This is a genomic window from Agrobacterium rubi TR3 = NBRC 13261, from assembly GCF_000739935.1.
Classification (GTDB): domain Bacteria; phylum Pseudomonadota; class Alphaproteobacteria; order Rhizobiales; family Rhizobiaceae; genus Agrobacterium; species Agrobacterium rubi.
In genome coordinates, this window is the sequence record NZ_BBJU01000010.1 from 57,672 (window position 1) to 115,342 (window position 57,671).

Here is a 57,671-nt window from a genome sequence, read left to right on the forward strand (position 1 = left end):
CTGGAAGAACAACAGGGCGACAGCAATGCCGGCGTGCGTCTGGCCTTGTATTTCGAGCGCATGGCGCCAACGATTTCAAGCCCCTACGGGTTCTTGAGCGATGACGCGCTGTTCCAGTTCTTCAAAACCACCTTCAACCTCCCGACCTCCATCGCCAACATGGATGTGACCAAGCAGGCCGATCTGGTCAAATCCTACATCGACATCCCGAAGCTTCAGGATAAGGACTATGTCGACAAGATGCTGAAGCGCTTTACGGCACTTTACGACGTTCAGAACAACGCGTCGCAGTCCCCGACCCTATCGATCCTGAATGGCAGCACATCGATCAGCGCCGATACGCTGCTTGCGGTGGCACAGCTGAAGTCTGGTTGATCGATTTCTGATCAAAATGAAAAGGCCTGAAAATTGCTTCGATTTTCAGGCCTTTCAGTTTTCAGCAACCAATCCTGACGAACCGTTTTGCTCAATACTCGCTGTCGTCGGCGCGTCTTGCAGCACCTTCTTCATCCGCATTGCTTTCATCGTCGGCAACGGGGATGGCGTAGGAGCCTGTCAGCCAGCGGGACAGGTCTGCAGTGCGGCAACGGTCGGAGCAGAAGGGATAATCCTCCCGTGTGGAGGGTCGTTTGCATTCCGGGCACGGCTGCGCCTTGCGCAGCGGTGTCACGGTGGATTTGTTCGATGCGTCTGTCATGGAGATCAACCTTCCTGCCAGGCGGACGCCACCTCAAAGCCTTCGCCAGCCAGAAGTGACACCGTTTCATAAAGCGGTAGCCCGACGACATTGGTATAGGAACCGGTCAGTTTCTGGACGAAACAGCTGGCAACGCCCTGAATGGCGTAAGCACCCGCTTTGCCGCGCCATTGACCTGAGGCGATGTAGCTTTCGATTTCATGCTGCGACAGGCGCTTGAAACGCACCTTGGTCTCGACCACTTTCTGGCGCACCTTGCCTCCGGGGGTAATCAGGCAGACGCCCGTATAGACCCAATGGCTGCGGCCGGACAGAAGGTGCAGTGCCGCCGAGGCTTCTTCGATATATTCCGCCTTGCCGACGATGCGACGGCCGACGGCCACGACCGTATCGGAGCCCAGCACATAGGCACCTTTCCAGGCAAGCTCACCCTTTACGGCCTTGTAGGCGGCCTGCGCCTTTTGCAAGGACAGGCGGCGGCAGAGCGTGCGCGGGTGTTCGAGCCGGGCGGGCGTCTCGTCGATATCCATCGGCATCAGACGAGCGGGCTCGATTCCGACCTGATGCAAAAGCTCAAGACGGCGTGGCGACCCGGAAGCCAGAATCAGCTTTTGTTTTGCGTCTGTCATGCTCTGCCAGTCGTCCGATCTGCCGGACGATTATTTGAAACGGTAAGTGATGCGACCCTTGGTCAGGTCGTAAGGCGTCATTTCGACAAGAACCTTGTCGCCCGCCAGAACGCGGATGCGGTTCTTGCGCATGCGGCCAGCGGTGTGGGCGATGATTTCGTGTTCGTTTTCCAGCTTTACGCGAAATGTCGCATTCGGCAAAAGTTCGGTAACGACGCCAGGAAACTCGAGGACTTCTTCTTTTGTCATATAGTGTTTTTCTTCCTGTTGATAATGCCGGGCTGAACAGTCCGGGAAAATTGCGCGGAAACTACACAATCGCCGCACATTTGTGAACCTAAATTGTCGTTCGTTTTAAAGTGTCTCGGAAAAGGGCTTTGGCCGTTGCGGCAGGCGCTCCGAAATCAGCTTCGTCAGGTGCTCCCGGACGTCACGATAGGCCTCCAAAATGTGTTCTCTCGTTCCTGTCGCCACCGTTGGATCCATGGTCGGCCAGTACACGACATCAAGCGCATTGGACCGCGTCAATTCGAGAGCGGCATGATGCGCCTCTGGTGTCAAGGTAATGATAAGATCGAAGAAATCATCCTCGATTTCATCCAGCGTCCGGGGCTTGTGTTTTCCAAGCGTCAGTCCCGCCTCATCCAGCACCGCATCGACGAATGGGTCGCGATCACCTGCGCGCACGCCTGCCGATTGAATATAGATGCCGGGAGCAACGATTTGTTTGGCAATGACCTCCGCCATGGGCGAACGGATGGAGTTCATGCCACACATGAACAATATGGCGCGCGGTGCCTTTTCTTTCAAGTCGACGCCCGCCATGTCCTGCACCCCTATCCCCGCCAATACAGCACACAGACGAGTGTGAACAAGCGACGCGCGGTATCGAAATCCACCTTTATCTTGCCCGAGAGACGGTCCATCAGGGTTTGCGAACCGTCATTGTGAAGGCCGCGCCTGCCCATATCGATGGCTTCAATCTGGCTGGGCGTTGAAGATCGGATCGCCTCATAATAGCTTTCGCAGATCATGAAGTAGTCCTTGATGATGCGGCGAAACGGCGTCAGCGACAGGATATGGGTGGCCACGGCCTGCTCGTCTTCGGTCCTTATCGTAAACACCAGCTTGGTATCGACCAATGAAATGTTGAGTTTATAAGGTCCACCTGCGTGGCCAATCGGCTCAAAACTGTTTTCTTCGATGAGATCGAAAATGGCGACGGCACGTTCATGCTCCACGTCAGGTGTGGACCGGCCGATGCTCTCGTCCAGAACCACATCGCAGAGCCTGAAGGTGCCTGTCTCCATATCTCACCCTTCCAGATTGAGGCGGATGGCGACGGAACGCGCATGCGCATCCAGCCCTTCGGAATGGGCAAGCGTGATCGCGGCAGGTGCGAGCTTGCGCAACTGCTCCGACCCCAGCCGCAGGATCGACGTGCGCTTGACGAAATCCAGAACCGACAGGCCGGATGAGAACCGCGCAGACCGCGCCGTCGGCAGAACGTGATTGGAGCCGCCGACGTAATCGCCGATGACCTCAGGTGTGTGGCGGCCAACGAAGATCGCACCCGCATTGCGGATGCCAGCCATCAATGCGTCGGGATCGTCCACGGCTAGTTCCAGATGTTCTGCTGCAATGCGATTGGCAAGCGGAACAGAGGTGGCGAGGTCTTCAACGAGAATGATCGCGCCGAAATCGCGCCAGCTGGCTGTGGCCGTTTTTGAGCGCGACAGCTGCTTCAACTGCCGCTCAACAGCCTGCTCCACCGCTCTGCCCAGTTCAGCGTCATCGGTGATCAGAATGGACTGCGCACCCTCATCATGCTCGGCCTGCGCCAGAAGGTCTGCCGCCAGCCATTCGGGATTGTTGTTCTTATCGGCAATGACGAGCACTTCTGACGGCCCGGCGATCATGTCGATGCCGACAGTGCCGAAGACATGCCGCTTTGCCGCTGCCACATAGGCATTGCCGGGGCCAACGATCTTGGCGACCGGCGCAATCGTCTGCGTGCCATAGGCCAACGCGGCTACCGCCTGCGCACCGCCGATGCGATAGATTTCCTCGACGCCCGCGATCCGGGCCGCCGCGAGCACCGCCGGGTTGATGACACCGCCATTGGCCGGAACGACCATGACCACACGCTCGACGCCTGCCACCTTGGCCGGAACAGCATTCATCAGCACCGAGCTTGGATAGCTTGCCGTACCACCTGGCACATAAAGCCCGACCGCCTCGATAGCCGTCCAGCGAGAACCGAGGCCAACACCGATATCGTCCTCGTATATATCGTCTTTTGGCATCTGCCGGGCGTGGTGCTTTTCGATGCGTGCTGCGGCAAACTTTAACGCGTCCAGAACGGCGGGATCGACCTGCGCAATCGCCGCATCGATTTCTTCTGCGGTGACGCGCATGGAGGTCTTGGTGAAATCCAAACCATCGAATTTCAGGGAATAATGGGCCAGTGCCTCATCGCCGCGATTGCGGACATCATCGATGATGTCGCGCACGATGATGTTGACGTCCTCCGACACTTCTCTCTTTGTCGTCAGAAATGCTGCGAACGCCTGTTCAAAATCTTGGGACGCCTGTTCCAGCCAGATTGCCACGTCACTTACCCTCTTGCGGCCCCGCTCTTAAAAAACAGGGCTGAATGCTGTGCCTGCACGCTCTCGCATGCGCTCTTGGGTATGTGGCATAAATTAAAACAGGCGGGCAAGGCAATTCCCTGTCCGCCTGCTTTATAAGATCAGTCTTCGGGGTGATGCGGTTTCGATGCCGTTTCCCAGCCACCGCTGACATCTGCCAGCTGCGCCTCGATGCATTCGACATCGAGCGCGATCGCGCCGCCGCCGGAAAGCGTCAGTTCCACAGTTCCATCCGGACCTTCGCCATTTTTCTTGAACTGTACCGCAAGCAACGACAGAACTTGTTCTTTGTTGTCGCGATCAAAGCCGTAGGAACGGACAGTGCCGACGCGCTTTAACGCAAAGACGCTGCGGCAGCGCTCTTTCGGCTGGCTCTTTTTGCTGCCGTTTTCCCAAACGAAACGGTTGGCGGACAGCAGAAACTGACCGTGTTTGCGATCAAACGAGGCGTCTTTCAGCTTGAAGACGCTGTCTTGCATGTGTGTCGAGATGATGGAGAGATCTTCTCCATCCAGCGCCATCAATTTAAGGCCGCTCATCGTGTCTATGCCCTCCTTGTGCGGACAAGGCCGCTTATATCCAATTGTGACTTGGAGATAGGCAGTCGAGGCCCGGTCTACAACCATCGGGCCTCGATGAGAGGACAGTATTAGTCGCTGACGCGCTCGACCTGCGCACCGCAACGCGTCAGTTTTTCTTCCAGCTGCTCGAAACCGCGGTCGAGATGATAGACGCGCGAGACGACCGTTTCACCTTCCGCCACGAGACCGGCGATGACCAGCGAGACGGACGCACGAAGGTCGGTTGCCATGACCGGCGCACCTTTCAGGCGCGACACGCCTTCGATGCGGGCCATCTGGCCGGAGAGCGAAATCTTGGCACCCAGACGCGCCAGTTCCTGCACGTGCATGAAGCGATTTTCAAAAATCGTCTCGGTGATGTGCGACACGCCCTGCGCCCGCGTCATCAACGCCATGAACTGCGCCTGAAGGTCCGTCGGGAAGCCGGGGAACGGCTCGGTGACGACATCAACGGGGTGGATGCCATTGCCGTTGCGCACGACGCGCAGGCCGGTTTCCGTTTCCGTGATGGTCGCACCGGCAAGCTTCAGCGTATCAAGCGCGTTATCGAGCAGTGACGCCCGTGTGCCTTCCAAGAGAACATCACCACCCGTCATGGCAACAGCCATGGCATAGGTGCCGGTTTCAATGCGGTCTGGCAGCACGCGGTGGCGCGCGCCAGACAGCGATGTGACGCCTTCGATAGTGATGGTAGAGGTCCCTGCCCCTTCGATTTTCGCACCCATGGCCTTGAGGCAATCGGCAAGGTCGACCACTTCAGGTTCACGCGCTGCATTGTGAATGACCGTCGTGCCGCGGGCCAGCGATGCTGCCATCAGCATGACATGCGTGGCACCCACCGAAACCTTCGGGAATGTGTAGGTCGCGCCGATCAAACCGCCTGATGGTGCCGTCGCGTTGATGTAGCCACTGTCGATTTCCATCGTCGCACCGAGTGCCTCGAGGCCTTCGATAAACAGATCGACCGGGCGGGTGCCGATGGCGCAGCCGCCGGGCAAGGAGACGCGTGCTTGGCCGTTACGCGCCAGAAGCGGGCCGATGACCCAGAAGCTTGCGCGCATCTTCGACACCAGCTCGTAGGGTGCCGTGGTATCGACAATGGTACGGCAGGTGAAATGCACGGTGCGGGAATAGCCCTCGCCCTGGCTTTCGCGACGGCCGTTGACGGCGATATCGACACCATGGTTGCCGAGAATGCGGATGAGCTGCTCGACGTCTGCCAGATGCGGCACGTTTTCAAGCGTCAGCGTATCGCTCGTCAACAGAGACGCGATCATCAACGGCAAAGCCGCATTCTTTGCGCCCGAAATCGGGATGATGCCGTTGAGTTCGTTACCGCCGGTTATTCTGATGCGATCCATGCGTCCCTACGAGCTTTGTGCCCGCCTTTCCTGAGTGCTTGCAGCGGGTAGGCCTCTCCTGCCCATCCGCTCTATGATATCCGGTCTAAATTGGTCTAAAGAGCGACTTTGCCGCGTTATCCGTCAGGCTACGCAGTAAAGGAAACTCGGCGCCAGTTCAAATTTCTGATGAATGTTTCTTGTCAGCACGATTCGTCCGTTTTTGCGGCGGGCAGACCATTTGTTTCATCTGCCTCGCCTGCGCGACGCGCCCGGGCCTGCTGCTTGCGGCGCGCCAGGTTTTCGCGCAGCTTCTTCGCCGCGCGCGCCTTGCGCTCGGCCTCTTGCCGCTTGGCCTGGTCGCCCGGTCCGTTTTGCCCGGATGGGTGCTCGGCTTTATCTGCCTGATTATCGTGATGATCGTCCATGCGCGCACCCATAGCCGAATTCACGCCTTTTCAACAGCCCCCGCCGGTTTTTGCACCGTGGAATGACGAAGTCTCACATTGCGGCTTGCACTCGTCATAAACCTATGGCAATAGGCCCCAACTTGATGTGAAGCACCTGCTTCGACATCCGATGCTGCGGTAGCTCAGTGGTAGAGCACTCCCTTGGTAAGGGAGAGGTCGAGAGTTCAATCCTCTTTCGCAGCACCATTTTTCAAAAAAATCGCTGACATGTTCAATGGCAGGACGTTGCTTGATATGGCATACGTTTTCCCAGCGTTCCCATATGAAAAGCCGGGTCAGAGCGCCGTGAGCCGAAAAATGCTAGAATCCCGACTGGACGCGGGAGAAGACCATTGTGGTGAACATGGAGATTTGGGCGCCGACGAAGGGCGCGGAAATGCCGATCGCGAGCATGACAGCGATGATCTTGGGCACGAATGTCAGCGTCATTTCCTGGATCTGGGTCAGCGCCTGAATGAATGCGATGACGATACCGACGACCATGGCTGCCAGAACAGCCGGGCCCGATGCCACCAGAATGGTCCAGATGGCATTTTGCATAATGTCGAGAGCATCGGCCTCGTTCATCTCAGTCCGCTCGATCTAATCGGCGTCACGAAGCCGAGTGGAAGACATCTCATTCTGTGACGCCGTTTCCGTCTGTAAAGGACGGTATATGATTCGAGCCTGATGGTTAAGCAGGAGTTTCGGCGATCTTGATGCCCTGTGTGATGGCAATCGTCGCACCGGATGTCGTGGTGGCGCTCAGGCCATCGGCCGTTACCTTGATGGAGGAGATGACGCCTGTGGTCTTCTCGTCCGCGCTCGTCACCGTTTTCCCGATATATGAAGAGGCGCTCGACAGCGAATTGGCCGACAGCAGGCTTTCAAGATTGGTGTTCGTCTTGATGGACTGCTCCACCTGCGAGAAGGTGGCAAGCTGTGCCACCTGTTCACTGGCGTCCATGGGATCTGTCGGGTCCTGGTTCTTCATCTGCGTGATCAGCAACTGGAGAAAGTTGTCGTAATCCAGCGATGCCTTCTGCGCGTCTGTTTTGGACGCAGCCGTGGTGGACGACGTGTTCGTCGTCGAATTGGTACCCGTGATGGCGTCTACCATGGTGCAATTTCCCTTCTCAGCTCATTCACCGCCGCAGGGGTGATTTCATGACTGTTGAGAATGACCTCTTCCTTGGCATAAAGACCGCGAATGGTCTTGAGCGCGTCGAAAGGACGACCAGACGACACGGTCGCGTCGATCCGCTTCAGTTCAGAGCGAATTTCTTCGTTCTTGAACGTGGTCAGCAGCATCGTGATCGACTTGCGGAACAGCGACAGCGACTGTTCCTTGCCTTCTGGGTTGATCAGCATCATCTGAACGATGAAATAGAGCTGCCGCAAAGGTGTCGTGGTGTCTTCAAGTTGCAGGACGTGGTTTTCGAGAAGGAAGGTCACGTCGTTCAGGAATTCCAAGGAGACTTTCCTGTCAACGCGCAAGACAGCGCCGTTGATGAAGATTTTTTCCCCAGACTTTAGAGAGATGCGCAGCGTACTTTTCATTTTAATCCATCCTTGATGATGGTTGTAACGTCGATAATGCCCTGATAATTCTTCGATTTACGTTTGCGGATCTGCTCGCATTCTCTCAGAATCCAGATAGCGATGGATATCAGGTTGGCTTTTAGTTCAACAGGAAGCTCATTTTCGGCCTGCTTGAGGTCGTCGATTAGCCTGGTCCAAACGCGTCTTGTGTAGAAGATCGCCTCGATACCGTCCTTGCCGTAGTGATCATGCTGTTTGGCAACGGCGAGAAGTTCGATCGATCGCTCTAGAACCTGTCTTTCTCTATCGCGGGCGATATTGGGGTCATCCTCCATTATCTCCGCATATGAAAACTGGAACATTCATCTTTCCTTCATGGTCTTAATGCCACCTGTCATAGGCGTTATCTGTTTTCGCTAGAGAAAGTTCACGAGGCTAAGGCCCTGAATCTTCGACGTAATCGAGTATGATGTCTCAACCTGATTCAGCAGTGTGGTAAGGCGTGTGGATGCCTCATAGGTGTCGACACCAACAAGGTTCGTGAGCTGTGTGTCGATGATCGTTTTTTGCGAACTCATGTAGGTATTCGCCTTTTCCACTCGTTCCTGGGACAGGCCGATTTTTGCCCGCTGCGTATCAATGCCAGAAATTGCGGCTCCGGCCAGGCTCGTGGTGGTGTCGTTCACGACAGCAAGCGCACTGGAATTCAAACCGGAGTTTACCAGCTGTGACGATATCACACTTGCCAGCACAAGGCTTTTGAAACCGTCCGAATTGGCGCTGGCCGATGTGGATACGGTTTCCGAAGTGCTAATGCGGCTGCTCATGACTGTGCCTTCACCGGCCGCATCGACAGATGCGTTATTCCAGGCCGACCAGTCGAAGTTGTCCTGATAGTCGGCCAGGAAGGTCTTCATATCATCCGCCGTCACCGCCGAAGGATCGGGAAACTGCGTGTCGAAAGCTGTCTTGAAGTCGGCGCTGATGTCGTCGATGAAACTGTCGCTCAACGTTTGCGCATCGGTGTTGATGCCGGAAAACAGATATTCCCCGTTCACCGCCGTGTTGGAATAGCTGGCGAAATTCTCAAGGGTCGATTTGGCCGTGGTCTGGGCAACGCTCAAGCTGCTGGCGTCCGTGTTACCGCTGAGCGCGATGACCGAATTGAGCAGGCTCTGGGCCGAAGACGACATGTTTTCCATTGCCAGCTGAGACGCGTCCATGCGCTGCTCAGCCAAGGCATTGGCATCCATGATGGACTGGAGACGACCGCTTTCGCGGGTGTAGTCCAGGCTGGTGGATGTGCGGGTGCCCAGTTCCAGGCCCACATCCGAATAGGTACCGGTCACGGCCTCTTTTTGCAGCTTGGTGATTTCCGTCTGCGCGTTGGAGACGGTCAGCTGCATGGCTGTGCTAATGGAGAGAGAAGAGATCGGTGTTGTCTTCATATCAGTTCGCGGCCTCCATCAGTGTCTTCAACAGGTCGTCTATGGTCGACATCAGCTTTGCGGCGGCCTTGTAGGACTGTTCGATGTCCAGCATCTGGATGAGTTCCTCGTCCAGATTGACGCCGGTCGAATTGGAGTAGGCTTCCTTCGACTTGTTCAGCATGGCCGAGGTGCTTTCCGCAGCCGATGTGGCATTGGAGCGATACTCTTCCACAAAGCCTGCGGAATCGGTCGCGAAGCTCAAGAGGCTGACATTGGTCGAGATACCGGCAGCCGGATCGAAATCCATCTGGGCGTTGAGACCGGCTGCATATTTGTAAAGGAGGTCGGAGTAACCGCTGGAATTTTCGGTGTTGGGGCTATCGCCCGCAATGCTGCCATCGCGAAGTTTGACAGGCGTTGCGGTCGCATCAGCCGACACTGTGATCAGACCGGCCAGGCCTGGAATGGCTGTGGCCGGGTCAGCGTCGAAATCGACGACCGATCCATCGCGTGTCGTGAACAGGCCGGCGACGGAATCACCGTTACCGTCGGTTTCGGCAAAGGTCTTCATGACAGAGCGAGCGATCTCGTCGAGCTGCGTCTGGTATGTCGGATAAACCTCATCGCGCAACTGCAACAGGGCTGGAAGGCTACCCTTCGAACTGGTGTTGCTGCCCGCGCCGGTCTTGATGGCAACGCCATCGATGTAGATTCTTGAGCCTGTAGAGGTAGCATCATACGCTGCCTGGGCATCGAATGAAACTTGACGGGGGTTCGTTTCGAACAACGTCGTGCCATCACTGGTGTAGATGACCATGTCATTGTTAGAACGCACCGTCGTTGAAATGCCAACGATCGATGAAATTTGCTTGAGCAACCCGTCCCGCTGATCAAGCGCATTATTCGGATCGCCACCCGCTGCCGTCGCTGCTTTAACGGCATTATTTGCCGTTTCAAAATCGGACAACAACTGATTGAGCTTGCCGACAGTCGTAGCGATTTCTGTATCGGCGTCACCTCGCAGCTGCTGGACGGCTGCGCTCGCGGTGTTCAGGGAGTTTGCAACATCGCTGGCCGAGCTAATAGCGGCAGAGGCCAGTGTCACATCACTTGGAGACGCCGCATAGGTTTGCAACGCGTTCTGAAGAGCCGATAGATAGGTAGAGGGTGCAGCTGTATAATCTTGACCGCCAAGAACGACGCTCAATGAATTCATGCCATCGAGGAAAGCCTGCTTGCCGGCATCGTCAGATGCCGCTGCCAGAGATTGCTTCAAAAGCGCCGCATCTTCCACCCGCTCGATCTTGACCGTCATGGCGCCCGTAGACGTATTTGTGGTCGTGACTGCTGCCCGGCGATTGTAATCCGTGGAGCTGGCATTCGATATATTGTTCGAAACGACACCACTCTGAAGAGCCGTATTGCTCAGAGTTGCCTTTGTCGTATTTAGCGCCGAAGCAAGCGACATTCACCCGTCCTTTAAAGCTTTACCGAACCAGATTGATGAGAGTTTCCATCAGATCGGAACCGGTCTGGAAGACTTTGGAGTTTGCTGTGTAGCTGCGCTGGGCCTGGATCATCTCCGTCAATTCCGTCGCGATGTCGACGTTGGACGATTCCAGCTGCTTGGAGTTAATGTCGCCGAAACCGGACGACCCAGCAAACCCAAGCGTAACGACGCCAGAATCCGCACTGGTTTGATACACATTGCCAGAGAGAACCGAGAGCTTATCCGGGCTCGCAACATCGGCAAGCGGAATTTGATAGAGCGCGCGTGCCGAGGACGTTGCATAGGTCGCATAGACAGTACCATCGGAGTCAATCGAAATGGACTTTACAGCCTCAGCCGGATTTCCATTGATGTCCCCGCCATCACCTGTCGATTTACCGGAGAGCTGCGTCATCCCGGACAGGTCGATGGTGATATTGAGGTCGTTATCTGGATCGACGATCTCGATCGTCTTAGGGTCGGTCAGAGTTCCGCCATCGTAGTTCATCGTGGTCGCGTCAACGACCGGCCCCTCCGAATACGGAAAGCCTCCGTTGGTCGACTTGGACGCGTCATAGACAGTGACTTCCCATTCGTTCTCGTCCGTTTTGGCAAAGTAGAAGTCATACTTCACTGTCTCACCATAGGCATTATAACCGGTCATAGAGGTCTTGAGGATGCCGCTCTGCGTCAGATCGATCGTGGCGTTGGGGTCGCTGGGACTCTGATCAGCAACTTCAGCCGAGTAGTTCAGGTTGCCTGTCAGTGAGCCCGCTGTGGATGCGGTAGCGGTCAGGCCCTTTGCAGACACATTGACCGGAACGAGACCATCATAGCTGTTGACCACAGTTGTTGGGGTCGTACCGTTATTCTGATAGCCCAAAAGCGTGAAGCCAGCGTCATTGACAAGATTGCCGTTGTCATCCTGAGTGAAGGAACCTGCGCGCGTCAGGAAAATGTTGCCGGAAGGGTCCTGGACGACGAAAAAGCCATCGCCGTTGATTGCAAGGTCAGTCGCGGATTGGGTTGCCACCGTCGCGCCTGCCTGAGAAATCGAATATTTGGTCGTCGTCTCTACGCCGCCGGAGTTATAGTTGCCGCTGCCGCCGCCGCCGGAGTTCAACACCAGCGAGGAAAAGGCCGTCGATGCGCTTTTATAGCCAGTCGTGCTGGCATTGGCGATGTTGTCGCCGACTGTTCCCAGCTTGTTTGCCTGAGCTCCCATGCCTGATACGGCCGTCTTCATCGTTCCAAAAAGGCTCATTCCGAATCCTCTGTTCCTGTCTGTCCCAAAGTTAGGATGCGGGCCTTGCGTGAGGCTGTCTGTTTTCACTGCTGCGGGAAAAAAGAAAAAAAGAAACCTTTGATGGAACCAATCGTATTTTGCCACGTTTGCCGTGTGAATCAGCAAGCCGCCGCAGCTGGTTCCAGAAATGCAAAACGCCGAGGGCTTTGGGAGCCGACGGCGTGAGACATGGAATTATTCGAAGGCATGTGACCAGGACCAGACGCGGTCCGGGAGAGAGCTTTATGTCCAGTCGATGCAGTAACCCAAAAACCGCTTCGAATCGATTGGATCGAAACCGAGCTTCTTGCGCAGTTTCTTGCGCAGCTTGCTGATGTGGCTCTCGACAACGTTTTCTTCGACTTCTTCATCGAAAATGCCGTAAATCGCGTTGAAAATCTGCGACTTCGAGACGCGACGGCTGCGATTTGCGATTAAGTATTCGAGAATGCGACGCTCGCGGCGCGGCAAGGCGAAAACTTCACCATTGACCTCAGGATCGCGGCCATCCGAGAACACCCGGATCGGACCAGCATCTGTGAAATGCGTGAGTACCGAAAGACGGCGGCGAATAGCTGCCGCACGTGCCAGTATTTCTCTGGGGTGGACTGGCTTGCGAACGACATCGTCCACGCCACAGTCAAACAACGCCAGCGTCGCATCCAAAGAATGATGATCGCTAACTGCGATTACAGGCGCCTGAGAGCGATCCCGGATCGTCCGCGGCAACTCGTGAGTTGTCTCCGCCTGACCAATCAGGAATGCCTCGATAGCTGCAATATCAGAGTCCGCCGCCGTCGTTACCCATTCGCCAAATTCTACTGGATCAAATCCAGTCGAGGGAATTCCCTCTCGCCCAAATAGGGCTGTGTACCCGTCCTTAACAAGCTTCCGCTCATCAACTACCACGATCATTCGTCCGCCTCCGAATCAGTGTAGCCAATCTACAAGCCGGGTGTACGAATCGTGGGAATCTCTCACAACTACAAAAAAGCACAGGTATTTATTAATAATTGATTAACCATATTGTTCCGATTTGATCTATATCTAGTATGCCTTTTCAAAAATCCGTATATTTTTTTGGTGGAAAAACGCATGTCAAGTCAGTTAGCGCTTGCGTCGCCATTTTTGACTGAATCTCGCCTTATTCTTTTGGAGTCTTAAAAAGGGTCCACCAAACAACTAAAGGTTGTTCAAGCGGCGCAGAAGTTTCTCGCATTGACCGTCCATTGACCGTAGCCAGTGGCGACGAGATTGCTGATCACACGACAGACATACCGCTGTTGAGCGGGGTCGTTGTTCGGACCTGCGTGGTATCTTGCTACCGCCATGGTCCAGGTGTCGTGTTTGTTATGGAGACGTCTGAGGAACTGGGCGGCATAAGCGACGTTCTTTGCGGGGTCGAACATTTCAGCAACGGATTTGAATTCCGCGCCGTGGAAGTAGACGTTGATCTGCATGCAGCCGATGTCGATCAGCTTTGCGCCGTTGCGTCGTGCGTCTTCCACCAGCTGATAGGCTTCCGAAAGGCTAGCCGGAAAAAAGGCCTTCCCCTCGATGTTGATGGCATAGGGGCTGAGAGACCCCTTGCGGCCTGTCTCCGTCAGTCCGACGGAATAGAGGATGCCTTCTGGTATGTCATACTGACCGGCTGCCGCCTGGATCTGACGTTCGCAGTCCAGGCGCGTTGCAGTCTGGGATGCATCACAGGTAAACGAGGTCAGGGCGAGCGCTGGTAGGGCGAACAGAAGTTTCAGCCGTTGAAGTGCTGTCATTGACGATGGCCTCCTCGCGAGCGTTGCCACTTGCCTGCCTGTATGATTGTTGCTGTTGGGGCTTTTCTTCGTGGCCACGCTGATTGTGCTGAGCACCCTGCTGGCCTGTGTCCGGTTGTCTATTGTTCGTGCCGGTGTCCTGGCGATCTGCGCCGCTGGCCATGGAAACAGTCACCTGCTCGACGTTAAACCCTTGAGATTTCAAGGCATCAAGAATGCTGCTGCTGTCTTTCTGAAGCTCGCTATAGCCTTTGAGCGTGTGCGCCGTGAGCTGAACGCTCAGCTCGTCACCGACCAGTTTCAAGGCCGCCGTTACATGCCCCAGGTCCACCGGTGCCATCTGGATTTTCAGAACGTGAACGACCTGACCCGTGCTTGCGATCATCGGTCCATTGGTCGTCTGGCCAGCCATGCTGGTTGCCCAATCCGGGTCAGACGACATGGCGCTGGTGATGGCCGCTGCATTCGTCGTCGGCGCAAGTCCGACGAAGCGCCTGCTCTCCACGACCTGGACCACATCAATCGCATCACCGGCGGCTTTGGCGACATCAACCTTTGTCGAACCGTCTTCATTCGTTTCGAAATGGAAATCGATGCCGGGAGCATCCTGCTTTTGCAGTCTCACAACGGATGTCGTCGTCGCGCCACTTTCGATCAATGGGTCCGTAGCGAGCGCACCGGACACATTACCCAATGTCGGTTTTGCGTCCTGTGTCGAACCTGCATTCTGCAAAGGCGCCTGATCGGACTGCGGCGGCATCGCCGTTGATGCGAGCAGCGCCAAAAGGTCCATGTTTCCGTTTGCAGGGCTGGCTGGAACCGCGTCGCCATCGGTCATCACTTCGTCCGTTGCACCCTCTGTCGTATCGCCGTCCGTTTTGGATGTCACGGATGCGGACGCAGCTTTGGTCAGGGCTGTCACCAGTTTTGCAAGATCGCTCATAACAGGCGCAAGTGCGGTGTCATTCCCCGCCTCGGTGACCGGCACGGTTGTGGCCGGCACGGCTGCCACGACAGGTGCCTCCATCGTCATATCAGGGGTGATAATCGGCAAAGCTGGATCTTGTGACGCAACGGTAACGGTACCTGTGGCAACCGGAAAAAGCGCTGGTGTCGTGACAGGTTTGCTGACCACCGGCTGGGCCTGATTGGCGGGTGCCGGTGGCAGTGTCTGCGCGGGTGCAGCGTCATCTTCAGCGACTTGCGGCTGGGCGTCGTCCTTGGCAGCGTTGGCATTCCCACCGGCGTTTTGCCGGGCTGGAGGAGCCTTGTCGAACGAGCCCAACGTCTCGGAAAAGCCGGACCCCTTGTCCTTGGACGCGGTATCCCTGCCCTGCCGGCTTGCTTGAGCCGTGGCGTCAGAATTTGCGGACACGATCGTTGATACTACGTTCACCCTATCTCTCCTCCTGCTTCAACAAGGAATCGATCTCGCTCAATCGCGCCCGGCTCTTGTCGAAGAATTCTTTCAAAGGCGCGCCAGCGGCGGCTTGTTCTGTCTGTTCCTGTGGCTTCATCACCGTGTCCGAAGCCTGAGGAGCAGCACCACTTTCGGCAACCGGGTTCTCGCCACCAGCCTGCGGTGATGGTGAGGCTGTCGGTGTTCGAACGATCTGCTCCGCAACGGCCTGCGCTGCATCGCGCAAAGCAAGATCACGCGGCGACAGCTCGTTGCTCGGTATGCTCGAAAGCGAGGCGCTGGCGCTATGAACGGCATCGCTCGAAACGCTCGCCAGGCCGGAATAAAGCTTCGACAAAGGCGCGCGGACACTGTCGCCGGTCTCGGGCAACAGGGCATTCGCCTGCTCTGTCGCAAAGCGCGCCAGTTCCACTTGCCCCCGCAACGAGGCCTGACGGGCGATGCGTAGATAGATTTCCTCCGCCCGATCATCATCCATCAGCTGCGCAATTTCCTCGATGTTCTCCTTGGTGACAGCGCCATATCCATCCACAACGAAGCTCACGAAGAGATCGGCGAATTGAGACGCGTAGGGAGAATGCAGAAATCTCACCGCATATTTTCTGACGTAGGAAAACGTCTTTTCGGGCTGCTTGGCCTGGATCATGGCGATGATCGAGCGGCGCAAGGCAGCCTCCTCGATGATCGTACCCGGCGCCGTCAAACGCGCATCGTCGAAATAGACCAGGGACGCCACCGGATCACGCGTGACAGTGATGTTGCCCGCAATCAGCATCAGATAGGGGCCGAGCACGCCTTTGCGGTACTCCGGCAAAAGGTCGGAAATGACCTTCTCGGCCTGAATGCCTCTTCCGCTGAAATATTTCTGCAAGACGTTGATCACGCGCGTATCGAAATGACCCTGAACGTCACGGGCGACGAGATAATCCAGCGTTTGTGGATTGCCACCGCTCATGATGTAGGCGAGCGCTGCGTCAGCATTGTCGGAATCCTCGAAGATCGCCGGGTCTGCCGTGCGCAGAGCGGCGTCAATGGTCTCGAGAAGATATTTTTGCATTTCCCGCGCGGAATGATCGCCCATGACCACCGAGTCCTGCACGAACTGTAGCGAGCGCAAGATTTTGGAGGGCGGCAGATCGCTTTGCGCATAACCGTAACCGGCACTGGCCAGCCACGGAATGCACACAGACAAGACAGCTATGCGGGTTGCTTTCATCATCCGCTGCCTCAACTATCCTCAAGTAAGATTTCGATACGACGGTTTGCGCCGTTCAAAGGATCATCGGTGTTTTGCAAGCGGCGATCGGCAAAGCCGGAGAGCTGCTTGATGCGGGTTTCGTCCAGACCACCGCGCGACAGCATGTAGAAAGCCGCATGGGCGCGATCCATGGACAGGGTCCAGTTGTCTTTTCCACCCGTGCTGTAAGGACGCGCGTCGGTATGACCGCGAATGACGACGGCTCCCTTCTGCTTGCTCAGAACCTCGCCGATTTTCTCCATCGCCAACACCAGCGTCTTCTGCGGCACAGCCGAACCCACATCGAACATGGAGGTGTTGGCCTTTTCCGAAATCGTGATCAGCGTGCCGCCTTCGGCGGGCGTCACTACGATCCCTTCCGCAAGCTTGCCCGCGACGCCGGCAACCTGCTGGGCAATCTCGTCGCGCAGTTCGTCGGTCGTTTTCTTTTCTGCGTCCGTTACGTCGGCGGCTTCGTCCGGCATCTGGTTTTTCTGAACGGATGCGAGCTCGGTCTTTGCGTTCTTGGGCGCGGCGGTCGGCGCAGGTGTTACCGGTTCGCTATCACTGATGACATCGGCGATATCCTGTTTTGCGGCGGCTGCCTTCGCGTCCGCAGCCTTTTGCTCTTTCTGAGGCAGCGCGGTATCCTGCGTGACAACAGTTGCCGGTTGCGGCGGCACGTCGACCTGTTTGCTCCAGAAATCCGGATCGAACGGGTCGCGATAGGCTTCGCCACCAGACGCACCGGTCGATGGGCCGGATTGGCTCGCACCGCCCTCGCCCTTGGCGCTGACATTGGCCTGCTGCCCGACTTCCTGGGCAATCTCCGCCAGAACCGCATAGGGGTTCTCGAAAAATGCCGCTTCGGAATAGGCTGTCTTATCGCCCGCTGACGATGTCATGTCCTCTCCGCTGGCGGCCGCTGCGGCATCCTGCGGTTTTTCGGATTTGGTGTCGGAGGTCTGCTGGGTCTGTTCACCCTTGGCCGTTTTCGCCGGCTGCTTCATTCCCTTGTCGGCAGGCTTTTCATCGGTCAGCTTGATCGGGTTGAAATAGCTGGCGACGGACGCCTTTGTTTCCTCGTTCGAGGCATTGACCAACCACATGACGAGGAAGAACGCCATCATGGCCGTCATGAAGTCGGCATAAGCAATTTTCCACGCGCCGCCGTGAGCGCCATCGTGGTCGCCCTTGTGGCGTTTGACGATGATGATCTCGTTTTTGCCGTGATGGTGATTTTCGCCTTCACTCATCCGCCAAACCTCTTACGCTCTGGAAAAACTCAGAAAGTCTTGTCATCAGGACCGAGTTATCCATCTGAACTTTCACATCAATATCGGTCGAAACATCGTAATCGACCTGGTTGTCGACATCACCCAAAGCTTCCCGGATGTGCGATAAAAGCGCGTCGGGACCGGTGATCTTGATCGTGCCGGCAAAACCGCCTTCGATCTCCTGCAGGATTTTGGCAGAGACATCGGCCGCGGCCTTCTCAGCGAAGTCGCGTTCCATCACCATTCCAAACAGGCGAAGACAAACCTGCTCGACATCGGCCGCGATCGTCTGCTTCATCGAAATGACCGACGTCGCAAGATGCGTCGCGATCTCGTCTTCATAGCGTGTTTTGATCGCTTCGATTTCCGCTGCATGAGCTAGGCGCAATGCTGCAAGCTCGTTTTCGTGAGCCTCTTTTGCCTGCTGGGCCGCGGCGATTTCGCCTTCTGCAAAGGCCTTGCGTTTTTCTTCTTCCAGATCGACGACGATTTCCGGCTCAGCGAAAAAATCACTCTCAAAGGAAGAGACGGGCATGTCGAGATCAAACGCGCTCGGTGCCTCCGGCGGCACGAACTGACTGAAGTCCTTGAGATATTTGGCAAGCGCTCCGCTCATAGATGCTCTCCGCCCAACATCGCGCTTGTCTTTTCTTCAGATGAGACGTTCATGAAATAATCCGCAAGGCATTCAGCTACAGCCGACCAAATCGCCTTGCGCCCTCCTTGGGAACGCGCAAAAACGAGGCAGCAATTCAGTGTCTCAAACTAGAGGGTCAAACTTGTGCGAGGATGAACCCTGCCGCAGATCACGCAAAGAGACTGGCAAGGCTCTTGCGATGGTTGTTGGCAAGCGACACCACTTGAACGGCCAGATCGCGCTGCGTCTCCTGCGCCTTCAATTTGGTGGACTCTTCTTCCATATTCGCATCCACCAGACGGCTGACGCTTTTGCCCATCGAATCTTTCAGCGCGCCGACAAAGGTCGTTTGCTGATCAATCCTGCTGGACATGGTACCGATCGAGCCAGCGAGTTGGTTCAACTTGGTGGACAATTGTCCAACGACATAGACCATATCATCGAGTTCGTCTTTGGTCGTGGTTTGCGAAACGCCAATTTCGCTGCCCGTTTTGCCCGTGGGTGAGCCAGCATCCAGTAGATAATACTCGCGTGCGGCGGAGCTCGAATCGGGATTGCGGGCGCTGGCGTCAAGCGGTGCAGTCAAAAGGCCGCGACTTGCATCACTGCTATCGACGAGCGTTGTTTGTGCGGTGTTGACGGTCAGATACTGCAAGGTGATGGAGCCGGAAACATCTTTCTGGAAGGCAAACGGCACGCGCTTTTCCGGCTGAAGCTGATCGCTGGTATTGTAAAGCCAGTTATCGCCCGAAAAGCTGGCGGCCTGCGTCACGGATTGCAGGTTGTTTTTCAGAGCGCCGATGGCACCGTTGATTTTTTCCCGGTCGGCGCCCGGCTCATAGGCCGTGGTCAATTGCGTCATGATTTGATCGACGACATTGATGACCGAGGTCACGGCTTCATAGGCCGTATCGGCCTTGGATGCGCCCAAGTTCAAAGCATCACCCACGCTGGTCAGAACGTTTCCGTCGGAGCGCAGATTGGTTGCCGTCGACCAATAACCGGAATCGTCGGCAGCCGACGCAATCCTCAAACCGGAGGTCACCCTCGCTTGTGTTTTCGTCAGCGTATCGTCGCTGAACAAGAGAGTTTGCAGCGCGCTCTGCACATAGCCAGCGGAAAGAATATTGGTCATGGGTACCTACATTGGCAGGGAGTGTCAGAACATGCCAATCAATCTGGCGAAAACCGCACTCTCATCATGAAGAGGCATAGGAGCCAATCGTCAGACCACCGCTTCATGAGCGGTTAACGAAAAGTGAATCCTGTGGCAAGTACCATACCATCCGAAGCTATGCCGAGGCTTGCGTCATCGGCGGTGTCTAAACCGTTGTTTCGGTTTCCCAATAAACAAAAAACCGCGCCATCCCTTGAGATAGCGCGGTTTTCTTATTTGGTACCAGACGCTTATCGCTGGAACAGTGTCATGATGTTCTGCGCCGAAGAATTCGCAATCGAGAGCGACTGGATCGCCAACTGCTGCTGCGTCTGGAGCGCCGAGAGCTTGGCGGATTCCTCTTCCATGTCGGCATCGACCAGTCGGCTGACACCAGATTCCATCGCGTCAGACAATTTGGCGGAATAATTATCCTGCAGGTCGATACGGGTCTGAAGCGCGCCAATAGCCGCAGCCGAGTCCGTCAGGCCGCTCATCGCGGTTTCGACGATGTTCATGAATGCGTCAATTTCGCCCTGCGTGGACATGCTGGTCAGGGCAACGCTCATGATGCTGCCGAGAATACCGCCCGAGCCGACGCCGCCATTGATCGACTGGAACATCGCGTAAGAACCGATGTCGAATTTCGCTGTGGTGACGCTGACGCCGCCGCTTGCGGTGCGAATGAACCCATCGACAACGCTGGCCTGAGTGGCCAGGCCATACACCATCCAGTTTTCACCGGAGAAGGAAGCGCCCTGTGCGATGGCCGAAAGCTGTTCCTGAAGTTTGCCGATTTCCAGCTGGATCTGGGTCTTGTCGGTGGACTGTTCGCTGGCAGTCACGAGCTTTGCTTTGATTTCGTCAACGGCGCTGATCGCACTTTCCATCGCCGCATAGGCGGTGTCAACTTTAGCGGCACCCACACCCAGAGCGTCCGAAGCAGCATTCAGCGCTTTATTGTCGGAGTTCATGGTGGTGGAGATGGACCAATAAGCAACGTTATCTTTCGCCTGACCGACCCGGTAACCGGAAGAGACGCGGTCCTGTGTGTTAGAGAGGTCTACGTTGATCGAGCGCAGCGTCTGAAGGGCAGACATTGCAGAGGTGTTTGTCAAAATACTCGTCATCTTCAGGTCGCCCCTTTGGCAAATCTTTTAGAAGGGACATTCCGGTCCAGCCGGGAAACGCAGCAGGCAGCTTCATGCTTCCCGACCTTGAGAGTGGCCGGTGCGCTGTTTCGATGACCACAGAAAACAACTTTATGGTTAACAAAACTTTAATCGAAGGGAATCTTTTACCTTCATGAACGAACACTTAAGGATGCCCGCTACCGTTAACTAAGAATAAGATACTGTTAAACAATGATAATTTCGAGCGTATCGATGTTAATTTTTATTAAAAAAAAAAGCCGCGCAAAGCGCGGCTTTCTGATTTCAGATAAGGGTCGATTAGCCTCTGAAGAGGGTCATGATGTTCTGCGAAGAAGAGTTGGCGATAGACAGAGACTGAACCGCCAGCTGCTGCTGGGTCTGCAGAGCCGAAAGGCGCGCAGATTCTTCTTCCATGTCAGCGTCAACCAGACGGCTTACACCGGCTTCGATCGCATCGCTCAGCTTGCCAGAATAGTCGTCCTGCATGTCGATACGCGAGGACAAAGCACCGAGTGCAGCTGCACCGTCTGTGAGTTTATCCAGGGCAGTCTGAACAGTCGTCAGGAACGTATCGATTTCGCCCTGTGTCGAGTTGCTCGCCAGGGAAACGTCCATGACGGAACCGAGAACACCGCCGGTGCCAACGCCAGAGGAAATCGCAGAGAACATGGCGTAAGTGCCAGCATCGAAAGTTGCTGTCGTTACCTTAACGGAACCCGCAGAGTCACGAATGAAACCATCGACAACAGTCGTTGTGGATCCACTGCCCTGAACGGCCCAGTTTTCACCGTTGAAGGAAGCGGCCTGACCGATTGCAGTCAGCTGTTCCTGAAGCTTGGTGATTTCGAGCTGAACCTGATCCTTGTCGACAGATGTTTCGCTGGCGGTCGTCAGTTTTGCCTTGATTTCGTTAACAACGTCGATCGCGCTGTCCATGGCGGCATAAGCGGTGTCGACCTTGGCTGCGCCGACGCCCAGAGCGTCTGTTGCTGCGCCAAGAGCCTTGTTGTCGGAATTCATGGTTGTGGAGATCGACCAGTAAGCGACGTTATCGGCAGCCTTACCGACCTTTTCACCAGACGAAACGCGGTCCTGCGTTGTAGAAAGATTGGTATTGATCGTGCGCAGAGTCTGAAGTGCAGACATTGCAGATGGGTTAGTCAGGATGCTGGTCATAGTATTATTTGCCCCTTTGGCAAGAATAATTGAAGGGACATTCCGGCTTTACCGGTAAACGACGATCAGCTTCATGCCTGCCGAGCAATATAGTAAACATTCGGCCGTCGCTTTGGTAACCTGATCTAACATTGTTAAGGTTAAAAACTTCCAAACAATCAGTAAAAAATGAGTTAATTTTGAAATTAATTTAGTAATACTTTGTTAAGGAACTAGAAACGCAAAAAGGCCGGACCTTTCGGTCCGGCCAGTTTTTAAATTTGATTGCGCTATTAACGGAACAGCGTGAGGATGTTCTGCGAAGAGGAATTCGCGATCGACAGAGACTGGATCGCCAGCTGCTGCTGGGTCTGGAGAGCCGAAAGGCGGGCAGATTCTTCTTCCATGTCCGCATCAACCAGACGGCTGATACCTGCATCCATCGCATCGCTCAGCTTGCTGGAATACTGATCCTGAAGGTCGATACGTGTGGACAGTGCACCCAGAGCAGCTGCACCCTTGGTCATGCTGCTCAGCGCAGTTTCAACAGTCGACAGGAACGTGTCGACCTGGCCCTGCGTAGACGTTGCCGTCAGAGCAATTGTCATGACTGCAGAGAGAAGACCACCCGTGCCAACGCCGGCGGAGGAAATCTGGGAGAACATGGCGTAAGAGCCGGCATCGAAGGTTGCTGTCGTAACCTTGACAGTACCATCCGTGTTGCGGATAAAGCCATCGACAACAGTCGTGGACGAACCGCTGCCCTGAACGGCCCAGTTTTCACCGTTGAACGAAGCAGCCTGACCGATAGACGACAGCTGTTCCTGAAGTTTGGTGATTTCGAGCTGAACCTGCTCCTTGTCAACAGACGATTCGCTGGCAGTTGTCAGCTTTGCCTTGATTTCGTTGACGACGTCGATCGCGCTGTCCATAGCGGCGTAAGCGGTGTCGACCTTTGCTGCACCAACGCCCAGTGCGTCAGTTGCTGCGCCGAGCGCCTTGTTGTCGGACTTCATCGTGGTCGCGATGGACCAGTATGCTGCACCATCGGAAGCATCGCCAATTTTCAGGCCGGTCGAAACGCGGTCCTGGGTTTTGCTCAGGTTGGTGTTGATGTTGCGCAGCGTCTGAAGTGCAGAGTTGGCGCTGGAGTTGAAGTTAATGCTAGACATAAGAGTGCCCCTTTAATACGCGGTACAAGTTGAGGGACATGCCGGATTAATTTACCGGCGCGAACGGTTCGGCATCATGCCACTCGGTTCCGTTTTTCTTTGGACACCAAACCCGTCACGTAGGGATGAAAATGCGCGGCAAGGATTTCCAAGTCCTTAATTTCGCTGGCAGAGCCGGGTCCGTCGCTTTTGTTGGTTAATAGCGCGCAAACGCTGGAAACGACGATTAACCAAGGTGAAACACCCATCGCGAACGGGAGACCTGTTTCAAGCAAGGTTCGCCAGATAGGGTTCTCGCGATATTCAAAGTCTCCGATACTTGCGCGCGTCATGGCGACTGTCTGGGCAAGGGACGGCAAGAGGATAGAACGGGACCAATGCTAAACGAAATCAGCTACTCAGCCGCGTCGAAACACTTCAAGACCGGTCAGTACACCCAAGCCCTGACGACGCTGAACAAGCTGATCGATACCAACCGCGATGCGCGAACCTACGCGCTGCTGGCGAAAACTTGTTTGCGGATCGGCATGCCGGAGCAGGCAGCAACATCCTACGAGCTGGCCTTCCAGCAGGGTGGCATGGACGCCGAAAGCTACCTCGTGGAGAGTATAAAGCTCCATTACGACGGCGGGCAAAAGGACAAGGCGCTCGCGCTCTCCAACAAGCTGATTCACAAATTCCACAAATACCCCGAGATTTGCTACATCGTCGGCACGATCCTGCTGGAGCGGGGAGAGCCCAAAATCGCGCGTGCGCTGAAAAGCGTCTTGATGAAGAGCGACTCGATCGAGCACATGAAGCTCGGCGCCCGTATCGCAATTACGACCTGGGATCTGTTTGATCCGAAGGACATCGAAACAGCGCGCATCCTTCTTTCCAAATTGCCGCGCCAACAGGCCGTGCGCCTGATGTATCTGACCTTCTGCCGCGAACACAGCAAGTTCGACGCCATTGAAAAGCATTCGCCCATCATCGAGGAAGCGATTGCTTCCGGCGATACGGGTTTCATTTCGCTCGATGGCACGTTCTTCAACCTGCACTGGAGCGGTGACGAGCACATTAACCAGCTGGCACGCAGCAACACGCCGTTTTTCACGCCCGAGATGAGCGCCAAACGCCGCAGCATGCCACATGAATGGGGACAGAAGATCAGGATCGGCTATCTGTCCTCGGACTTCTTCGACAAACACGCGACCATGAAGCTCATACGCCGCGTGCTGGAGTTGCATGATCGCGGTCGCTTTGAGGTCACCTTGTTCTGCCATTCGGACTCCGACCTTCTTGCAAGCAACCAGGCCGATCGCGAGCTTTGGGGGCATGTCGTCACCATCAAGGACATGACCAACGAAGAAGCGCTCGCCGACATCAAGGCACGTAGCATCGACATCCTCGTTGACCTGAAGGGGCATACCGCCGGCAACCGCACAGCCATCCTCAACATGAGTGCTGCTCCCATCCAGGTCGCATGGATCGGCTTCCCAGGCTCGACTGTCAACGTCGATCTGGACTACGTGATCGGCGATCACTACGTTTTGCAGGACAGCTCAAAGCCCCATTACTACGAGAAATTCGTGCGGATGCCGGAAACCTACCAGCCGAATGACCCGGTCAATCGCCCGCTGGCAAAACAGATCAGCCGTGCTGACGTGGGGCTGCCGGAAGACGCTTTCGTTTTCGCGTCTTTCAACGCAAACCGCAAGATCACGCCACACACGGCCGAACTGTGGTCCGAAATCTTGAAACGCGCTCCAAAAAGCGTGATCTGGATTCTGCATAACAATCAGGACAGCAAAACAAATATCCTGACCAAATTTCTGGCCATGGGTATATCCGCCAAACGCGTGTTCTTTATGGGAAAGCTGGACTTCGAGCTTCACCTCAACCGTATCACCGTGGCAGATCTCGGCCTCGATACATTCCCGGTCAACGGGCATACGACGACGTCGGAACAACTATGGTCCGGCCTGCCGGTTCTGACCACCAAGGGCACAAACTTCGCATCCCGCGTCAGCGAAAGCCTGCTTCACGCCATCGGAGCACCGGAACTGATTGCGGAAGATGAAGCGGCTTATGTCGAGCAGGCCGTTGCCTATGCGCTGGACCCAACGCCGCTCAAGGACATCCGCAACCGCATCGACGCCAACCGGTTCATGATGCCGCTGTTCGATGCCGAGCGTTATTGCCGACATCTCGAGGCTGCGTATGAGACGATGTACGAACGAGCAAAGGCTGGCGCTGAGCCCGACCATTTCGATGTTCCGGCTCTTCCCGCGCGGACCGCACCCTTCGACGCCAGATAAAACCGGCGTTTGGCCTGAAAATCCTCATCGGTTTTCAGGCCCTTGCTACCTCTTCGCGCAGCAGTGTGCGTTTTAGTGAATGTAGCCCATGCGAATGGCCTTTGCGATCGCCTGGATGCGATTGACCGAATCGAGCTTGATCGTCGCAGAACCGAGATAGGCATTGACGGTGTGGACAGACAGTCCGAGCTTGACGGCTATTTCTTCGCTGATGCGGCCATCACCGGCCAGTTGCAGGCAAGCGACTTCGCGCTCGCTCAGGGATTCCGCAGGCGTGACCCGGCGTTCATCCAAGGCGAGCAGATCGACCATCACCTCGGTGCATTTGATGTGCTGCTCCAAAACCAGCTCGTTATCGAGCAGCAGTCCACCACCGCAAAAAATCACATAGCCGTTGCCGATCGTGCCCAAGCGAACCGGCAGCGCCAGACCCGGATAGGACAGCTCGTCATTGGCCAGTCTCAGCATAAGAGCAGCGACGTCTGGAATATCGGAAAAGCCGGTGCCGTTTTCACTTTTCCAGGTCACCGGGATCAGCGAGCGTTCGAGATGATCGAGCAAGGCTTCGCCCATGACCCTGACCAGCTTTGCGCTCTGTTCAGTGGCATTCATACCCCAGTTTTCCAACTCGCATGACAGCTTGCGCTTGTTGGGAAAGCCCGATGCGACAGCCCTGAGAACGACAAAGTTCTTTGCGCCTAAGATACGCTGGATAGCCACGAGCTTGGGGAAGAGATCGGACCGGCTGATGGAGCTGCGTGCAGGCGCGCCCTGCCCCACGATCGCAGCCTCAGCCTCCTTGTAATACGCCATGCGGGCCACCCTTAAACAAAATTATTGCGAACCGCATAGGCAATGGCCTCGGAGCGGGTCTTGGTTGCCGTCTTGCGCATGACGCTAGTGATGTAGTTGTTGATGGTGTTGCGCGAAATGCCAAGAATTGTGGCCATTTCGTCGCTGGTCTTGCCTTCGGCAATCCAGAAGAGGCATTCGAGTTCCCGTTCGGTCAGGTCGATATCGCGCTCTACGCGCGATTCGGCAACGATGCCCGAACTGGCGAAATAGCCGGCCATCATGGCAGCTTCCTGCAAGCGATCATCCACCGGCACGCTGTCTTCTGCAAACAGCATCAGAAGCGAGAAGCGAATGCGGCCGACGCAGAACGTCACCGCGCAATATTTGCGATCGACACCTTCAGGGATCACCGCGTCATCCGGCAGAAACAGCATGCGCGGCTTCAGAAGCGAGAGGCATTTTTCCATCTCGCTGACACGGTTTTGATTGTTCGTCAGCTCTGCGCCCAGCTTGCGGACCAGATCGAACGGCCAGTCGGACGTCAGGATGAAATTGAGGCCCGCTTCCTGCAAAAGATCTTCGCGTGCCAAAAGATAGTGCGACGCGCCAGCGTAAGACGAGATCATCTCGATCGCAGCTGTAACGTTGCCGTCTCCAGCCGCAATGGAAATATTGCGGATAAGCTGGTCGCGCGGCAACGCTCTCACCGACCTGTCAAACGGCGTAGCAGAAAGCCTGCGAACATCAACATCCACCTTCAATAGCCTACGCCCTCTTATTCTCCTGACAAGGAGATCTCTTAACCGGGATGGAAATCATTTCCATTCAGAAACGCAGCCAAAATAAGGATATGCGTTGCTGGCGACCGAATCATTACATTTTAGGAGACGCTACGGGAAACGCCATAACCAGTCCAAGTCATTCCACTTATTTCGTCTCTTTGTCACGACGAAGAAAGCATATTGATGTTCTCGACGGCGCACAGAGTTGATTTCATTATTCCAACGTAAACTATCAGTTTGATGAATGAACCGTAAATTTCGTTTCAAAACAGAACACGCGCGTCGAATGGATGCAAGAGGCAAAACGTAAACGGCCGGTACAAACCGGCCGTTGGATCAAGCTGCCTTTTCGATTGCCCATTTGCGCAGGATTTTGGCAGCGCGTTCTTCGCTGATTTCCACCATGCGAGACAGGCGACGCTCCGGTCCTTCGCGAACCCGGCGTGTGAAGTCGCCATCGCCATTGTCGCCAGAGAGAAGATCGTCGGTGCTGTCGAAGCCGAAGTCCGCGCCGAAGCCATCCATAAGCCCACCGCCAGCGCTTGCGCCACCCATGGCAGGAGAGAAGTCGGGCAGTTCCAGGCCAGCCGCTTCCTGACCGATTTCCGCAGGAGACGAAGCACTGCCGCCGGACATGGAGCGAACGATTGGGCGCACACCGAGCCAGACCACGAGGAAGGCGACGACAACGAAGGCTAGCGAATTGATGATGCCTGCGGAGTTGCGGCTCAAGACTTCGGTGAAGCCAGGGCCTGCCACGGCCTGGTCGAGCAATTGCGTCTCAAGGAAGTCCATGGCCGTGATCGTCACGATATCACCACGATCTGTCGAGATGCCCGCAGCCGATGCCACGATCTTCTGCATTTCTGCAAGGTAAGCGTCGACTTTGGCCTGATCGGCATTTTCACCGATCATCTTGGCCAGGCGACCCTTGTTGACGACGACAGCGATGGAAATCTTGTCGACGGTGTAGCCGTTACGAACAGTAGCTGTCGTCTTGGAGTTGATTTCGTAGTTTGTCTGTTCTTCTTTTTTGGCCGTCTCATCGGACGATTTTGGACCGCCGCCACCGCCCTGTGGGGCTGCCTGTGGAACGTTCTGCTCAACAGTTGCAGCCGAGTCCGGCGTCGTTTCCTGAGACTTCTGGTCTTCCTTGGTGGTGCGCACGGACCGCTCGACGCGCGATTCAGGATCGAAAACCGTTTCCTGAATCTGCTGAGTGTCGGTGTTCAGCTCTGCCGTAACGGTGGAGCGAAAGTTATCCATGCCCAGAAATGGCGCCAGGGCCTTGTCGATCTTGGTTTCGAGTTCCTGCTGCACGTTCTGGGAGAGCGTCAGCGAGCGGTTCAGGGCGCCGTTACCGACATCGTCGCCGGAGGCTAGAAGCTGTCCTGTGGAATCGAGAAGCGTCACGTCGTCGACCTCAAGGCCTGGAACAGCCGAAGCGACGAGGTGGCGAATGGAAGATGCGGCCTTGCGGCCGGCCGATGCGCTTGCGCGGATCATGACGGAGGCGGTCGGCTTTTGCTCACCGCGGCGGAAATTGCCGACATCCGGCATGACGATGTGTACGCGGGCTGCGGCAACACCATCGATCTGTTGAATGGAGCGACCGATTTCACCCTCAAGGGCGCGAACACGGGTGACTTCCTGCATGAAGGAGGTGAGGCCAAGCGAACCGACATTATCGAAGAGCTCGTAACCGGCATTGGCGCTGTCGGGCAGACCGCGCTCGGCGAGCAGCAGACGGGCCTTGCTTGTCATGCCAACGGGCACCTGAAGGCTTGTGCCGTCGGCACCGACCTGGAAATCAACATTCGACTCTGCAAGAGCGATGCTGATCTTGTTCAGATCCATGGTTTCAAGGCCGACATAGAGCGTTTCGTAAGCAGGTTTGTTCACATAAAGCGCAGCAGCAAGAATGATTGCCATGGACAATACGCCCACGCCACCCAGCATCAAAAGCCGCGTCTGGCCGAGAGCCGCGAAATTTTTAAAAACCTGAGGGAATTGATTTAACAGATTCATTCTGTTCCGCACCGTATTCAATGAGTCCGAGACCTTCTGGTCCCACTGGCACACTATGCGGCGAAGCTTGCGCGAGCGTTTCCCCTATCCGTTTCCGTTATCTAAATTACGCGCCCCTGTTAGGACACGTAATTCGAGATGATGGCCGACACCTGATTGGGTGTCAGCGACCCCATGTGGGTGTTGAGGATGGTGTCGATCTGCGCACTGGAGAGACTGACCAGCGTGTCGGTGGACAGTCCGGTGACGCCAGTCGGGCTGAAGGCCGCGATGTCGGCGGTGGAGAATTTCGCGATATTTTCCTTGGAAATCGCCGCTACCTGAACCGAGGTCAGTGCGCCGACCTGGGCGGGTGTCAATGCCTCGCTCTGGGCGGTCGTCAAAGCCCCGATGACGCTGGTCGGCAGGCCGGAAATCGCACCGCTGGAGAAGGCGACGATGTCGTCCGTCGAAAACAGGGCGATATCTTCGGTTCCCAACGCGGCGGCCTGGATGGCGTTCAGTGCGTTGATCTGCGTTGTCGTCAGGGCATCGACCTGCGTCGTCGTCAGCGCAACGATCTGATTGTAGCCCAGTGCACCGACCTGGCTTGCGCTCAAGGCGCGTATCTCGCTGGTCGTCAAGGCCGCGATGATGGTGGTCGACAGGCCCCGGATGGAGCCGGACGCGATGGCGGCGATATCGGCCGTCGAAAAGGTCGACATGCCCTGTGTCGTCAAACCAGCAAGACCATCGGCACTGAGTGCTGCAATCTGTGCTGTCGAGAAGGATTCGACCTGGTCCTTGCTCAGTGCCGCGACCTGTTTGCTGGTCAGCCCGGCGATGCCTGCCGTTCCCAAAGCCGCCAACTCGCCCGTGGACATGGCCGCGATGAAGTCGGTCGGCAATCCGCCGATGGCTGTGGAGTTGATGGCCGCGATCTGTGCGGAACTCAGCGTTTGCAACTCCTCCGCCGTCAGCCCTGCCATGGCCTTTGAGGTGAGATTGTTGACCTGCGTCGTGGTCAGCACATGCAACTGCTCCAGACTGAGGGCTGCGACCTGATCGCTGGAAAGACCGGAAACGCCACCTGTGCTGATCGAAACGATCTGGCTGGTGGAGAGCGCTGCGATGTCGATCGTTTCCAATGCTGCGATCTGCTGAGAGCTGAAGGCTGCGATCTGACCCGTGGATAGAACGCTGATCTGATCGACCGTCAATGCTGCGACCTGAGCTGTCGAAAGACCCGAAACGCCAGCAGCGCTCAAAGAACGAACGACTTCGGTGGACAGCGAAGCCAGCGTCGCCGTGGAAAGCCCGCTGATGGCGGCTGCACTGATGGAGGCGATGTCGGCCGTCGAGAAGGTCAGGAGGTCGTCCGTACCCAGTGCCGCCAGCTGTTTCGATCCCAGCGCCGCCACCTGATCAGGCGTGAAGGCTTCGACCTGATCGGGGCTCAAGGCGGCGATCTGGCCGGTGGTGAGACCGGAAATGCCAGCCGTGCCGAGCGCTGCAATTCTTTCCGTGGGCATGGCGGCAAGCGCTGCTGTGGACATGCCTTGAATGACGTGCGCTGGCAGAACTGCCAGATCATCGGTCGACAGCACACCAATGTCATCTTCACCGAAGGCTGAAAGCTGCATGGAGGTGAGAGCGGCAACCTGCGCCGGCGTCAGCGCCTCGACCTGTTCGGTGGAAAAGGCCGTGATCTGCCCAGCCGACAGGCCTGCGATGGCGGCTGTGCTCATCGCCATGATCTGCGCAGACGACAAGACAGCCGCGCCCGTGCTTCCCAACGCAGCCACCTGCTTGGAGCCAAAGGCTGCGACCTGCGCCGTCGTCAAGGCTTCCAGTTGCGTGGATTTCAGGGCGGCAATCTGCGCGGTCGAGAGACCGGCAATGCTGGCCGTTCCGAGTACGGCGATGCGCTCGGTTGGAAGGCCGGCAAGTGTCGCTGTCGGTAGACCGGCAATGGCGCTCGATGTGAGGGCCGCAAGCTCTGCCGTCGAGAATGCACCAAAGTCGTCGGCGCCCAAGGCACCAACCTGTGCTGAGGTCAGCACAGCAACCTGCGCCGTGTTGAGGGCTTCGATCTGCCCTGTCGAAAGTGCCACGATCTGGTCCGTGGTGAGACCGGCGATACCAGCTGTGCTCAAGGCGGCGATCTGGCTGGTAGAGAGGGCGCTTGCGCCTAGAGTTCCAAGGGCCGCGATCTGCTTGGAGCCGAGTGCTGCAATCTGCGCTGTCGTCAATGCGCCGATCTGCGCGCTCGTCAGGGATCCGATTTGCCCGGTGGACAGGCCAGGAACACTGCCCGCTCCCAGCACGGCGATTTTATCGGCCGAAAGACCGGCGAGTGTCGCAGAGGACAGACCGAGAATGGCGCTGGAACTCAAGACCGCAAGTTCTGCAGTCGAGAACACGCCGATATCGGTAGCATCCAGCGCTGCGACTTGTGAAGACGTCAGCACCGCCACCTGCGCGGTGTTGAGGGCTTCGATCTGGGCGGTGGTGAGTGCATCGACCTGCGCTGCGGAAAGGCCGGGCACGCCGACTGTGCTGAGCGCGGCGATCTGGGCCGTAGAGAGAGCTCCCACGCCCGCTGTTCCCAAAGCTGCGACTTGCTTTGAACCGAGGGCGCCGATCTGCGACGTGGTCAGCGCGCCGATCTGCGTTGATTTTAAAGATGCGATCTGTGATGTGGAGAGGCCCGTGATACCTGACGTGGACAAAGCCGCGATGGTTTCGGCAGACAGCAATGGCAGCACGTCGGTGGACAGGCCTGCGACTGCGTTGCTGGACAGGGCCAGAATATCTCTGGTCGAAAACACCGCCAGATCGTCTGCGCCAAACGCGCCGACCTGTGCAGCCGTGAGAACTGAAACCTGACCCGTTGTCAGCGCTTCTGCCTGAAGCGTGGTCAAAGCGGCAATCTGCGTGGTCGAAAGACCGGTGATGCCGTCCGAACTCAAGGCAGGTATCTGATGCGTGGTCAGTGCCGCGACCTGATCGGAATTGAGCGACGCCACCTGTCTCGAAGACAAGGCTGACACCTGAGTGCTGGAAAGCAAGCCGACCTGGCTCGCGGTCAAAGCCGCGACCTGTTTGGTCGTCAATCCGGATATACCACCCGTGCTGATGGCGCCCAGTTGGAACGTCGTCAATGCTGCAACCGTGTCGGTCGACAATCCGGAAATCGCGGCAGAGCTGATGGACGCGATGGAAGCCGTCGACAACGACGCCAGATGATCGCTGCTCAACGCACCGATTTGCTGCGAGGTCAGTGCCGCGACCTGCTTTGTCGACAGGGCAACGATCTGCCCCGTGCTCAAGGCACCGATCTGGCCGGTCGTCAGGCTTGCGATGGCACCGCTGCTGAGAGAAGCTATCTGCGTTATCGTCAGGTCAGCAATCGTGGCCGCGGGCAAGGTTGCGATGATGGCGGGGTTGATGGCGCCGATATCCGCGTTGGAAAATTGCGCAATGCCGTCCTTTCCTAAAGCCCCGATCTGGGCCGACGACAGGGCACCGACCTGGATAACGGTCAAGGCTTCGGCTTGCAACGTGGTGAACTTGGCGAGCTGCGCGGCAGTCAGCCCGGAAATGCCACCGGTGCTCAAGGCCGCAATCTGGGCGGTGGTGAAACTTTTGACGTCGTCAGGCTTGAGGATGCCAATCTGGTCTGCGGTCAGCGACGACACCTGCTTGGTGGTCAATGCCGGGATCTGTTTAGTGTCAAGAACAGCAACCTGCCGGGTCGTCAAAGCCGGAACACTGGACGGGTTCAATGCAGCGATCTGCGCCGTCGACAGGAATGCCAGAACTGCCGTCGACAGACCGGAAATTGCGTCCGGCTTGATAGCCGCTATATCATCCGTCGAGAACTCGGCGATGGCATATTTGCCAAACGCATCGATCTGATCGCCGACCATTGCAGATATTTGCAATGTCGTCAGCGCTTCTGCCTGCGCAGGCTCCAACGCGGCAATCTGCTTGTTGGACAGGCCGGAAATACCTGCGGTGCCGATGGCCGCGATCTTGTCGGGCGATAGGACCGCAATCTTGTCGGTGCCCAATGCGGCGATCTGGGCGGCGCCCAATTCACGAACCTGAGCAGTAGAGAGGCTGCCGATCTGGAGGGTTGTCAGCACAGCTACCTGGGCATCGGTCAGATTTTTAATCGTGGCGGGACGCAGAGACGCAATTTTATCAGTGGACAAGGATTGGAGATTTGCCGCATCGAGGGCTGCAATCTGGGTCGAACTCAGCGCACCAATTTGCGCCACTGTCAGCGCGCCAAACTGGACTGTGTCGAGAATATCGATCTGGTCGGATGTCAGACTTGCCACCGCCGCCGTCGAAAATGCAACGATCTGCAATGTTGTCAGCGCCTTTATGGCACTCGTGCTGAAGCCGGAAATACCCCTTGCGGTCAGCGCTGCGATGTCGTCTGCGGAAAATGTCGCAATATCTTCAGGCCCGAATCCAGCGGTCTGGGTGGATTTCATCGCCGCGAGCTGACGTGTGGTAAAGGCATCGACCTGGAGGGTCGAGAGCGCCGCAATCTGATCCGATGTCAGTGAACCCACCGCACCCACGCTCAAAGCCGCGATCTTGTCTGCGGAGAGCGCCTCGATCATATCCTTCGACAATCCGCTGATACCGCTTGCATTCAAAGCTGCAATGGCTGCGGTGGACATCGCCTTGATGTCTTCGGGCTCAAGGCCTTTTATCTGGTTCGAGGTCAAAGCGGCAACTTGCGCCGATGACAAGGCCTGAATCTGTTTACTCGAAAGAGCCGTGATCTGCTCCGCGCTCAACGAAGCCAACGTCTTCGGCAACATTGCAGAGATTTGCAGCGTCGTCAGCGCCGCCAGAGACGCGGACGGAAGGGCCGAGATTTGCGTGGTGCTGAGGGCTCTGGTCTGGCTCGTCGTCAACGCCGCGACCTGTAAGGCCGTCAAGGCGACAATCTGGTCCTTCGTGAGTTTCGAGACCGCCCCTACACTTAATGCCGCAATATCTGCTGTCGTCAACGATGCAAGAACCGCTGTCGATAGGCCTGGAATGGCCGTGGCGCTCAAAGCGGAGATGGAGATTTGTGCGAGATCAAACGCATTCAAAACACCTAATTGCGCAGATGTCAGCGCCCCGACCTGGACATTTGAAAGCAGCTTGAATTTGTCAGACGAGAAAGCATCGATCTGATCTGTGGTCAGTGCGGCAATGGTCGCAGTGCTCAATGCCGCAACCTGCACGGATGTCAGCGCGGCGACGACGGCGGTGCTCAGTCCCTGGATGGCTTTGGTACCGATCGCCGCGATATCCGCTGTCGAAAACGTGGCGATCTGATCGGTCTCAAGCGCGCCGAGTTGCGATGAACTCAAAGCTTTGACCTGGGTCGGAGACAGGGCCTCGACCTGCTCCGTTGTCATCGCCGCGATCTGTGCCGTCGACAAGGCGGCAATCGCTGCGGTGCTTAAAGCGCCGACACCGGCATTGGCAAGTGACGCCACGGTTTCTGGAGGCAGCAATTTGATTTGTGCCGGTTTGAGCGCGCTCAGTTGGGTTACCGTCAACCCGCCCAATTGAAGGCTTGTGAGCGCACCAAACTGTTCAGTGGACAAGGCACCGATAGCGGCTGAACTGAAGGCTGCAACTTGCGTTTTCGTCAGGCCCTTCAATGCGTCAGCGCTCAAGCCCGCAATGCTTTTGGTCGAGAGGGCGGCAATATCGTCTGTCGAAAATGTCTCGATTTCATCGGCGCTGAGGGCCGCGATCTGGGACGAGCTCAGGACTTTGACCTGTGCCGCCGTCAAAGCCTCGACCTGATCGGCCGAAAGCGCGGCGACCTGCGTTGTGGTCAGCTTGGCAATCGCGCCCGTTGACAGCGCAGCGATCTGATCGGCCGTCAACTCGGCGATGACGGACACCTCAAGGCCTGGAACGGCCTTGCTGGACAAGGCTGCGAGTGCTGCAGGTGCAAACTTATCAATATCATCTTTAGACAGAACTGCCGCCTGGATGGACGTCAGCGCGGCCAATTGGGTCGAGGTCAAAGCCCCCGGCTGGCTTGATGTCAGCGCTTTTATCTGCTCGGTTGTCAACTTGGCGAATGCGCTGGCGCTGATCGCCGACACTTGCTCGGCGCTCAAAGCAGCGACGATGTCCGTCTTCAAGCCCAAGGCAGCCGCACTTGTGATGGCTGCTATATCGGCAGTCGAGAAGGTGGCAATTTTGCTGTCGTCAAGCGCTGCAATCTGCGTCGAGCTCAAAGCCTTAACCTGAGCTGGCGTAAACGCCTCCACCTGCGCGGGAGAAAGGGTCCCGATTTGCGCCGCTGTCAGGCCAGTAATCGTTTTCGTCGCAAGCGCCTCGATCTGGGTCGGTGTCAGAGCTCCGATATCAACGGTCGCAATCGCTGCGACTTGAGACGATGTGAGCGCCCCGATTTGGCGGATGTTCAAGCTAGCAAGCTGCGTCGAGGACAGCTCCGCGACCTGACTGCTCGAAAGGCTTGCAATCGCAGCCGTGCTAAACGTGCCGACAGCCGCGGGCGTAAAGCGGGCAATATCTCCAGACTCGAGTGCGGAAATCTGGTAGGCTTTCAGGGCAGACGTCTGCTCGGATGTCAGCTCGCCGAATTGAATGGAAATGAGGCTCTTGAGCTGCTCACTCGTCAGCTTCCCAATTGCCTGGCTGTTGATGGCGGAAAGCTGCGCGTCGGTAAGCGAGCTGAATGTTTCGGTCGTCATGCCGGGCATGGCGTTGGCCGTAATGGCCGCGATCTGCGCGGGGCTTAACATCGACACAACCTGGAGGCTCAACCCCGGAATGGCTTTGCTCGATATCGCGGCCATATCCGCAGTGGAGAATTCCACAAAATCTTCAGGGTCGATCGCTGCCAGTTGGGCGGAGCTGAGTGCAGCGATCTGCGAGGGGGTGAGTGCTTCGATCCTGACGGCGTCCATGTCGGTCAGCTGTTGCATGGTCAACGCCGCGACTTGCCTCTGGCTGAAGCTTTCGACGGAGGCTTTGTTGAGAACCGCAAGCTGATCCAGTGTCAGCCCCACCATGCCGCTCGTCGAGATGGCACTGAGCTGTATCCGCGACATCGTCTGGAGATCTTCCGTCTCGATCGCGGATATCTGGATGGATGAGAACGCGCTGATCTGCCGGGACGACATGGCCGAGACCTGCTCGGTCGTGAGCGAGGCGACATCTTCCGTGGACCAGCTGGCAACCGTGGCCGTCGATAGCTTCGAAATCTGGCTGGGCGTGAAAGAAGGAATGATCGACGTCATGTGCAGGCCTTGATCGCGAGTTCAAATATCGAAGACAGATCGGAAGCCACAACGCTTCCTGCCGAATGCCTGAACAGCACAAAAAATACCCTGCCCAGCCCCAGTCGCGCGGAACGCCACCCAAGCCAACGGCCAAGGCAGAATCCAGCTGTGACAATCCTAGGTTTGATTGCTTGCGCGAGGCTGTCAGGTTTTTCGATCAGAAAACCGCAGCTTGCGCGCGGTCCGCTTAAAGCGGCGGATTGAGGAAGGCGGGCATGGTTTCACCCGTCTGCTCGTTCGACAGGAACAGGCCAGCGGTATCCAGTGCCTCGCGGATGGTTACATCCATATCCAGATAACGGTAGGTTCCGAGACGTCCGACGAAGGTCACAGCCTTCTCCTGCGCCGCAAGAGCTGCATATTGCGCTAACTGCTCTTTTTCCTCAACCAGGCGAATGGGGTAATAAGGCACATCGTCAGGTCCGCATTCACGGGAGAACTCGCGGTAACACACCGATCCCTCATGCTTTTCCCACGGCGAGAAATGCTTGTGTTCGGTGATGCGCGTATAGGGAACCGAGACCTCCCCATAGTTCATGACCGCACAACCCTGGTAATCGCCATCATAGGTGAAGCGTTCGAAATCGAGTGTGCGATACCCAAGCCGTCCATTGGCGTAATCGAAATAGCCATCGAGCGAACCGGAATAGAAGGTGTGATCGTAACCGCCCGTCTCGCTGCGCTCGAAATTGCTGTTGAGATGAACCGTGATGCCAGGGTGATCCAAGATACGCTCAACCATCGGCGTGTAGCCCGTTTCCGGCATGCCCTGATACTTGTGGAAGAAATAGTCGTCGTCGTAGTTGAAGCGGACGGGCAGACGTTTGAGGATCGACGCGGGCAAAGCGGTCGGCGAGCAACCCCATTGTTTTTGCGTATAGCCTTGGAAAAACGCCTCATAGAGATCACGCCCGACGAAGCGCAGCGCCTGCTCTTCGAAGGTCTGCGGGTCTTCGATGGTCTTGTCGGCCTGCTGATCGATAAAAGCTTTGGCTTCATCAGGCCGGAAGGTCTTGTCGAAGAACTGATTGATGGTGTGCAGATTGACAGGAAGCGAAAAAACCTCGCCTCGGCTGGTCGTTTTCACCCGGTTCTTGTAGGGCATGAAGGTCTGGAAGCGATTGACGTAATCCCACACCTGCGCGTCGTCGGTGTGGAAAATATGCGGGCCGTAGACATGTACCATCACGCCCGTTTCGCTGTCGCGTTCGGTGTGGCAGTTGCCGGCGATATGGTCGCGCCGGTCGAAAATGTCGATCTGATGGCCCGCTTGGGCAAGCTCACGACCGATGACTGCACCGGACAGCCCGGCACCGACAATAGCAATCTTTTTCGACTGGGACACGCTTGACCTGCCTTATGGAGTGGATCGACCGCGTGCATGGAGACGACACGGTGCTGTGATTGAATGATAGAAAAGACGCTTATACGCTAAAGTTATTTTAGCGAAGCTCTATACGCGTTCGCTCGTGTCGCTGGTCCATAACCTGGTGTCATGGGGAATGGCGGCAAACGCATTCCAGTCTCTCAGCTTTTCAAGATACCGGTTGCGGTAGGTCTGCTCATCGACGAATTCGAGGTTTTCCAGAACCAGCTCCGTGCCAATCTCATAGTACACATCGAGGTTGCGCAAATCGGGAACCGGCGCTTCACCACGCTCGGCTTCACCTTGCATCTGCCAGAACAGCTCTTCCAGACGGCGGGCCAGTCCGGGGATGTCGCGCAGCGCACTGGTCTCTCGGTTGGCTTGCAGCTTGTCTCTGACCTGCTTCAAGCTCGCCGGGTTCTTGGCATAGCCAATCGCCTTGGCGACATAATCCTCCGGCCCGGTGCAGATGAGTTCGGACACGCCGGTTGCCGCCACGACGCTGCTGCAGAACCGTGCCGCAAAGCTCTTGCCGGGGAAGGTCAGTACGGGAAGCCCAACGGTCAATGCATCGCCTGCCGTCGAATGGGCACCATAGGGGAATGTGTCGAGGAACAGGTCTGCCACCGCGATACGCGCCAGATGTTGAGCATTGCCGGCCTTGGGAGCAAAAATGATCCGTTCCGGCGCAATGCCAGCAGCTTGCGCCAAATCTTTCAGCCGCTGGTCGGCCTTCTCGTTACCGCTCAGCAACCACAAAATGCTGTCGGGTGTGGCGGTCAGAATTTTAACCCACTGGTCGAACGTACCGGAGGTGATTTTCTGCATGCCGTTGAAGCAGGCAAACACGAAGGCCTTTTCCGGCAGACCGACGCTCTCGCGGGTCGGCTTTTCGGCAATGGTGCGCTTGCGATCGATCGGCTGATTGCAGGCGATGCGCAGCACTTTTTCGGAATAATAGATTTCGCTTTCCACAGGCACGATTTGCGCGTCGGCAATCATATACTGGTGGAACGGGCTACCCATCGAGCCGGGATAGCCGCAGAAATTGACGATGACCGGTGCCGGACGATAGGCAAAAATCTTCGTGCGCGCATGTTTGGTATAGCCGTTGACGTCGATCAGAATGTCGATCTCGTCGCTGGCGATCTGCCGTGCGGCGGCCTCATCGGTCAGGGCGCCAATGTCATGCCAGCCATCGACGGCGGCCTTCATGCGCGTTTGCGTTTCGTCATTGGCAACCGGATCACCACAGTAATAGGCATGGATTTCAACGCTTGCCTTGTCGTGGAATTCCAACACTTCGCGCAGCGCAAAGCCGACAGCGTGGTCGCGAAGGTCGGACGAAACGTAACCGACGCGCAGGCGCTCGCCCGTACCGGTTTTCTGTTTGACCGTGCCACGCGGGAAATCCCTGATGTCGAGGCGACCGACGAAACCCTTGTTGTAGACATAGGCGCGGGCCAGCTGGAACATCGGGTCGTCGGAATAGCAGCCCAATGTCAGTGGCGACATGGCATCCACCATCTGGCGCATGGTGATGTGGCTCGACGGCACCAGGATCGGCCATTTGCACTGGCGTTGACGAATGGCGCTCCAGTGCTGGCCGGTTTCGGGCTTGTCCGGGCGAAGCTCCATCGCCTGCCACAACACCGTCTCCGCTTCTTCGAGCAAACCGGCATTCTCCATGACGCGGCCGATGTGTTGCAACGCCATGAACCGGTAGGAGACGCGGTCGGCCGTGCTTTCGTCCGTGGCTTCCACAAAGCTCTTCCATTGCTGGATGGCTTGCGGCGCCGCGCCGGCATCCTCATAGGCGCGACCTAGATTGATGTGGGCAGGACCGAACAGGGGATCGACTTTGAGCGCCGCACGCATGGCGTTGATCGAGCCGGGGAGATCGTTGAGTTGGCGCAGGGTCACGGAATAGTTGAAGTAGACCATCTGCAGTCCCGGATGGGAATCGTTGAAGGCGAGCCAGGTCTTGTAGAGCTCGACCGCTTCTGCCCGTCTGCCTTCTGCGCTGAATGTTTCGGCGAATTTAAAAAGGTCCATCAGAGACAGACGTTGGGTCTTTGCAAGTTCGAGCACATTCGGGAAAAGCGAACTGGAGAAATTGCCGTTTGTCACACTATTCATCAATCTGAACCCCGAAGATGGCCTGCCGTTCGGCAAATGTACCATGTCTGTAGAAATCGGAGTGCAGATTAATACTTTGAAGCTTGTGCGGCGCTTTACTTGCACAAAAACAGTGCTTCATCGCCCAATAATGAATAAAAAATCGCTATTTTTATGATCTGTGAACGGCGAGTTTCAGAAAATTGCCCCGCCGCCAGTGGCTAATAGCCCGCCTTAAAACAGATCGCAGTCGCCGGAGGCCTTATCGAGAGGTTGCGAATGGCCATGACGCAGGCCTGCACCGAGCGCCTTTTGCATTTCTGCAAGCTTGACGAGGCTGAGCGCGGTGGAAACATCAACGACCCAGTCAATCGGGATCGAGCCGGTGATCGTATCGATGAACTCAGCAAGGCCACGGGTCTTTTGAACGGCAAGGTCGATACCTTGCAAAAGCCGCATGCCATCTGTCGTCACCGCGCCATCGGTTGCCTCGAGCAATTGCGGTTCTATTCTTTCGATGAGGTATGCCACATCGTGAAGCTCGGACACGACCCGCATCAATACGTCGGGAAGTGCTTCTTCGAATGTGGACAATTCCGCTTGCTCGGCGATCTGCATAAATGACTCCGTGACCAGAGCGCCGGATCGATATGGCCAAGCTGGCTTCGATCCGATGCTGAAACAAGATGAAGAAACGACTGGGCAAACCCGCTTTTGCCGCCGTCTTAGAAAAACTCGATATCGTTGGCGACTGGCTTTGGAGCCGGAGCCGGACGCTTTTCGAGAGCAACCGTCGACTGCGTTTCGGCACCGCTGAGCGGATGCTGACGCGCACGACCGGAGACCGGCCAAAACTCCACCTTGCGGCCCGAATCCCCTCCCGTCGACTGCCCGAGAAGACGAATGCCTTCATCCTTTAGAAACTGCACCGCGAATGCGGCGTTCTGTTCGCCGACATTCGAGAAGCTGGCAATGGTTTTCGCCCCACCGAAAATCTTTGCCTCGAGCCGATCACGGCGCGCGCCCTGCTTGAGCAGGCCGTTGATCAGCAATTCCATGAGATGCACCCCGTAACGGGTTGCATCTCCGCCCCCGGTGCCCCCCGTTCCCGGCAGCAGGAAATGGTTCATGCCGCCGACGCCCGCAACAGGGTCTCTAAGACACGCAGCCACGCACGAACCGAGAATGGTCGTCAAAACCACATCGGGATCATTGGCGATTTTATATTCGCCTTGGATAATATGTACGCGCTTGGCTGCGGTTTCGATCATTTCAACGATCCAAATACGGCTTCAATTGCCGCCTTCATTTTGTCGATGGAAAATGGCTTTGCCAGAACGTTGTTGGCGCCAAGCTGAGCTGCCTTCTGAACCAGCGCGCGGTCACCCTGCGCGGTCAGAATGATGAAGGCGGCCTTCTTGGTCGTCGGGTTCGTGCGAACCGCCTGCAAGAAGCCCAGACCATCCATCTTCGGCATGTTGAAGTCGGAAATGACGAGATGATGGGGCTGCTGCTCCATGATCTTCATTCCCTGTTCGCCATCGCCAGCAGAGGTGATCTGCTTGAAGCCGAGCTGGGTCAGTGCATCACTGAGCAACAGGCGACTGGTAACCTGATCGTCAACGATCAGAACTTTGATTTTTTCTGCGAGAGACATTAGTCGGAACCTTCTTTTCGGGCGGCAGTAAGTTTCAGAATTTCTTCGCCGATGGCGTTCAGCGGAAGTTGTGTTTCGACAGCGCCGAGTTCGTGGGCGACCCTCGGCATGCCGTAAACGACGCAGGTCTTTTCGTTCTGGCCAACGGTGCGGGCACCGGCATGGCGCATTTTCAAAAGACCAGCGGCCCCGTCGCGCCCCATCCCTGTCAGGATGACGCCAACGGCGTTGCGTCCAGCAAGTTCAGCCACGGAATCGAACAGAACATCCACCGACGGACGATGGCCATTAACAGGTTCTTTTTCCAAAAGCCTGCAACTTGGTGCGGAATGATTAACGACCTGCAAATGACGCTCTCCGCCCGGCGCAAGATATATTTTACCGGTCTGCAAACGCGCCCCGTCCGTTGCCTCTTCCACCACCGGCGCACACAAACGATTGAGACGTTCCGCAAAGCTTTTCGTAAACGTCGAGGGCATGTGCTGGGTGATAACGGTCGGAGGGCAATTGGCCGGAAATTTTTGCAAGACCGCGATCAACGCTTCCACTCCGCCGGTCGATGAACCGATCGCCACGATCTTTCGGCCGACGCGGTAGTCGCTGACGGCCATCGGCTGTGGCGTGGGTGGCCTTTCAGAGCCGACGTTGCGATAGGACTGGTGCTGGGAACGTGCCGCAGCCTTGACCTTTTCGGCCAGATCGCCAAACGGCCTGCTATCGCCCGGTGCAGGTTTTTCAACGCAGTCGAACGCGCCGATTTCCAGAGCTGCCAGCGAAGCGCCAGCGCCGCGATGCGTCAGCGTGGAGACCATGATGACCGGCATGGGCCGAAGCCGCATGATCTTTTCCAGAAATTCGAGGCCGTTCATCTCCGGCATCTCGATATCCAGTGTCACCACATCCGGATTGAGTTCCTTGATCGCAGCGCGCGCTTCCATGGCGTTGCCCGCCTGACCAACCACGTGAACATCGGGGTCAGCCTTCAGGACAGCCGAAATCAGGCCGCGCATCGTCGGGGAGTCGTCGACGACAAGAACTCTTGCGGGTGCAGTCATGCTTTTCTCCCGCCTGGTTTGCCGATGAAGCGATAGGTCGTGATGCCGGTGTTGTCGAAAAGCGCTTTGGGATCACCCGAGACACGCTCGGAGTGGCCGATATAGAGATGTCCGCCTTCCGGCAGAAGGCCTGCGAAACGCGCCCAGATCTTCACCTGGGTCGGCTCATCAAAATAGATCACCACGTTGCGGCAGAAAATCACATCGAAACCGCCCTTGAAGGGCCATTGCGTCATGAGGTTCAGTTCGTTGAAGGTGATCAGGCGTTTAACCTTATCGCTGATCTGATGCTTGCGGCGACCGCCGACATCGACGGTGTCGAACCATTGCTTGCGCATGGCAGGCGTGACGGTTTCAAGCGCGTTTTCGTCATAGACCCCGGCTCTGGCCTGCGCCAGAATCTTCGGGTCGATATCGGTTGCCAGAATGCGGAAGTCGTATTCGGCGGCGTTGGGGAACATGCCCAGAACCGTCAAGGCGATCGAGTAAGGCTCCTGCCCGTCGGAGCAGGCGGCAGACCAGATACGGACACGGCCACCGGCTTTTGCCCGGTTGATCAAGCCCGGCAGAACCTCATCGCGCAGATGCTCGAAATGGTGGTTTTCGCGGAAGAAGCGCGTAAAGTTGGTCGTCAGATGCGACAGCATCTCGCGACGGGCATGCGCACCTTCCTGGGACGAGACCAGAGTGCAATATTCCCGGAAGCCGGAAATACCCAGATTGCGGATGTGTTTGGACAGTCGCGAATAAACGAGCGACGCCTTTGTGTCGTTCAGATAGATGCCGGCATCGGCATAGATCATCGCGGCGATTTCGGACAGGTCGCGGCGTGTCAGCGGATATTCTCCGCTGGCAAGCACTTCGTCCGGGGATAGGCGTGTATCGTTAAACTTGAGCGCTGTCATTCATCACTACTTTCAACCGGCTACCGCAAGAGACATCTCTTGTTTGAGCGACTGGCCACGAGACGCGCCGACAACGGCATCCACATCCAGAATGAGAGCCACGCGGCCATCGCCAAGGATGGTTGCGGCAGCAATGCCCGGAACGTGGGTGTAGTTGGCTTCCAGCGATTTGATCACGACCTGACGCTGACCCTGGATGGCATCCACCATCAGAGCGCGCTGTCCGCCGCCTTCCGATTCCACCAGAAGCGCTACGCCGTCGACCGGGTTTGCCTGGGTGTTGCGGAAGTTGAGAATGCGACCGACATCCACCAGCGGGCAGAAGGAGTTGCGGATGGAAATCAGACGCTGATTGGAACCGAAGGAATGAATGTTCACGGCTTCCGGCTGCAATGTTTCGACAATCGCCGTTAAAGGCACGACCAGCGTCTGGCCAGCAACCGTCACCACCATGCCGTCGAGAACGGCAAGCGTCAGCGGCAGGCTCATGGTGAAGGTGGAGCCGAGGCCTGGACGCGAGGTGATGCTGATACGACCGCCGAGTGCCTGGATCGAACGCTTGACTACGTCCATACCGACGCCACGACCCGAAATGTCGGAAATCTTGTCGGCGGTGGAGAAGCCCGGTGCGAAGATCAGGTTGTCGATTTCCTCATCCGTCAGGTTGGCATCGGCAGCGATCAGATCGTTGTCGATGGCCTTCTGACGAACGCGCTCGCGGTTGATACCCGCGCCGTCGTCGGCCAGTTCAATCAGAATGCGGCCCGAACGGTGCTTCGCCGTCAGCTTGACGGTGCCCTCAGGGTTCTTGCCTGCTGCTTCGCGCTTTTCGGGTGTTTCGATGCCGTGGTCGACGGCATTACGGATCATGTGCGTCAGCGGCTCGGCCAGCTTGTCGATGACCGTCTTGTCCACTTCGGTGTTTTCACCCTCGGTGATCAGACGGATCTGCTTGCCGATCATGTCGGCGACTTCGCGAACGATACGCGACATGCGCTGGAAGACCGGCTTCACCGGCTGCGCACGGATGGCCATGACGCTATCCTGAATTTCACGCGTCAGCTGCTGGAGTTCTTCCAGACCCATGTTCACGGCAGACGTGCCGGTCGTATCGTTCTCGATGACGCTCTGCGACAGCATCGCCTGGTTGATGACGAGCTCGCCCACGAGGTTGATGAGGCGGTCGACGCGGTCGAGATCGACACGGATCGTCTGACCGGCGCTTGCATTGGCAGCGGCAGCTGCTGCTGCGGCCGGTGCTTCCTTTTTCTCCGCGGCAGCGGAGACGGCACGCGTGACTTCGGTTGCGGCAACAGCGGTCGAGACCGTCTTTGCAGCGATGTTTTCTTCCGGTTCAGCCGCCAGAATGGCTGGCTCGTCGGCGGTTTCGTCCAGAACCGACAGATCGAACGGCACCGGTATCATCGGCAGTTCTTCTTCTGCCGGTGTTTCTGCAACGATTTCCGAAATCTCCAGATCGCAATCCCATTCGGCGAATTCGAAGACCGTGCGGATGCCCGAGGCGCCCTTGTCCGTCTTGATCGAAATCTTCCAATGGAAGTAAGCAGCTTCGGGCTCGATATTCTCCAGCGCCGGCAAGTTGCTCATGTCGCAGTTGATGCTCATCTCGCCGATGCGGGAGAGATCGCGCAGCAACAGAGCCGATTCATTGCCCTTGGTGTAGAGCGATGTCTGCGGCTTGAAAACGACGTTGAACGACGGCGTTTCCATCATCGGGACAGTATCGTCCTCGAATTCACCAAAGGAGAAGGCGACGGGCTGGAAGCCGCTATCGTCTGTCGGGGCCGGTGCTGCGGCAACCGGTGCAGGCGCGGCCACTTTCGGTGCTGCCGGTTCCGAAGCTGCGCCGGGCGAGACCTTTTCGCCGTTGGCCAGCGCTTCGAGTTCCTTGACCAGACCGCGTGTACGACCTTCCTCGACACTGCCGCCGTCACGGGCGGCATTGGTCAGATCGGCCAGAACGTCAGCCGATTTGAGCATGACCTTCAGGACGTCCTGATCGGGTTCGAGCTTGTTCGAGCGTACGCAGTCCAGTGTCGTTTCGAAGACGTGGGCAAACGCCACGAGATCGTCGAGGCCGAATGCGCCCGCTCCACCCTTGATGGAATGAACGGCACGAAACACAGCATTTACGGTTTCCGGATCGCGGTCGCCGTCATTCAATTTCAGAAGACCTGATTCCAGTTCCGCGAGCTGTTCCTCGCACTCCTGAAAGAAGATTTCTTTGATTTCGTTCATATCCATCGTGAGTAGTCCCGTATCAAGCAGTTACGCGTTCAATGGCATCGATCAGCTTCACAGGGTCGAATGGCTTGACGATCCATCCGGTGGCACCTGCCTGGCGGGCACGATTTTTCTTCTCGGCATCGCTTTCGGTGGTCAGCACGAGGATGGGGATCGCACGGTACTTCTCGTTGCGACGAACGCCCTCGATAAAGCCGAAGCCATCGAGGCGCGGCATGTTGATATCCGTGACGATCACGTCTGGCTCGCAGCCCTCGAGGACTTCAAGTCCTTCGATGCCGTCTTCCGCCTGGATCGTTTCGAAACCGGCATTGTTCAACGTCACGAGCAGCATGTTGCGGATCGTTCTGGAATCGTCGACGGTCAGAACCTTCTTCTTCATTTCGATATCTCCTTCGGGAGCATATGATCGATGTCCATCCCGATCAGTTTAAGGGTTTTATCAAAGGCATCGGATGCCTTGGAAAAAGTGAATGGCTTGCCGTCGGCTTCCCAAGCCCTGATGCCTGCCATCAAGACCTGGGCGCACTGCACGCCCACGCGCTCTACCTGGGAGGCATCCACCGCAAGCGGGGCACCCCTCATTTCCATCAGTTTTCCGTGCAAGACGGATGCCTGATTGAGGTCCAGCACGGGTGACAATTTCAATGTCGACTGCGCTGCTTTCCTGCCTGCCATCAAATCACTCCTTGGCGTCTGAATTGTTGATGCACGTAGCCATAGTCCACGCGCTCTTCACGCGCGGTTGCCACGTTATCCTGTTGGTGTCGGGTTACTGGCTGTGCCGTCGCCTGCATCTGGCGGGCAATGCGGAATTCACGCACCGTGCGGCCCAGTTCCAAAATAACCGTGTGCAGATCGTCGGCCTCGTCAGCCGCAGATGTCAGGCGAACAGCGGACCGTTCGGTGTCGGAACCGATGGAGCCCAGCTCAATCGCAACGGTCTGCAAGCTGGCAACGTTTTCGTCCGTGCGACGGGCGACGTCACCGATCATGTCGCTGACGCCGGAGACCTGACGAACCACGCCGCCAATGGCCTCCTGGGTCCGGTTGACCATGCGAACGCCTTCATCCACCTGCGTCTTCGTGCCGTTGACAAGGTTCTTGATTTCCCGCGCAGCATCCGCTGAACGCTGTGCCAGCGCGCGAACTTCCTGCGCAACGACCGCAAAGCCGCGACCGCTTTCGCCCGCACGTGCAGCCTCGATACCGGCATTCAGCGCCAACAGGTTGGTCTGGAAGGCGATCTCGTCGATGGAGCCGATGATGCGGCCGATCTGTTCGGCCGATTGTTCGATGCCAGCCATCGCACTGATCGCTTCACCGACAGCGGTTCCGCTTTCGGTTGCGGCATTGCGCGCCTGGGAGACGGCACTTTCGGCAGCTGCGATCCGCTCGCTGCTGGTGCGAACTTCGCCGATGACCGAGCCCAACGTGTCGGATGCGTTGGTAAATCTCTGCGCCTGCTGCGACGAGGCAGACGCCATGGTCCGGCCTTCGCTCGCCAGCCGTTCTGTTGCCGTTTGGGCGTTATGAATGCCAGCCTGCGCAGCGGCCATCGACGCTTCGATCTTTTCCAGCGCGCCATTGAAGGCATCTGCCAGATCGCGGTAAGCGTCGGGAATATCACCGGTGATGCGTGCTGTCAGATCGCCCGCTGCAAAAGCATTCAACGCATCGCCCAACAGGCGCTTGGTGTCCGCCTGATCGTCCTGACGCTGCTTGGCCAAATCCTGGGTATGGCGAAGGCGCAACTCGTTGAAGCGAAGAGATACGGCAATTTCGGTATCGACCATCACCAACCGCACGACAGCCTTGACAGCCTCGGCCAGTTCGCGCTGGCGCTTGCGGGTGCCCGGCAGAAGCGAGCGCGGTGTATGATCGGAAATCAAACCGCCGAGAAGATTTTCCAGAACGACCGCATGACCGGCCACGTGCCAGCGCGGGTCGAGCCCCATGCGGCTTTCGGTGTCGGATAGAACCTTGATGCGCTCGGCATAGACCGCATCGAACCGGGCGTCGGTCAAGACGCTCCAATGCGCGGTCTGGAGATCGTGAAGTCTGTCGAGCTGGTTTTCACTCTCGAAAGACGGGGAGCAGTCGGGCATGGACTGGAAGCGCACCATCAGGTCGCGCAGGCCCGCCTTGACGTGGGGCTCCAGCATGGTGCGGTAACGGCGCAGCAGATCGCACTGGTCTTGATCAAGACCAGCAAAACGCAGCCGACCTGCCAGGCTTCCGCCTGTGGCCTTTCGCGTATGATCTGTTGGCAAGTCCTGCCCCAAGCGACGTCCCCGATAGTTACGCCGGTTGAAACCGGCCCATGACCGATTGAGAATGTCAGTATCCGCGAGGATATTTCACGAGTCCGCGCACCACACATGGTGGCATGCCGACGCTGCTGAGCCTTCTGCAATCAAAGAGAATACCGGATCGACCCGGTACGGCAGGGCGGCGTCATGCCTGGAAGGAGGTTGGTAAAACTCCATTCCGCCGTGAAATACGTCCAATCTTTATGGTTAATTCCTTGCTCGAAGGTTAAGAACCCCAACTTAAACCAACAAATGCTAAAATTTGTTGTGCAATGGAGCTCCGATGAGAACTATCGCACTGCAAACGGCATTTAAAATGCTGATTATTGGAAAAGATTTCTTAATTTTAGCGGGCGGCGCTGGACAACGGCAATACCGTTCCCCTAAAACAAAGCGAGACGATATCCGCTTCCATGGTGATGTTTTAAAGAAACGCTGACGACGACTGAGGAGACACGATTTTGCCATGGATGGGGAAAAGCCACTGGACCCCTCGTCATTCCAAAAGGCTGATCGATGTCTTTGCGGCAGGTATTCTCATTTTCATGGGAATTCAGGCCAGTGCCGGCGCCACGCCGATCCTGAAGCCACACAGACTTGAGTGCGCCCAGCGGTCTCAAAACAGCACATCATCCACAACAGACACAGCGACAATGCGCCGGGATGGCGGTGCGCTGTGGATGCCATGGGAGCAGTCACGCAATCACGATTTTGTTCATTCATTTTTATCGTTCGCGGCTCTGGTATCTGACTATACGAAGGCCCAAATCGGGACAGAAGACATGCAATCCAACACGCATGGTTTTCGTCTCACTGGAACGGTCTCGCCTCGCGGCCCGCCTCGCATACGTTCATAGCCGTCGCGGCCGATTGTTTTCGTCTCTTTGGCGGAACTGGCGAAGCTGACGGGAAAAGGAACCGCCACATCGTAACGCCAGAAAAAATTGCCATTCTATATGAGTCTTAATGTTCTCCTTCCCATTCTGATTGCCCTCCCCTTCATCGGCAGTATCATCACTGCGATGATGCCGAGAGACGGTGCGGCCCGTGCCCCTGTGGCAGTTGCCGCGGGCATTTCACTGTTCAGTCTCGTAACGACCATTCTGCTCTATAGCAGTGTCAAAGGCGGGACCGTTCTCAAATACGATGTGGAGTGGCTTCCGCAACTGGGCCTGAACTTCACGCTCCGGCTTGATGGATTTGCCTGGATGTTCGCCGTCTTGATCACCGGCATCGGCCTTTTGGTGGTTCTTTACGCGCGCTACTATATGTCTGCGGAAGATCCCATTCCGCGCTTCTTCGCGTTTTTCCTGTCCTTCATGGGCTCAATGCTCGGCATCGTCTTGTCCGGCAATGTGATCTTGCTGTCGATCTTCTGGGAAATGACCAGCATCTTCTCGTTTCTGCTGATCGGATACTGGCATCACAATGCCACGGCACGCGACGGCGCTCGCATGGCGCTCACCGTCACCGGCATCGGTGGCTTCTGCCTTCTGGCCGGTTTACTGATCCTCGGCCACATGGCTGGAAGCTATGATCTGGATGCCATCATCGCCAAGGGTGCCGATATCCGCGCCCACTCGCTTTATGTTCCGGCGCTGGTCCTCATTCTCATCGGTGCGCTGACGAAAAGTGCGCAGTTCCCGTTCCACTTCTGGCTTCCCAACGCGATGGCCGCGCCGACACCGGTTTCCGCCTATCTGCATTCGGCAACCATGGTGAAAGCAGGTGTGTTTTTGCTGGTGCGGTTGTGGCCAGTGTTGGCGGGAACGCAGGAGTGGTTCTGGCTGGTGGGATTTGCCGGCATCTCGACATTGCTGCTCGGCGCTTACTTCGCCATGTTCCAGCAGGATCTGAAGGGGCTGCTTGCCTATTCCACCATCAGCCATCTGGGTCTCATCACCACACTGCTCAGCCTTGGGAGCCCGCTTGCAGCCGTTGCTGCCATCTTCCACATGATGAACCACGCCACCTTCAAGGCATCGCTGTTCATGGCAGCCGGCATCATCGACCATGAGACCGGCACCCGGGATATGCGGCGCTTGAGCGGGCTCTACCGGTTCTTACCCGCGACAGCCACGCTTGCCATGGCGGCGAGTGCTGCCATGGCCGGGGTTCCGCTCTTCAACGGCTTCCTGTCCAAGGAAATGTTCTTTGCAGAATCGGTGGAAACCCATGCGGATTCCCTGCTGGACAAGATGCTGCCCTATGTCGCGACGCTATCTGGCGCTTTTGCCGTGGCCTATTCGCTGCGTTTCATCCACACGGTCTTCTTCGGCCCGCCACCACACGATATTCCAAACCCAAAGCCGCATGAACCACCGCGCTGGATGCGCTTTCCCATCGAATTCCTGGTTCTGGCCTGCCTGATCGTCGGCGTGGTGCCCAGCCTGTCTATCGGTCCGTTCCTGCATTCGGCGGTGCTGTCAGTGCTGGGGCCGCAGACCCCGGTCTACAGCCTGTCGATCTGGCACGGTTTCAATCTTCCGCTCATGATGAGCCTCGTCGCACTGGTTGGTGGTGTTGCGATCTACGCGTTGCTGGGCGGATATTTCGCCCGCTGCGAAGACGGCCCTCCATTTTTCCGTCATCTGCGCGGACAGCGAATCTTCGAGCGCGTCATGGTCACGGTCTCATGGAAATGGGCGCGCTGGGCGGAAAGCACGCTGGGGACACGCCGGTTGCAGCCGCAGTTGCGCATGTTGATCCTGGTTGCCCTGATTGCCGGTTTCTCGCCGCTCGCGTCGTCCAATTTTTCGCTGACGCTACCGAGTGTGACGACGTTCGATCCGATTTTCGCAATCCTGTGGGCCATCGGCATGATCGCGGCCATGGGTGCTGCGTGGCAGGCCAAGTATCACCGGTTGGCCGCCCTCGTCATGCTGGGCGTCTCCGGCCTCGTTACCTGCCTCACCTTCGTGTGGCTATCGGCACCCGATCTGGCCATCACCCAGTTGCTGGTCGAAATCGTTACGCTGGTTCTCATCCTGCTTGGCCTGCGCTGGTTGCCCAAGCGTATGGTCAAGGTCGACAACAACAACGAACTGCCATCGCAGCTTCGTCGCGGGCGCGATTTTCTTCTCGCCGTCTTCTGCGGTATCGGCATGAGCGTCATTGCCTTTGCCGTGATGACGTTGCCGGTGCCCAACACCATCGCCAACTTTTTCCTCGAAAAAGCCTATAGCGAGGGTGGCGGCACCAATGTCGTCAACGTCATCCTGGTCGATTTCCGCGGCTTTGATACGATGGGTGAAATTGCGGTTCTCGCCATCGTCGGTCTTACTGTCTTCTCTCTCCTGCGTCGTTTCCGCCCTGCGCAAGAAAGCATCGGCCTGCCAGAGCAGCAGCTTATCCAGAACGCTTTCGACGCGGATAGCCCGGAACGCAGCAAGGGCGACACGGTTCGTGACTATCTGCTGGTGCCATCCGTCATCATGCAATGGATGTTCCCGGTTATCGTGACCTTTTCGATCTATCTGTTCATGCGCGGCCACGACCTCCCCGGCGGCGGCTTCTCTGCCGGCATCACCATGGCGGTTGCATTCCTGCTGCAATATCTGGCAGGCGGCACGCGCTGGGCGGAAGATCGCATCCGCATTCTGCCATTGCGCTGGATGGGCTTTGGTCTGTTGATGTCGGCCGCGACGGGCATGGGGTCTTGGTTCTTAGGCTACCCGTTCCTCACGTCGTACTTCCAATACACTGAGATCCCCTATATCGGCAAAATGCCGACAGCCACGGCACTGCTCTTCGACCTTGGCGTTTTCGCCCTCGTCGTCGGCGCAACCGTTCTTATTCTGATAGCATTGGCGCACCAATCGCTGCGTAATTATAAGATACGTGTGCCGGACGTCTCAAAAGCGGAGGAGGCGTAATGGAACTCATTCTTGCCCTGGGTATCGGTGTCATGACGGGATCGGGTGTCTGGCTCATCCTGCGTCCGCGCACCTATCAGGTCATCATCGGCCTTTCGCTGCTGTCCTATGCCGTCAATCTTTTCATCTTTGGTGTCGGCGGCATCAAGACCAATGCACCGCCGCTGCTGCTGGATGGCGTCATCACCTCCACGCTGACCGATCCCGTGCCGCAGGCGCTGGTGCTGACGGCCATCGTGATCGGATTTGCAACGACGGCACTCTTCCTCGTCGTGCTGCTGGCTGCGCGCGGCCTGACCGGCACTGACCATGTCGACGGGAGGGAAACGAAGTGAATTTCTTCCCCGCCCACATCGTCGTCGCGCCCATTCTGGTGCCGCTGATAACGGGTGCCATTCTGCTGTTCATCGACGAGCGCAAGCGTGCCACCAAGGCCGCTGTCAGCGTGATCTCGACCTTCATTCTGCTGGCCGTCGCCATTGCGCTGTTCATCGAAGTCAATTCGACGATCAACACGGAAGTCGCCGCTGTCATCTCGACCGGCGTTTATCTTCTCGGAAACTGGCCCGCCCCCTTCGGTATCGTTCTGGTCGCAGACCGGCTTTCCGGCCTGATGGTTTTGCTGGCAGCACTGCTAGCCATTCCCTCGCTCATCTATTCACTGGCGAAATGGCATAAGGCCGGTGCGCATTTCCATTCTCTGTTTCATCTGATGCTAATGGGTGTGAACGGCGCGTTTCTGACGGGCGATCTGTTCAACCTTTTTGTTTTCTTCGAAGTGATGCTGGCCGCTTCTTACGGTCTGCTTTTGCACGGTTCCGGGCCTCTGCGCGTCAAGGCTGGGCTGCACTACATCGCCATCAACCTTGTTGCCGCGTTGTTCTTCCTGATCGGCGTCAGCCTCATCTACGGCGTCACCGGTACCCTCAACATGGGTGATCTGGCCCAGCGTATCGCAGGTCTGAACCCGGACCAGCGGATGCTCTTGGAAACGGGCGCCGCAGTGCTCGGCGTGGCGTTCCTCGTCAAGGCTGGCATGTGGCCGTTGAACTTTTGGCTGCCGTCCGCCTACACCGCCGCATCGGCACCCGTCGCTGCCATTTTCGCGATCATGAGCAAGGTCGGCATTTACGTCATTGCGCGCCTGTCTTTCCTTCTGTTCGGTGAGACGGCTGGCGCGTCGGCGGGTTTCGGTCACGATGCACTTCTGGTCGGTGGTATCGCCACCATCGTGTTCGGCACCATCGGCGTACTGGCTTCGCAGGCCCTCGGGCGCCTTGCTGGCTTTTCGGTGCTGGTATCATCGGGAACGCTTCTTGCCGCGATGGGCACGGGCAATCCACTGGTTGCTGCCGGTGCGCTTTATTATCTCATCAGCTCGACCTTGACGATCAGCGCCTTCTTCATGCTGATCGAGCTTGTGGAACGTGGACAGGACGCCGGTGCCAACGTTCTGGCCGTGACGATGGAAGCTTACGGCGAGGGCGAGGAGGACGAGGAGGAAGACGAGGTCGGCGTCACCATGCCCGGCACCATGGCGGTGCTCGGTGTCTGCTTTGCCGCCTGCGGTATTCTTCTGGCCGGTTTGCCGCCGCTATCCGGCTTCATCGCCAAGTTCTCTATGCTCTCCGCCATCCTCAACCCATCAGGGCTAGGTGCCAACGATACGGTTTCGACCCTGTCCTGGTGGCTCGTCTTCCTCATCGTCTTTTCCGGTCTTGCCGCGCTGATTTCCATGACGCGTGCAGGTATCCGCACCTTCTGGGGATCGCTCGAAGGCACGGTGCCGCGTGTTCTCGTCATCGAAATCGCGCCGGTTCTGCTGCTTTTGGCCATGACGCTGGCGATGACCATCGCGGCCGGTCCTGTCATGCGCTACCTGCAGGAAACGGCGCGCATCGGCAGTCTTCCCGAAAGCTACATTCAAGGTGTCATGTCTGCGCCACGCGCAGACAGTGGTCGGGAGGCCGCGCCATGATTGGCCGTATCCTGCCCTATCCGCTGCTGACGCTCTCGCTCATCTTCTTCTGGATGACGATCAACAGCTTTTCGCCCGGTCACCTCCTGCTTGGAACTGCCGTCGCAATGGTGGCATCCTGGGCCATGGCGTCATTGCGTCCGCCAAAGCCACGCATCCGCAACTGGCATCTGGTGGTCAAGCTGGCGGCGATCGTCTTGTCCGATATCATCCGCTCCAACATCGCCGTTGCATCGATCATTCTGTTTCGGCGCGAGCGGAAAATTCGTTCGGGCTTTCTCACGCTTCCTCTGGAACTGCGCGATCCGATGGGGCTTTCCGTGCTGGCGGTGGTGCTAACCGCGACGCCCGGCAGTGCGTGGCTGGAATATAATTCATCTCAAGGCACGCTGCTCATCCACGTGCTGGACGAGATGAACGAGGCTTATTGGCACGGCCTTATCAAAGGCCGATATGAAAAAATGCTGATGGAGATATTCGAATGAGTTCGGTTATCCTTTTCTGGTCGTTTTCGATCGCCCAGTTGTTTCTCGCAAGTGCCATGGCAATATCTGTCTATCGCATCGCGATTGGCCCACGCGCGCAGGACCGGGTGCTCGGCGTCGACACGCTCTATGTGAATGCCATGCTTCTGGTGCTGTTGTTCGGGCTTCGCACCGGCAACGACGTCTATTTCACCGCCGCCCTGCTGATCGCCATTCTCGGCTTTGTCTCGACGGTGGCCCTATCGAAATTCATGATGCGTGGAGAGGTCATCGAATGAGCAGCGCTGCCGAATTCCCGCTCTGGGCGGCAATCCTTGTCGCCATCTTCGTTCTCCTGGGTTCATCGCTGACACTCATCGGAACGATCGGCTTTGCCAAGTTTCAGAGTTTTTATGAGCGTCTGCACGCCCCTACCCTTGGAACCAGCTGGGGAACGGGTGGCATCGTTATCGCTTCGGTCATCTACTTTTCAGTCTCCGGCGAGCGACCCGTTTTCCAGGAAATCTTCATCGGCATTTTCATGACCGTTACCACCCCGGTCTCGCTGATGCTGTTGGGCCGTGCTGCGCTCTACCGCGACCGTGCCGAACAGGATCCGAACAGCCGTCAGAGCCTGTGACCCTAGTCGAGAGACGTTCCCGCGACCTTGCGTTGCGCTAACAAGTCATGACGAAGCAAAAAAATGACGGGCTGTAACAGGCATCTTTGGCTGCTTTTACGACAAATCGCCTAATATTGCAGGAAATTCCTATATTTGGCGCTTATCAAATAGGCGCAAAAGCTCAACGATATCGTGTATTTACGCCGGGAAATATTCCCTGAATTTTAACTGTTTTCGTCCATTGTGGCAAAATTCAGTATTTCTCGGGGACATATGTATGGCGAGTTTCTTTTCGAGATCGATAGTTGTTCAGATGGTTTGTCTGACTATCGGACTTATTTTTCTTGGCATTTTTGCCGTCGGTACTTCGACCTATTTCCGATTGAAGGACGATGTCATGGAGAGCGCCATTCTGGACACGCGACGTGCTGTCAGAAGCATGGCTATTCTTTATGAAATGAAGGTCGGCGGTGCGACGGTTGCCATGGAAAACGGAAATCTCAAATCCGTTAGCAGGCCGAGCATCGGCACCTTGCTGGATTTCGATCTGGTGGATCGCACTGGTTTGGCCAACGGGGGCGTTGCCACAGTGTTCCAGACACAGGGCACGGACTATGTCCGCGTCTCTACCAACGTGAAAAACGAAAAGGGTGAGCGCGCTGTCGGCACCAAGCTGTCGCTTGAGCATCCCGCCTATACAAAGGTCTCAAAGGGTGAGTCCTATTTCGGCGAGGCAAAGCTGTTCGGTACCGACTACATGACCGGCTACGTTCCAGTTCTGTCCAAGTCCGGGGCTGCTGTCGGCATTCTTTTCGTCGGCGTCCCCATGACGGTCTATCAGTCGCATATCGATGGTCTGCGCAACATCGTCCTTTGGTGCGGTTTCGGCGTCATGGTGGTGTTCGGTGCGCTTGGCTACTATGCCATCAACCGTTCGCTACGCCCACTCGGTCTGCTGACGAATGCGGTCAAGTCGCTGTCGGAAGGCAAGCTTGATACGGAAATTCCTTACACCCAGCGCAAGAACGAATTCGGCAACATTGCCCGCGCTCTCGAAGTCTTCCGCGACAATGCACACGAGAAGCTCGTCATGGAAGGACGCAGTGTCGAGGAACGTGCCGAAGCGGAAGCAGAACGTGGCCGCAACGATGCCGAAAAGCGCGAGACGGACCGTCAAATCGACTACGCCGTCACACAGCTGGCCGGTGGCCTTGCCCGCCTGTCGCAGGGTGACCTGACGCAGACAATCGACACGCCGTTCTCCGGTCGTCTCGAGCAGTTGCGTTCGGACTTCAACAATTCGCTCGCTAACCTGAAGGACGTTCTGGCGCAAATCCGTGAGAGAACGCTGGTCATTCAGCACAACGGCATGGAAATGCGCGAATCCTCCAATGACCTGTCCCGCCGCACGGAATCGCAGGCGGCTTCGCTGGAAGAAACCGCAGCGGCTGTCGAGGAAATCACCGTGACCGTGAAGTCTTCGGCTGAACGTGCTCGTGAAGCCAACCAGGCTGTTCGCATCACGCAACAGAGCGCCGACAGCTCAGGCTCGGTCGTGAAGAACGCCATCGACGCGATGGGTCGTATCGAAGACGCGTCCAAGAAGATCGAACAGATCATCGAGGTTATCGACGACATCGCCTTCCAGACCAACCTGCTGGCGCTGAATGCCGGTATCGAGGCTGCACGTGCCGGTGAAGCCGGCAAGGGCTTTGCCGTGGTCGCTCAGGAAGTTCGCGAGCTTGCCCAGCGTTCGGCAGATGCCGCACGCGAAATCAAGACGCTGATCAACCAGTCCACCACCGAAGTCGGCACAGGCGCGCTTCTGGTGCAGGAAGCCGGGCAGGTTCTGTCCGACATCAGCCAGCAGATCGTCGTCGTCAGCAAACACGTCGAGACCATCGCGACAGCCACGGCGGACCAATCGTCTGCGCTTCAGGAAGTCAACGGCTCCGTCAACCAGATGGACCAGATGACCCAGCAGAACGCAGCGATGGCCGAAGAGTCCAGTGCTGCAACCCAGATGCTGTCTGAAGAGGTCGAAGCCCTGCTCGGCCTGGTGCAACGCTTCCAGATCGGTCAACCGAACCAGCAGCAGGCTCGTTACAACCGCGCTGCATAAGGTCAACAGCTGATCATGTGAATTCAAGGGCCGCTCGATTTTCGGGCGGCCCTTTTCGTTGCGCGGCGTTCAGTTCTACTCTTATTCCGCCGCTGCCCGCGTCACGCTGAACACTTGGTTGATATAGGCGCGCAAGGCTGCGGGCCGGACGGGCTTGTGCTGAACGGCGATTCCTTCCTTTTCCGCTTGCGCGCGCACTTCCGGGGTGCGGTCGGCGGTGATGAGAAGGGCTGGAATGTCCCTCTGATACAGACGCCGGAGGCGAAGGACAGCATCTATCCCATCGCCATCATCCAGATGGTAATCGGCAACGATCATATCGGGAGGCTCGATCTGGTTAGCCAAGGTATCGTAGACGGCGGCAAGCGAGGCTGCTTGGGCGACCTCGCACCCCCAGCCGGACATCAGCAGTGCCATGCCTTCCAGTATCTTCGGTTCGTTGTCGATGCACAGGATACGAAAGCCCCGCATCTGTTGAGCAATCGGGCGCGGAGCATTGCGCTCCACCGTTTTTGGAGCGCGACCCTGGGTGACTTCACGCGGCAGATGCACCCGAAACGTCGTACCTTTGCCCTGAACGGACGAGAGGTGAACGGGGTGGTGCAATATCCGTGACAGCCGGTCCA

Annotated in this window: 53 protein-coding genes and 1 tRNA gene (2 of these 54 cut by a window edge); 11 read left to right on the forward strand and 43 right to left on the reverse strand. The window is 56.9% G+C overall.

The window, feature by feature from the left end; genetic code table 11:
* Positions 1-375, forward strand: the final stretch of a protein-coding gene (locus tag RRU01S_RS08260) for a DUF1217 domain-containing protein (protein ID WP_045229801.1). Its footprint begins 1,809 nt before the window's first position; only the last 375 of its 2,184 coding nucleotides appear in the window; the start codon falls outside the window, past its left edge; the stop codon is at positions 373-375.
* A gap of 91 nt (positions 376-466) precedes the next feature.
* Here RRU01S_RS08260 and yacG read toward each other — a convergent pair whose 3' ends face one another.
* From yacG to RRU01S_RS08305, 9 genes are all read right to left on the reverse strand, one after another.
* Positions 467-697, reverse strand: coding sequence for a DNA gyrase inhibitor YacG (gene yacG, locus RRU01S_RS08265; RefSeq protein ID WP_045229920.1), 231 nt, complete (start codon positions 695-697; stop codon positions 467-469).
* A gap of 5 nt (positions 698-702) precedes the next feature.
* The gene (locus tag RRU01S_RS08270; protein ID WP_045229802.1) at positions 703-1,326 is read right to left on the reverse strand and encodes a Maf-like protein; all 624 of its coding nucleotides are present in this window, start codon (positions 1,324-1,326) and stop codon (positions 703-705) included.
* A 30-nt stretch (positions 1,327-1,356) separates the two neighbouring features.
* Positions 1,357-1,575, reverse strand: a complete 219-nt coding sequence (infA, locus tag RRU01S_RS08275) for a translation initiation factor IF-1 (RefSeq protein ID WP_027673809.1) — start codon at positions 1,573-1,575, stop codon at positions 1,357-1,359.
* A gap of 105 nt (positions 1,576-1,680) precedes the next feature.
* Positions 1,681-2,151: an arsenate-mycothiol transferase ArsC gene (locus RRU01S_RS08280; protein WP_234936118.1), complete on the reverse strand. Its 471-nt coding sequence runs from the start codon at positions 2,149-2,151 to the stop codon at positions 1,681-1,683.
* An 11-nt stretch (positions 2,152-2,162) separates the two neighbouring features.
* A complete protein-coding gene (locus RRU01S_RS08285; protein WP_045229803.1) occupies positions 2,163-2,636 on the reverse strand; it encodes a UPF0262 family protein in 474 nt (157 codons plus the stop codon).
* A gap of 3 nt (positions 2,637-2,639) precedes the next feature.
* On the reverse strand, positions 2,640-3,938 hold the full coding sequence (hisD, locus tag RRU01S_RS08290) for a histidinol dehydrogenase (RefSeq protein ID WP_045229804.1): 1,299 nt from the start codon (positions 3,936-3,938) through the stop codon (positions 2,640-2,642).
* A gap of 140 nt (positions 3,939-4,078) precedes the next feature.
* Positions 4,079-4,516 (reverse strand): DUF2948 family protein, encoded by a 438-nt coding sequence (locus RRU01S_RS08295; RefSeq protein ID WP_045229805.1) that lies wholly within the window; start codon positions 4,514-4,516, stop codon positions 4,079-4,081.
* Between the two features lie 110 nt (positions 4,517-4,626).
* Complete coding sequence (murA, locus tag RRU01S_RS08300) at positions 4,627-5,919, reverse strand: UDP-N-acetylglucosamine 1-carboxyvinyltransferase (protein ID WP_045229806.1); 1,293 nt, start codon at positions 5,917-5,919, stop codon at positions 4,627-4,629.
* Positions 5,920-6,101: 182 nt separating this feature from the next.
* Positions 6,102-6,326: a hypothetical protein gene (locus RRU01S_RS08305; RefSeq protein ID WP_045229922.1), complete on the reverse strand. Its 225-nt coding sequence runs from the start codon at positions 6,324-6,326 to the stop codon at positions 6,102-6,104.
* A gap of 153 nt (positions 6,327-6,479) precedes the next feature.
* On the opposite strand from RRU01S_RS08305, the gene RRU01S_RS08310 reads away from it, so the two are divergent.
* Positions 6,480-6,554: transfer RNA gene (locus RRU01S_RS08310), tRNA-Thr, on the forward strand.
* A 114-nt stretch (positions 6,555-6,668) separates the two neighbouring features.
* On the opposite strand, the gene fliQ is transcribed toward RRU01S_RS08310, so the two are convergent.
* The 18 genes from fliQ to RRU01S_RS08400 form a co-directional block, all read right to left on the reverse strand.
* The gene (fliQ, locus tag RRU01S_RS08315; RefSeq protein ID WP_045229807.1) at positions 6,669-6,935 is read right to left on the reverse strand and encodes a flagellar biosynthesis protein FliQ; all 267 of its coding nucleotides are present in this window, start codon (positions 6,933-6,935) and stop codon (positions 6,669-6,671) included.
* A gap of 106 nt (positions 6,936-7,041) precedes the next feature.
* Positions 7,042-7,467: a flagellar hook assembly protein FlgD gene (gene flgD / locus RRU01S_RS08320; RefSeq protein WP_045229808.1), complete on the reverse strand. Its 426-nt coding sequence runs from the start codon at positions 7,465-7,467 to the stop codon at positions 7,042-7,044.
* On the reverse strand, positions 7,461-7,907 hold the full coding sequence (flbT, locus tag RRU01S_RS08325) for a flagellar biosynthesis repressor FlbT (RefSeq protein ID WP_045229809.1): 447 nt from the start codon (positions 7,905-7,907) through the stop codon (positions 7,461-7,463). The genes flgD and flbT overlap by 7 nt, the downstream gene beginning before the upstream one ends.
* Positions 7,904-8,251 carry a flagellar biosynthesis regulator FlaF gene (gene flaF, locus RRU01S_RS08330; RefSeq protein WP_045229810.1) on the reverse strand — a complete coding sequence of 116 codons (348 nt, stop codon included), beginning with the start codon at positions 8,249-8,251 and terminating at the stop codon, positions 7,904-7,906. Before flaF ends, flbT begins: the two co-directional genes overlap by 4 nt.
* A gap of 54 nt (positions 8,252-8,305) precedes the next feature.
* Entirely contained in the window at positions 8,306-9,337 is a 1,032-nt protein-coding gene (locus tag RRU01S_RS08335; protein WP_045229811.1) for a flagellar hook-associated family protein, read from the reverse strand.
* 1 nt (position 9,338) lies between these two features.
* Complete coding sequence (gene flgK, locus RRU01S_RS08340; RefSeq protein WP_045229812.1) at positions 9,339-10,787, reverse strand: flagellar hook-associated protein FlgK; 1,449 nt, start codon at positions 10,785-10,787, stop codon at positions 9,339-9,341.
* Positions 10,788-10,806: 19 nt separating this feature from the next.
* Complete coding sequence (locus RRU01S_RS08345; protein ID WP_045229813.1) at positions 10,807-12,072, reverse strand: flagellar hook protein FlgE; 1,266 nt, start codon at positions 12,070-12,072, stop codon at positions 10,807-10,809.
* A gap of 264 nt (positions 12,073-12,336) precedes the next feature.
* A complete protein-coding gene (rem, locus tag RRU01S_RS08350) occupies positions 12,337-13,008 on the reverse strand; it encodes a transcriptional activator Rem (protein WP_045229814.1) in 672 nt (223 codons plus the stop codon).
* 278 nt (positions 13,009-13,286) lie between these two features.
* Positions 13,287-13,868 carry a transglycosylase SLT domain-containing protein gene (locus RRU01S_RS08355; protein ID WP_045229815.1) on the reverse strand — a complete coding sequence of 194 codons (582 nt, stop codon included), beginning with the start codon at positions 13,866-13,868 and terminating at the stop codon, positions 13,287-13,289.
* Positions 13,798-15,264: a flagellar hook-length control protein FliK gene (fliK, locus tag RRU01S_RS25005; protein WP_052816028.1), complete on the reverse strand. Its 1,467-nt coding sequence runs from the start codon at positions 15,262-15,264 to the stop codon at positions 13,798-13,800. Before fliK ends, RRU01S_RS08355 begins: the two co-directional genes overlap by 71 nt.
* Before the next feature lies 1 nt (position 15,265).
* On the reverse strand, positions 15,266-16,507 hold the full coding sequence (locus RRU01S_RS08365) for a chemotaxis protein (RefSeq protein WP_045229816.1): 1,242 nt from the start codon (positions 16,505-16,507) through the stop codon (positions 15,266-15,268).
* A gap of 8 nt (positions 16,508-16,515) precedes the next feature.
* Positions 16,516-17,781, reverse strand: coding sequence for a MotB family protein (locus RRU01S_RS08370; RefSeq protein ID WP_045229817.1), 1,266 nt, complete (start codon positions 17,779-17,781; stop codon positions 16,516-16,518).
* Positions 17,774-18,418, reverse strand: coding sequence for a hypothetical protein (locus RRU01S_RS08375; RefSeq protein ID WP_052816030.1), 645 nt, complete (start codon positions 18,416-18,418; stop codon positions 17,774-17,776). Before RRU01S_RS08375 ends, RRU01S_RS08370 begins: the two co-directional genes overlap by 8 nt.
* Positions 18,419-18,608: 190 nt before the next feature.
* Positions 18,609-19,574: a flagellin N-terminal helical domain-containing protein gene (locus RRU01S_RS08380; protein WP_045229818.1), complete on the reverse strand. Its 966-nt coding sequence runs from the start codon at positions 19,572-19,574 to the stop codon at positions 18,609-18,611.
* A 272-nt stretch (positions 19,575-19,846) separates the two neighbouring features.
* Entirely contained in the window at positions 19,847-20,725 is an 879-nt protein-coding gene (locus RRU01S_RS08385; protein WP_045229819.1) for a flagellin N-terminal helical domain-containing protein, read from the reverse strand.
* A 321-nt stretch (positions 20,726-21,046) separates the two neighbouring features.
* Complete coding sequence (locus RRU01S_RS08390) at positions 21,047-21,925, reverse strand: flagellin N-terminal helical domain-containing protein (protein WP_045229820.1); 879 nt, start codon at positions 21,923-21,925, stop codon at positions 21,047-21,049.
* 272 nt (positions 21,926-22,197) lie between these two features.
* Entirely contained in the window at positions 22,198-23,076 is an 879-nt protein-coding gene (locus RRU01S_RS08395) for a flagellin N-terminal helical domain-containing protein (protein WP_045229821.1), read from the reverse strand.
* A 74-nt stretch (positions 23,077-23,150) separates the two neighbouring features.
* Positions 23,151-23,408, reverse strand: coding sequence for a hypothetical protein (locus RRU01S_RS08400; RefSeq protein WP_131367777.1), 258 nt, complete (start codon positions 23,406-23,408; stop codon positions 23,151-23,153).
* Positions 23,409-23,453: 45 nt separating this feature from the next.
* Here RRU01S_RS08400 and RRU01S_RS08405 point away from each other — a divergent pair, with 45 nt between their 5' ends.
* Positions 23,454-25,376, forward strand: a complete 1,923-nt coding sequence (locus tag RRU01S_RS08405; RefSeq protein ID WP_045229823.1) for an O-linked N-acetylglucosamine transferase, SPINDLY family protein — start codon at positions 23,454-23,456, stop codon at positions 25,374-25,376.
* Positions 25,377-25,448: 72 nt separating this feature from the next.
* Here the strand turns inward: RRU01S_RS08405 and visR are convergent, their stop codons facing one another.
* From visR to RRU01S_RS08480, 15 genes are all read right to left on the reverse strand, one after another.
* Positions 25,449-26,189 carry a transcriptional regulator VisR gene (gene visR / locus RRU01S_RS08410; RefSeq protein WP_052816032.1) on the reverse strand — a complete coding sequence of 247 codons (741 nt, stop codon included), beginning with the start codon at positions 26,187-26,189 and terminating at the stop codon, positions 25,449-25,451.
* An 11-nt stretch (positions 26,190-26,200) separates the two neighbouring features.
* Positions 26,201-26,932, reverse strand: coding sequence for a transcriptional regulator VisN (visN, locus tag RRU01S_RS08415; protein ID WP_081880032.1), 732 nt, complete (start codon positions 26,930-26,932; stop codon positions 26,201-26,203).
* Positions 26,933-27,289: 357 nt separating this feature from the next.
* A complete protein-coding gene (fliF, locus tag RRU01S_RS08420) occupies positions 27,290-28,981 on the reverse strand; it encodes a flagellar basal-body MS-ring/collar protein FliF (RefSeq protein WP_045229824.1) in 1,692 nt (563 codons plus the stop codon).
* Between the two features lie 119 nt (positions 28,982-29,100).
* Positions 29,101-36,264 (reverse strand): beta strand repeat-containing protein, encoded by a 7,164-nt coding sequence (locus RRU01S_RS08425; RefSeq protein WP_045229825.1) that lies wholly within the window; start codon positions 36,262-36,264, stop codon positions 29,101-29,103.
* Positions 36,265-36,493: 229 nt separating this feature from the next.
* Positions 36,494-37,651 carry a UDP-galactopyranose mutase gene (glf, locus tag RRU01S_RS08430; RefSeq protein ID WP_045229826.1) on the reverse strand — a complete coding sequence of 386 codons (1,158 nt, stop codon included), beginning with the start codon at positions 37,649-37,651 and terminating at the stop codon, positions 36,494-36,496.
* A gap of 108 nt (positions 37,652-37,759) precedes the next feature.
* Positions 37,760-39,811, reverse strand: coding sequence for an O-linked N-acetylglucosamine transferase, SPINDLY family protein (locus RRU01S_RS08435; RefSeq protein ID WP_045229827.1), 2,052 nt, complete (start codon positions 39,809-39,811; stop codon positions 37,760-37,762).
* 213 nt (positions 39,812-40,024) lie between these two features.
* Complete coding sequence (gene cheT, locus RRU01S_RS08440) at positions 40,025-40,408, reverse strand: chemotaxis protein CheT (RefSeq protein WP_045229828.1); 384 nt, start codon at positions 40,406-40,408, stop codon at positions 40,025-40,027.
* A gap of 107 nt (positions 40,409-40,515) precedes the next feature.
* On the reverse strand, positions 40,516-41,061 hold the full coding sequence (cheD, locus tag RRU01S_RS08445; protein ID WP_045229829.1) for a chemoreceptor glutamine deamidase CheD: 546 nt from the start codon (positions 41,059-41,061) through the stop codon (positions 40,516-40,518).
* Positions 41,058-41,447 (reverse strand): chemotaxis response regulator CheY2, encoded by a 390-nt coding sequence (gene cheY2, locus RRU01S_RS08450; protein ID WP_042618009.1) that lies wholly within the window; start codon positions 41,445-41,447, stop codon positions 41,058-41,060. Before cheY2 ends, cheD begins: the two co-directional genes overlap by 4 nt.
* Positions 41,447-42,502, reverse strand: coding sequence for a protein-glutamate O-methylesterase CheB (gene cheB, locus RRU01S_RS08455; RefSeq protein WP_045229830.1), 1,056 nt, complete (start codon positions 42,500-42,502; stop codon positions 41,447-41,449). Before cheB ends, cheY2 begins: the two co-directional genes overlap by 1 nt.
* On the reverse strand, positions 42,499-43,407 hold the full coding sequence (cheR, locus tag RRU01S_RS08460) for a protein-glutamate O-methyltransferase CheR (protein WP_045229831.1): 909 nt from the start codon (positions 43,405-43,407) through the stop codon (positions 42,499-42,501). The genes cheB and cheR overlap by 4 nt, the downstream gene beginning before the upstream one ends.
* A gap of 12 nt (positions 43,408-43,419) precedes the next feature.
* Positions 43,420-45,672, reverse strand: coding sequence for a chemotaxis protein CheA (locus RRU01S_RS08465; RefSeq protein ID WP_045229832.1), 2,253 nt, complete (start codon positions 45,670-45,672; stop codon positions 43,420-43,422).
* 16 nt (positions 45,673-45,688) lie between these two features.
* Positions 45,689-46,054 carry a chemotaxis response regulator CheY1 gene (gene cheY1 / locus RRU01S_RS08470; protein WP_045229833.1) on the reverse strand — a complete coding sequence of 122 codons (366 nt, stop codon included), beginning with the start codon at positions 46,052-46,054 and terminating at the stop codon, positions 45,689-45,691.
* Complete coding sequence (locus RRU01S_RS08475) at positions 46,051-46,350, reverse strand: STAS domain-containing protein (protein WP_045229834.1); 300 nt, start codon at positions 46,348-46,350, stop codon at positions 46,051-46,053. The genes cheY1 and RRU01S_RS08475 overlap by 4 nt, the downstream gene beginning before the upstream one ends.
* Positions 46,350-47,945 (reverse strand): methyl-accepting chemotaxis protein, encoded by a 1,596-nt coding sequence (locus RRU01S_RS08480; RefSeq protein ID WP_234936119.1) that lies wholly within the window; start codon positions 47,943-47,945, stop codon positions 46,350-46,352. Before RRU01S_RS08480 ends, RRU01S_RS08475 begins: the two co-directional genes overlap by 1 nt.
* Positions 47,946-48,267: 322 nt before the next feature.
* Between RRU01S_RS08480 and RRU01S_RS26180 the strand changes: the two genes are divergently transcribed.
* The 8 genes from RRU01S_RS26180 to RRU01S_RS08520 all read left to right on the forward strand — a co-directional run bounded on the left by RRU01S_RS26180 (position 48,268) and on the right by RRU01S_RS08520 (position 57,045).
* Positions 48,268-48,423, forward strand: a complete 156-nt coding sequence (locus RRU01S_RS26180) for a hypothetical protein (protein ID WP_158006447.1) — start codon at positions 48,268-48,270, stop codon at positions 48,421-48,423.
* Positions 48,424-48,940: 517 nt separating this feature from the next.
* Positions 48,941-51,859, forward strand: a complete 2,919-nt coding sequence (locus RRU01S_RS08490) for a monovalent cation/H+ antiporter subunit A (protein ID WP_045229837.1) — start codon at positions 48,941-48,943, stop codon at positions 51,857-51,859.
* Positions 51,859-52,194: a Na+/H+ antiporter subunit C gene (locus tag RRU01S_RS08495; protein WP_045229838.1), complete on the forward strand. Its 336-nt coding sequence runs from the start codon at positions 51,859-51,861 to the stop codon at positions 52,192-52,194. Before RRU01S_RS08490 ends, RRU01S_RS08495 begins: the two co-directional genes overlap by 1 nt.
* A complete protein-coding gene (locus RRU01S_RS08500; protein ID WP_045229839.1) occupies positions 52,191-53,837 on the forward strand; it encodes a monovalent cation/H+ antiporter subunit D in 1,647 nt (548 codons plus the stop codon). The genes RRU01S_RS08495 and RRU01S_RS08500 overlap by 4 nt, the downstream gene beginning before the upstream one ends.
* Entirely contained in the window at positions 53,834-54,322 is a 489-nt protein-coding gene (locus RRU01S_RS08505) for a Na+/H+ antiporter subunit E (protein ID WP_045229840.1), read from the forward strand. Before RRU01S_RS08500 ends, RRU01S_RS08505 begins: the two co-directional genes overlap by 4 nt.
* Positions 54,319-54,600, forward strand: coding sequence for a K+/H+ antiporter subunit F (locus tag RRU01S_RS08510; protein ID WP_045229841.1), 282 nt, complete (start codon positions 54,319-54,321; stop codon positions 54,598-54,600). The genes RRU01S_RS08505 and RRU01S_RS08510 overlap by 4 nt, the downstream gene beginning before the upstream one ends.
* On the forward strand, positions 54,597-54,941 hold the full coding sequence (gene mnhG / locus RRU01S_RS08515) for a monovalent cation/H(+) antiporter subunit G (RefSeq protein ID WP_045229842.1): 345 nt from the start codon (positions 54,597-54,599) through the stop codon (positions 54,939-54,941). Before RRU01S_RS08510 ends, mnhG begins: the two co-directional genes overlap by 4 nt.
* 259 nt (positions 54,942-55,200) lie before the next feature.
* A complete protein-coding gene (locus RRU01S_RS08520; protein WP_045229843.1) occupies positions 55,201-57,045 on the forward strand; it encodes a methyl-accepting chemotaxis protein in 1,845 nt (614 codons plus the stop codon).
* Positions 57,046-57,126: 81 nt separating this feature from the next.
* On the opposite strand, the gene RRU01S_RS08525 is transcribed toward RRU01S_RS08520, so the two are convergent.
* Positions 57,127-57,671 carry the 3' portion of a PAS domain-containing hybrid sensor histidine kinase/response regulator gene (locus RRU01S_RS08525; RefSeq protein ID WP_045229927.1) on the reverse strand. Its footprint extends 2,965 nt past the window's final position, so only the last 545 of its 3,510 coding nucleotides appear in the window; its start codon lies off the right edge, out of view — the gene reads right to left on this strand; its stop codon occupies positions 57,127-57,129.

Excerpts from the sequence above, each read along its gene's own strand:
- flbT (WP_045229809.1), bottom strand. The coding sequence starts at position 7,907 with ATGAAAAGTACGCTGCGCATCTCTCTAAAGTCTGGGGAAAAAATCTTC.
- RRU01S_RS08270 (WP_045229802.1), bottom strand. The coding sequence starts at position 1,326 with ATGACAGACGCAAAACAAAAGCTGATTCTGGCTTCCGGGTCGCCACGC.
- RRU01S_RS08465 (WP_045229832.1), bottom strand. The coding sequence starts at position 45,672 with ATGGATATGAACGAAATCAAAGAAATCTTCTTTCAGGAGTGCGAGGAA.
- cheY2 (WP_042618009.1), bottom strand. The coding sequence starts at position 41,447 with ATGTCTCTCGCAGAAAAAATCAAAGTTCTGATCGTTGACGATCAGGTT.
- RRU01S_RS08400 (WP_131367777.1), bottom strand. The coding sequence starts at position 23,408 with ATGACGCGCGCAAGTATCGGAGACTTTGAATATCGCGAGAACCCTATC.
- RRU01S_RS26180 (WP_158006447.1), top strand. The coding sequence starts at position 48,268 with ATGAGAACTATCGCACTGCAAACGGCATTTAAAATGCTGATTATTGGA.
- cheB (WP_045229830.1), bottom strand. The coding sequence starts at position 42,502 with ATGACTGCACCCGCAAGAGTTCTTGTCGTCGACGACTCCCCGACGATG.
- yacG (WP_045229920.1), bottom strand. The coding sequence starts at position 697 with ATGACAGACGCATCGAACAAATCCACCGTGACACCGCTGCGCAAGGCG.
- RRU01S_RS08510 (WP_045229841.1), top strand. The coding sequence starts at position 54,319 with ATGAGTTCGGTTATCCTTTTCTGGTCGTTTTCGATCGCCCAGTTGTTT.
- RRU01S_RS08490 (WP_045229837.1), top strand. The coding sequence starts at position 48,941 with ATGAGTCTTAATGTTCTCCTTCCCATTCTGATTGCCCTCCCCTTCATC.
- RRU01S_RS08385 (WP_045229819.1), bottom strand. The coding sequence starts at position 20,725 with ATGACGAGTATTTTGACAAACACCTCTGCAATGTCTGCCCTTCAGACG.
- cheY1 (WP_045229833.1), bottom strand. The coding sequence starts at position 46,054 with ATGAAGAAGAAGGTTCTGACCGTCGACGATTCCAGAACGATCCGCAAC.
- infA (WP_027673809.1), bottom strand. The coding sequence starts at position 1,575 with ATGACAAAAGAAGAAGTCCTCGAGTTTCCTGGCGTCGTTACCGAACTT.
- RRU01S_RS08370 (WP_045229817.1), bottom strand. The coding sequence starts at position 17,781 with ATGAGTGAAGGCGAAAATCACCATCACGGCAAAAACGAGATCATCATC.
- RRU01S_RS08475 (WP_045229834.1), bottom strand. The coding sequence starts at position 46,350 with ATGGCAGGCAGGAAAGCAGCGCAGTCGACATTGAAATTGTCACCCGTG.
- RRU01S_RS08505 (WP_045229840.1), top strand. The coding sequence starts at position 53,834 with ATGATTGGCCGTATCCTGCCCTATCCGCTGCTGACGCTCTCGCTCATC.
- cheT (WP_045229828.1), bottom strand. The coding sequence starts at position 40,408 with ATGCAGATCGCCGAGCAAGCGGAATTGTCCACATTCGAAGAAGCACTT.
- RRU01S_RS08495 (WP_045229838.1), top strand. The coding sequence starts at position 51,859 with ATGGAACTCATTCTTGCCCTGGGTATCGGTGTCATGACGGGATCGGGT.
- RRU01S_RS08520 (WP_045229843.1), top strand. The coding sequence starts at position 55,201 with ATGGCGAGTTTCTTTTCGAGATCGATAGTTGTTCAGATGGTTTGTCTG.
- flgK (WP_045229812.1), bottom strand. The coding sequence starts at position 10,787 with ATGTCGCTTGCTTCGGCGCTAAATACGACAAAGGCAACTCTGAGCAAT.
- RRU01S_RS08390 (WP_045229820.1), bottom strand. The coding sequence starts at position 21,925 with ATGACCAGCATCCTGACTAACCCATCTGCAATGTCTGCACTTCAGACT.
- RRU01S_RS08380 (WP_045229818.1), bottom strand. The coding sequence starts at position 19,574 with ATGACCAATATTCTTTCCGCTGGCTATGTGCAGAGCGCGCTGCAAACT.
- fliQ (WP_045229807.1), bottom strand. The coding sequence starts at position 6,935 with ATGAACGAGGCCGATGCTCTCGACATTATGCAAAATGCCATCTGGACC.
- RRU01S_RS08405 (WP_045229823.1), top strand. The coding sequence starts at position 23,454 with ATGCTAAACGAAATCAGCTACTCAGCCGCGTCGAAACACTTCAAGACC.
- RRU01S_RS08285 (WP_045229803.1), bottom strand. The coding sequence starts at position 2,636 with ATGGAGACAGGCACCTTCAGGCTCTGCGATGTGGTTCTGGACGAGAGC.
- fliF (WP_045229824.1), bottom strand. The coding sequence starts at position 28,981 with ATGAATCTGTTAAATCAATTCCCTCAGGTTTTTAAAAATTTCGCGGCT.
- RRU01S_RS08425 (WP_045229825.1), bottom strand. The coding sequence starts at position 36,264 with ATGACGTCGATCATTCCTTCTTTCACGCCCAGCCAGATTTCGAAGCTA.
- RRU01S_RS08305 (WP_045229922.1), bottom strand. The coding sequence starts at position 6,326 with ATGGACGATCATCACGATAATCAGGCAGATAAAGCCGAGCACCCATCC.
- RRU01S_RS08345 (WP_045229813.1), bottom strand. The coding sequence starts at position 12,072 with ATGAGCCTTTTTGGAACGATGAAGACGGCCGTATCAGGCATGGGAGCT.
- RRU01S_RS08435 (WP_045229827.1), bottom strand. The coding sequence starts at position 39,811 with ATGAATAGTGTGACAAACGGCAATTTCTCCAGTTCGCTTTTCCCGAAT.
- RRU01S_RS08355 (WP_045229815.1), bottom strand. The coding sequence starts at position 13,868 with ATGACAGCACTTCAACGGCTGAAACTTCTGTTCGCCCTACCAGCGCTC.
- visR (WP_052816032.1), bottom strand. The coding sequence starts at position 26,189 with ATGGCGTATTACAAGGAGGCTGAGGCTGCGATCGTGGGGCAGGGCGCG.
- rem (WP_045229814.1), bottom strand. The coding sequence starts at position 13,008 with ATGATCGTGGTAGTTGATGAGCGGAAGCTTGTTAAGGACGGGTACACA.
- murA (WP_045229806.1), bottom strand. The coding sequence starts at position 5,919 with ATGGATCGCATCAGAATAACCGGCGGTAACGAACTCAACGGCATCATC.
- RRU01S_RS08335 (WP_045229811.1), bottom strand. The coding sequence starts at position 9,337 with ATGAAGACAACACCGATCTCTTCTCTCTCCATTAGCACAGCCATGCAG.
- flgD (WP_045229808.1), bottom strand. The coding sequence starts at position 7,467 with ATGGTAGACGCCATCACGGGTACCAATTCGACGACGAACACGTCGTCC.
- cheR (WP_045229831.1), bottom strand. The coding sequence starts at position 43,407 with ATGACAGCGCTCAAGTTTAACGATACACGCCTATCCCCGGACGAAGTG.
- RRU01S_RS08280 (WP_234936118.1), bottom strand. The coding sequence starts at position 2,151 with ATGGCGGGCGTCGACTTGAAAGAAAAGGCACCGCGCGCCATATTGTTC.
- RRU01S_RS08365 (WP_045229816.1), bottom strand. The coding sequence starts at position 16,507 with ATGATGAAAGCAACCCGCATAGCTGTCTTGTCTGTGTGCATTCCGTGG.
- RRU01S_RS08395 (WP_045229821.1), bottom strand. The coding sequence starts at position 23,076 with ATGTCTAGCATTAACTTCAACTCCAGCGCCAACTCTGCACTTCAGACG.
- flaF (WP_045229810.1), bottom strand. The coding sequence starts at position 8,251 with ATGTTCCAGTTTTCATATGCGGAGATAATGGAGGATGACCCCAATATC.
- cheD (WP_045229829.1), bottom strand. The coding sequence starts at position 41,061 with ATGATCGAAACCGCAGCCAAGCGCGTACATATTATCCAAGGCGAATAT.
- RRU01S_RS08295 (WP_045229805.1), bottom strand. The coding sequence starts at position 4,516 with ATGAGCGGCCTTAAATTGATGGCGCTGGATGGAGAAGATCTCTCCATC.
- RRU01S_RS08375 (WP_052816030.1), bottom strand. The coding sequence starts at position 18,418 with ATGAGCGGAGCGCTTGCCAAATATCTCAAGGACTTCAGTCAGTTCGTG.
- mnhG (WP_045229842.1), top strand. The coding sequence starts at position 54,597 with ATGAGCAGCGCTGCCGAATTCCCGCTCTGGGCGGCAATCCTTGTCGCC.